Genomic DNA, 57671 nt, shown 5'->3' with positions numbered 1-57671 from the left:
CAGGTTCATCGCGGTGCGCAGCGTGAGCGCGGCGCCCTCCTGGTCGGTCTTGATCTCCAGCCAGGGAGCCTTCTCCTCCAGGTAGGAGTTGCCCGCGCTCCACAGCGCGCGCAGCGCCTGGGCCGCCTTCCGGAACTGGAGCGCCTCCATGTGGCCCTCGTACTCCGCGAGCAGCCGCGCGATCTCCTCGCCCAGCTTCCGCTCGGCCTCCCCGGCCTCCTTGCCCGCCGGGACCTCGTCGCCGAACCGCTTGCGCGAGAAGGACAGCACCCGGTTCACGAAGTTTCCGAGGGTGTCGGCCAGGTCCTTGTTGACCGAGGTGGCGAACAGCTCCCAGGTGAACGACGTGTCGTCCGACTCGGGTGCCTGGGCCATCAGGAAGTAGCGCCAGTAGTCCGCGGGCAGCAGTTCGAGCGCGGTGTCCGAGAAGATGCCGCGCTGCTGCGACGTCGAGAACTTGCCGCCGTAGTAGTTCAGCCAGTTGAACGCCTTGACGTGGTCGACCCGCTTGACCGGCTCCCGGGTGCCGATCTGCATCGCCGGGAACATCACCGTGTGGAACGGGACGTTGTCCTTGGCCATGAACTGCGTGTACCGGACGTCGGACGCGTCGTACCACCAGGACCTCCAGTCCCGGGTCCCCGGCTCCAGGTCCGCCCACTCCTTCGTCGCCCCGAGGTACTCGATGGGGGCGTCGAACCAGACGTAGAAGACCTTGCCCTCGGCCGCCAGCTCCGGCCAGGTGTCCGCCGGGACGGGCACACCCCACTCCAGGTCGCGGGTGATCGACCGGTCGTGCAGGCCCTCGGTGAGCCACTTGCGGGCGATCGAGGACGCCAGGTGAGGCCACTCGTCGCTCGTCTTGTCGATCCACGCCTCGACCTCGCCGGACAGCTTCGACTGCAGGAGGAAGAGGTGCTTGGTCTCCCGGACCTCCAGCTCGCTGCTGCCGCTGATCGCGGAGCGCGGCTCGATCAGGTCCGTCGGGTCCAGCACGCGGGTGCAGTTCTCGCACTGGTCGCCGCGCGCCTTGTCGTAACCGCAGTGCGGGCACGTACCGACGATGTAGCGGTCCGGCAGGAAGCGGTCGTCGGCGATCGAGAAGACCTGGCGGATCGCCCGCTCCTCGATGAAGCCGTTCTCGTGCAGCTTCCGGGCGAAGTGCTGGGTGATCTCGCGGTTCTCGGCGGAGGAGCTGCGCCCGAAGTAGTCGAACGCGAGCCCGAACCCGTCGTAGACCGCCTTCTGCGCGTCGTGCTGCTGCGCGCAGAACTCGGCGACCGGCAGCCCGGCCGCCTTCGCGGCCAGCTCCGCCGGGGTGCCGTGCTCGTCGGTGGCGCAGATGTACAGCGCCTCCTCGCCCCGCTGGCGCAGATACCGCGTGTAGACGTCCGCCGGGAGCATCGACCCGACCAGGTTCCCCAGGTGCTTGATCCCGTTGATGTAGGGAAGCGCGCTGGTGATCAGGTGTCGAGTCATCGTCGGATGCTCCCAGTTTCTAAGGTGCCGGTGCCTCTGTCGCAGGCCGTTTGCATCTTATCGAATGGGGGAGAGCCCCCTTTACCGGATTTCCGGCGCCTCAGCACTCGATGATGTTCACCGCGAGCCCGCCGCGGGCCGTCTCCTTGTACTTGACGGACATGTCCGCGCCGGTCTCCTTCATCGTCTTGATGACCTTGTCGAGGGAGACCTTGTGGCTGCCGTCGCCGCGCAGGGCCATCTTCGCCGCCGTGACCGCCTTCACCGCGGCCATGCCGTTGCGCTCGATGCACGGGATCTGGACGAGGCCGCCGACCGGGTCGCAGGTGAGGCCCAGGTTGTGTTCCATGCCGATCTCGGCGGCGTTCTCCACCTGCTCGGGGGTGCCGCCCAGGACCTCGGCGAGGGCGCCGGCGGCCATGGAGCAGGCGGAGCCGACCTCGCCCTGGCAGCCGACCTCGGCGCCGGAGATGGAGGCGTTCTCCTTGAACAGCATGCCGATCGCACCGGCGGCCAGCAGGAAGCGGACGATGCCGTCCTCCTTCTCGGCCTCCGTGCAGCCGCCCGCGGCGAAGTTCATCCAGTAGTGCAGGACGGCCGGGATGATGCCGGCGGCGCCGTTCGTCGGGGCGGTGACCACCCGGCCGCCCGCCGCGTTCTCCTCGTTCACCGCCATCGCGTAGAGGGTGATCCACTCCATGGCGTGCGTCTGGGGGTCGCCCTCCGCGCGCAGCTGGCGGGCGGTCTTCGCGGCGCGGCGGTGCACCCTGAGGCCGCCGGGCAGGACGCCCTCGCGGGACATCCCGCGCGTCACGCACGCCTGCATGGCCCGCCAGATGCCGAGGAGCCCGGAGCGGATCTCCTCCTCGGTACGCCAGGCGCGCTCGTTCTCCAGCATCAGCGAGGAGATCGACAGACCGGTCTCGCGGGCCAGGCGCAGCAGCTCGTCGCCGGTGCGGAAGGGGTGCTTCAGGACCGTGTCGTCGAGCACGATCCGGTCCTCGCCCACCGCGTCCTCGTCCACGACGAAGCCGCCGCCGACCGAGTAGTACGTCTTCTCCAGGAGCGGGGCGCCCTCGGTGTCGTACGCGAAGACGGTCATGCCGTTGGCGTGGTACGGGAGCGCCTTGCGGCGGTGCAGAATCAGCTGCTCGTCGGCGTCGAAGGGGATCTCGTGCATACCGAGGAGGTTGATCCGGCCGCCGGTGCGGATCGCCTCGACCCGCTCGTCGGCCGTCTCGACGTCCACGGTGCGCGGGGACTCGCCCTCCAGGCCGAGCAGGACCGCCTTGGGGGTGCCGTGGCCGTGGCCGGTGGCGCCGAGGGAGCCGTACAGCTCGGCCCGGACGGATGCGGTGTGGGCGAGCAGGCCCTCGTTCTTCAGGCGGCGCGCGAACATGCGGGCGGCGCGCATGGGGCCGACCGTATGGGAGCTGGACGGGCCGATGCCGATCGAGAACAGGTCGAAGACCGAGATGGCCACGGGGTGACTCCTAAGGGTTGGTAGACGCCGTTGTCTGCCGGGTGGTGCGGTACGGGCGGGACGGCCCGGAGTGCAATGAGACAAAGCGGGGGACAAGGGACGGGGCACCCGCCCACTGTTCAGTGTGCGGGTGCCCCTCCCGGAGGCGCGAATGCGCCGGGTCGGCTACTTCAGGCCGGGGTACAGCGGGAACTTCTCGGCGAGCGCGGCGACCCGGGCCTTCAGGTCGTCCGCGTCGTAGGACGGCTTGAGGGCGGACGCGATGATCTCCGCGACCTCGGTGAAGTCCTCCGCCCGGAATCCGCGGGTGGCCAGGGCCGGGGTGCCGATCCGCAGGCCCGAGGTGACCATCGGCGGCCGCGGGTCGTTGGGGATGGCGTTCCGGTTGACCGTGATGCCCAGCTCGTGCAGCCGGTCCTCGGCCTGCTGGCCGTCCAGCTCGGAGTTGCGCAGGTCCACCAGGACCAGGTGCACGTCGGTGCCGCCGGACAGCACGGAGACGCCGGCCTCGGTGACGTCCGGCTGGACCAGGCGCTCGGCCAGGATGCGGGCGCCTTCCAGGGTGCGCTGCTGGCGCTCCTTGAACTCCTCGCCCGCCGCGACCTTGAATGAGACCGCCTTGGCCGCGATCACGTGCTCCAGCGGGCCGCCCTGCTGACCCGGGAAGACCGCCGAGTTGATCTTCTTGGCGAGCTCCTGGGTGGAGAGGATCACACCGCCGCGCGGACCGCCGAGGGTCTTGTGCGTGGTGGTGGTGACGACGTGGGCGTGCGGCACCGGGTTGGGGTGCAGGCCCGCGGCGACCAGACCGGCGAAGTGCGCCATGTCGACCATCAGGTACGCGCCGACCTCGTCCGCGATGCGGCGGAAGGCGGCGAAGTCCAGCTGACGCGGGTAGGCGGACCAGCCGGCGACGATCAGCTGCGGCTTGGACTCCTTGGCCAGGCGCTCGACCTCGGCCATGTCCACGACACCGGTGTCGTCCACGTGGTACGGGACCACGTTGTAGAGCTTGCCGGAGAAGTTGATCTTCATGCCGTGGGTCAGGTGACCGCCGTGCGCCAGATTCAGGCCCATGATCGTGTCGCCCGGCTTCAGCAGCGCGAACATCGCGGCGGCGTTCGCCTGCGCACCGGAGTGCGGCTGGACGTTCGCGGCCTCGGCGCCGAAGAGCGCCTTGATCCGGTCGATCGCGATCTGCTCGACCACGTCGACGTGCTCACAGCCGCCGTAGTAGCGGCGGCCGGGGTAGCCCTCGGCGTACTTGTTGGTCAGGACGGAGCCCTGTGCCTCCATGACGGCGACCGGAGCGAAGTTCTCCGAGGCGATCATTTCGAGCGTGGACTGCTGGCGCAGGAGCTCGGCGTCGACGGCGGCGGCGACGTCCGGGTCCAGCTCGTGGAGGGAGGAGTTGAGAAGCGACATCAGGTGGTCCCTTGGGGTCTCAGTTGCCGGAGAACTCGGTGTACTCGTCGGCGGAGAGCAGGTCCTTCGGCTCCTCCGCGACACGTACCTTGAACAGCCAGCCGCCTTCGAACGGAGCGGAGTTGACCAGCGACGGGTCGTCCACGACGGCCTGGTTGGACTCCGTGATCTCACCGGTCACCGGGGAGTAGAGGTCGCTGACCGACTTGGTCGACTCCAGCTCGCCGCAGGTCTCGCCCGCGGTCACCTTGTCACCGACCTCGGGGAGCTGCGCGTAGACGACGTCACCGAGCGCGTTGGCCGCGTGCTCGGTGATGCCGACGGTGGACACGCCGTCCTCGGCGGGCGACAGCCACTCGTGCTCCTTGCTGTACCGCAGCTGCTGGGGGTTGCTCATGGTCTGAATTCTCCTGTACGCGGGGAGTGCGGATGAACGGTGGTCTTACGGTGTGAGACGGGACCGCGTCACGTACGCGGCACCGGCCGGGTTCCTACGGTTCTACTTCTTGCGCTTGTAGAAGGGGAGCGCCACGACCTCGTACGGCTCGTGGCTGCCTCGGATCTCCACCGCGACTCCGGCGGTGCCCGGCTCGGCGTGCGCCGCGTCGACGTACGCCATGGCGATCGGCTTGCCCAGCGTGGGGGAGGGGGCGCCCGAGGTGACCTCGCCGATGACCTGACCGCCGGCGACGACCGGGAATCCGGCGCGCGGCACCCGGCGGCCCTCGGCGACCAGCCCGACGAGCTTGCGGGGCGGGGCGGTCTCGGCGCGCTCCGCGGCGGCCTCCAGCGCCTTGCGGCCGACGAAGTCGCCGTCCTTCTCGAACTTCACGACCCGGCCGAGCCCGGCGTCGAACGGGGTCAGCGAGGTCGTCAGCTCGTGCCCGTACAGCGGCATGCCCGCCTCCAGGCGCAGCGTGTCACGGCAGGAGAGGCCGCACGGGATCAGGCCGTGCGCGGCGCCCGCCTCGGTGAGCGCCTTCCACAGCTGCTCGGCGTGGCCGGGCGCGACGAACAGCTCGAAGCCGTCCTCGCCGGTGTAGCCGGTACGGGCGATCAGCGCGGGGACCCCGGCGACGGTGCCGGGCAGTCCGGCGTAGTACTTCAGGCCGTCCAGGTCGGCGTCGGTCACCGCCGCGAGGATCGCCGGGGACTCGGGTCCCTGCACGGCGAGCAGCGCGTAGGCGTCGCGGTCGTCGCGCACCTCGGCGTCGAAGCCCGCGGCCCGCTCGGTGAGCGTGTCGAGCACCAGCTGGGCGTTGCCGGCGTTGGCGACGACCATGTACTCCGTGTCCTGGAGGCGGTAGACGATCAGGTCGTCCAGGATGCCGCCGTCCTCGGCGCAGATCATCGTGTAGCGGGCCCGGCCGGTCGAGACCGTGCCGATGTTGCCGACCAGCGCGTAGTTCAGCAGGTCCACGGCCTGCGGACCGGTGACCGTGATCTCGCCCATGTGGGACAGGTCGAAGAGGCCGGCCTTCGTGCGGACGGCGTTGTGCTCGTCGCGCTCACTGGCGTACCGCAGCGGCATGTCCCAGCCCGCGAAGTCGGTCATGGTGGCGCCCAGCGACCGGTGCAGGGCGTCGAGGGCTGTCAGACGGGGGGTGCTGCTCATGAAACGGACTCCCAGGGCATGACGACGGCGAGGACGATCCCTCCCCATCTGTCATCGGAACCTGAGAGGTTCGCCGAGAGGCCCCGCGGGGGTTCGGCTTGCACCTTGGGTGGAGCCGCCGGGCGGCTCGCTTTTCAGATCTGCCTCATCCACGCGGTACGGGGCCTGAGAGATTCAAGGGAGGATCTTGCTCCTTCGGCGCCCGGCACGGTGACCGGGACTCTCCCGCGCGGATTCAAGCGGCCTGTATGCAGTTGGCGGGGTCATCATCGCACGCATTCCGGGGGAGCGGGCCCCCGGGACCGGTGGGGCCCGTCACGCTTCCGCGGCGGGTCGGACGGTTGTGCCGCATTACCTTTTCTTTACACTTCGGGGGTAGGTATCGGTCCTGCACGCGTCGGCCGTACGGCCAGGGGGAGGCGATGACGTTGCGCTACGCGACGACCGCGGGAACCACGAGCACCGCGCTGCCCGCACAGTCCGGCTCACCGCCCCGGCGGGCGGTGGGCACACACCCGCCCGTCGTCCGGGACCTGCGCGGCCGGGCGGGACGCGGCCCGCGCACCCTGCGCTTCGCCGCCGGGGACGTCGTGGTCGTCTCCGGGCTCCCCGGCAGCGGCAAGTCCACGCTGATCTCCCGCACCGCCCCGGCGCACGCGGTCGACTCCCAGGACACCCGGGACCGCTGGGCCCGCCGGATGCCCCGCTTACTCCCGTACGCCCTCTACCGCCCACTCGTCCGCCTCGCCCACTACCGGGGCCTGCGGCGGGTGCTGCGCTCCGGCGCCTCCGTCGTCGTGCACGACTGCGGTACGCAGAGCTGGGTCCGCGCCCTGCTCGCCCGCCATGCCCGGCGCCGGGGCGGCGGTCTGCACCTGGTCCTGCTCGACGTCTCCGCCCGGACCGCGCGCGCGGGCCAGCGCGAGCGCGGCCGGGGCGTCTCCGCGTACGCGTTCGCCCGGCACCGCAGAGCCGTGGGGCGGCTGCTGCGCGACACCGAGGCCGGGCTGCTGCCGCGGGGCTGCGCCTCGGCGGTGCTGCTCGACCGCGAGGCGGCCGGGGCGCTCACGCGCATCACGTTCGCAGACGCACAGACCGACGGCTGAAAACGGACCGTCCAACGGCCGGACAGTAGCCGGGCACCAGCGGTTTCCGGACAGCCCCGGGGAGCGACGGACGCCCGGCGAGGCCGTACCCTCTTGCTGCACGGCAACGGGGCGAGAGGGAAGCAGTGGACATTCCGGCACAGGCCGGGAGCCTGCCGCAGGGCGGCTGGCCGGCCAACGAACTCGAAGAGGTGCTGGGCGCCTCGCTCGGCACCCCGGAGGCGGGCGGGCGCCTGCTGGAGGTGCTGGGCCGCAGCCATGTCTGGGTGCCCTTGCCCAACGGCGGCGGACCCGACGCCCGGGACCTCGACCTGCCCGCGATGGAGATCGACGGCGCCGCGTACGTCCCCGTCTACAGCTCCGAGCACCAGTTCCTCACCTGTGTCGGCGACCGGATGTCCTTCACCGTCGCCCCCGCCGTCGAGTTCGCCCGCGGGCTGCCCCCGCAGCTGGGCATCGCCGTCAACCCGGGCGGCGCCGTCGGCCTGCCGCTGCCCCCGCCGGCCGTCGCCGAACTGTGCCGGGCCGGGCGCAGCCCGCTCGACGGCCCCGCGACCGGGGGCCGGGTCCGGCTGTACGAGCCGGACTGGAAGGAGGAGCCCGTCGACTTCCTGGCCGCCGCCGCGGGCGAGTTCCAGGAGAGCGGCGTCGTCCGCACCGCCCGCCGGGTCCTGGCCAGCATCGAGGGCGACGACCCCGTGCTCTTCGTCGGCGTCGAGTTCTCCACCTGGGACGGCGCCGGGCAGAGCGCCCCGATGGACGCCCTGGGCCGGGCACTGGGCCGCGTCGCGGTGCCGTGGCCGGTCAACCTCGTCCTCCTCGACGTGGCGCAGGACCCGGTCGCCGACTGGATGCGCGAGCGGGTGCGGCCCTTCTACACGCGCGCCCCGCAGTAACGGGGAGGGCCGCGGCGTCAAGCCGGTGACAGCGTGGCCGCATAAGCTGGTTTGATGGCTGAAGGCCGATGCCCGGTGGCCGAAGCAGAGGATCTACGAGGGGCGGGACCAGGGTGAGTGCGTCAGGCACCGCGGCGGCCGGTCAGGTCGAGCACATGCTGCGACAGGTCGCGCCCGGGCGCTACGACGCGTACGAGGCGCTGCTCCAGGCCCTGGCGTCCGGCCGGGTCTGGATGCTCCTGTGGCACGGCCGCCCCGGCGCCCCCGACGCCCAGTACGGGAACATGGAGGTCGACGGCCTCGGCTACGCCCCGTGCGTCACCTCCGCCCAGGAGCTCACCGCCAGCGGCTGGAGCCGGGACCACGAGGTCGTCGCCGGACTGGACATCGCGCGCTCCCTCTATCCCGACCGCTGGGGCGTCTGGCTCAATCCGCACGCCCCGGGCGGCGGCGTCGGCGTCCCCTGGCTGGACCTGCGCCGCATCGCGACCGGCCTGGACCGGATGCCCGCCGGGCCGCTGCGGATCAGCGAACCCGCCGTCGACATCCCGCAGTTCTACGCCCAGCTCACGCAGAACGCCCACCACACCCCTGCGATCCGCTCACTGCGCCGCGCCTGGGTGCAGCCCGCGCTCGGCGTCCCGTACCTCGCCGTCGGCCTCGACCTGTACGACATGAGCCGGCCGTCCGTCGACGCGGTCCGCGCGATGATGCGCCAGTCGGTCGGCGCAGTCCCCGAGGGCCTGCCGGTCTCCACGGTCGCGATGTCCGACGAGTACGACCCGGTCGCGATGTGGCTGCGCGTCAACTCCCGTCCCTTCTACGACCGCGAGGCGCACGCCGCGCCCGGTTACGGCTACCCGCAGGCTCCCGCGTACTGATTGCGCGTCAGACCCCGGCGAATCGGGGTCATTGCGGGCACTTCGGCGTTCGTGCGCGAAGTGTTCGTTATCGCTGTTTTGTGACCGAGAGGCCCGATTGCCGATCCCGGCTGTTCGGATACCGGAAGCATTCAGACGTCATCACGTTTGAGCAAACATTCCCCGTCAGGTCTGGCGGGTGTGCGCGAAGTGGCTGAAGACTCCCACGCAACTAGCTATGTACGAGCCGCTACCGCGGCGGTCACGGGCCGGCCACCGCCGGCCGAGAGGGGTCTCCAGCGCAATGACGGCACCTATCGAGACCACCAGGGCGGATGCGCGGCCCGAAGCGGTGCTGGAAGGCGCGGGCCGCAAGGAGATCGAGGGCCGTTCGCTCGGCCGCATCGCCTGGACCCGGTTCAAGCGGGACAAGGCCGCCATGGCCGGTGGCATCGTTGTCGTCCTGCTGATCCTGACCGCGGTGCTCTCCAAGCCGCTCCAGTCGCTGCTGGGGCTCGACCCCAACGCGTTCAACCAGAGCCTGGTAGACCCGGTCATGCTGGCGCCCAAGGGCAGCTTCGGCGGGATGAGCTGGGACCACCCGTTCGGCGTCGAGCCGCAGACAGGCCGCGACATCTTCGCGCGCATCCTCGAAGGCTCCTGGGTCTCGCTCGTCGTCGCCGTCGGCTCCACCCTGCTCTCCGTCGCCATCGGCGTCGTCATGGGTGTCGTGGCCGGGTTCTACGGCGGCTGGGTGGACAGCGTCATCAGCCGGCTGATGGACACCTTCCTCGCCTTCCCGCTGCTGCTCTTCGCGATCTCCATCTCCGCTTCCCTCCAGGGCAACGCCTTCGGGATGGAAGGGCTCACGCTGCGGATCGCGGTCCTGATCTTCGTGATCGGCTTCTTCAGCTGGCCGTACATCGGCCGCATCGTGCGCGCGCAGACGCTGTCGCTCCGCGAGCGCGAGTTCGTGGAGGCAGCCAGGTCGCTGGGCGCCCGCGGGCCGTTCATCCTCTTCCGTGAGCTGCTGCCCAACCTGGTCGCGCCGATCCTCGTGTACGCGACGCTGCTGATCCCCACGAACATCCTCTTCGAGGCGGCCCTGTCCTTCCTGGGCGTAGGCATCGCCCCGCCGCAGGCGTCCTGGGGCGGCATGCTCACACAGGCGGTCGACCTCTACGAGGTGGACCCGATGTTCATGGTCATTCCCGGCATGGCGATCTTCATCACCGTGCTGGCCTTCAACCTGCTGGGGGACGGGCTGCGTGACGCACTCGACCCTCGTGGCAAGTAAACGCGGCAGTGCCGCACAGGACTAGCGAGGGGGCTTTCCTCAGCATGCAGAACAGAAAGACAGCGGCGCTCATAGCCGTCGCGATCGCGGTGTCGCTGGGCGCCACGGCGTGCAGCAAGGACTCGGACGGCGGCAGCGGCAAGGGCGGTGGCGGCAACGCCAAGGCCGACGCCGGGCTGACGAGCATCGTCAACGCCAGCGACAAGAAGGGCGGGACGGTCACCTACGAGCACACCAGTGGCCCGGACTCCCTCGACCCCGGCAACACGTACTACGGGTGGGTGCAGAACTTCGCCCGCTTGTACGCCCGTTCGCTGGTGACCTTCCAGCCGGCCGCCGGCAAGGACAGCCTCAAGGTCGTCCCCGACCTCGCCACCGGCCTCGGCAAGGCGAGCGCGGACGCGAAGACCTGGACGTACACGCTCCGTAAGGGCGTGAAGTTCGAGGACGGCTCCGAGATCACCTCGCAGGACGTCAAGTACGCCATCGAGCGGTCCAACTTCGCGCCGGAGGCCCTGTCCAACGGCCCGACGTACTTCAAGGCGTACCTCGAAGGCGGCGACAAGTACAAGGGTCCGTACAAGGACAAGTCCGCCGAGGGTCTGAAGTCCATCGAGACCCCGGACAAGTACACGATCGTCTTCCACCTCAACAAGCCGTTCGCGGACATGGACTACCTGGCCGCGTTCTCGCAGACGGCCCCGATCCAGCAGAAGGCCGACACGGGCGCCAGCTACGTCCAGAAGATGGTCTCCTCGGGTCCGTACAAGTTCTCGGCGTACGACGAGAGCAAGGGCGCGACCCTCGTCCGCAACCCGGAGTGGGACCCGAAGACGGACCCGATCCGCAAGGCGCTGCCGAACAAGATCGAGCTGAAGTTCAACGTCAACCCGACGACGGTCGACGAGCACCTGCTCAACGACGAGACCACCGCGGACATCGCGGGCACGGGCCTGCAGTCCAAGACCCAGCCCAAGGTCCTCAGCAAGGCGGCCGAGAAGGCGAAGACGGACAACCCGTACGCCGGCGCCCTGCAGTACCTCGCGCTGAACGTCAACGTGAAGCCGTTCGACAACGTCGAGTGCCGCAAGGCCGTCCAGTACGCCGTCGACAAGCAGAGCATGGTCGACTCGATCGGCGGCTCGGTCAAGGGCGACCCGGCGAGCACGGTCATCCCCCCGACCGTCGCCGGCTACAAGAAGTTCGACCTGTACCCGACCGAGGGCAGCAAGGGCGACGTGGCCAAGGCCAAGGAGCACCTGGCCAAGTGCGGTCACAAGGACGGCTTCAAGACCACGCTGACGGCGCGCTCCGACCGTCCTGACGAGGTCACCGCCGCCACGCAGCTCCAGAACAGCCTGAAGGCCATCGGCGTCACCGCCGAGATCAAGCAGTTCCCGGCGGACAAGTACTTCACCGACTTCGCGGGCGTCCCGGCCTGGGTCCACAAGAACAACGCGGGCATGATGATGATGGCCTGGGGCGCCGACTGGCCGACCGGCTTCGGCTTCCTCGACCAGATCGTCAACGGCTCGGCCATCAAGCCCTCCGGCGGCACCAACCTGATGGAGCTGAACGACAAGGGGATCAACGACCTCCTCGTCAAGGGCATCGGCACCGTCGACACCACGGAGCGCAACGCCACGTGGGGCGAGGTCGACCAGAAGGTCATGGAGAACGCCTCGGTCGTTCCCCTCTTCTACCGCAAGAACCTGCTCTACCGCCCGGCCTCCGCGGCGAACGTCACCGTCACCGACGCGTACCTCGGCATGTACGACTACGTGCTCATGACGTCCACCAAGTAGCGCCTGTTCATCAAAAGCATCCCCTGAAAGGCAGGTGAAGGCGCCGGGCGGCGGGGTTACCCGCCCCACCCGCCCGGCGCCGCACGGCTGTGGCTGCGTATATCATCCGACGCGTATTCGCCGCGGTGTTGCTGCTGCTGGTGGTCAGCGCAGTCACGTTCGCGATCTTCTTCCTGGTCCCCCGTCTCGGCGGGCAGACCCTCGACTCCATGGCCGCCCAGTACGTGGGGAAGAGCCCCGACCCCGACGTCATCGCCGCGGTCAAGAAGAACCTGGGGCTGGACCAGCCCCTGTACCTCCAGTACTGGCACTTCATCAAGGGCATCGTGGTCGGCGCCGAGTACCAGTTCGGCCCGGACCCCGTCACCTGCAACGCCCCCTGCTTCGGTTACTCGTTCAAGACCCACACCGAGATCTGGCCGCAGCTCGTGGACCGGGTCCCGGTCACGCTCTCGCTGGCCGTCGGTGCCGCCGTCATCTGGGTCGTCTCCGGTGTCGCGATCGGTGTCGTCTCCGCGCTGAAGCGGGGCTCGCTCTTCGACCGCCTCTCCATGGGCGTCGCCCTCGCCGGCGTCTCGCTGCCGATGTTCTTCACCGGCCTGGTCGTCCTGGCGCTCTTCGGCAACGGGGAGTACGTGCCCATCACCGAGGACCCGGTCGCCTGGGCGGGCAGCCTGGTCCTGCCCTGGTGCACGCTCGCCCTGCTGTACTCCGCGCTCTACGCCCGGCTCACCCGGGCCGGGATGCTGGAGACCATGAGCGAGGACTACATCCGGACCGCGCGCGCCAAGGGCCTCCAGGAACGCAAGGTGGTCGTCAAGCACGGGCTGCGCTCCGCGCTCACCCCGCTCGTCACCATCTTCGGCATGGACTTCGCGCTGCTCCTCGGCGGCGCGGTCATCACCGAACGCGTCTTCTCCTTCCAGGGGCTCGGCGCCTTCGCGATCCAGGGCGTGACCACCGCAGACCTGCCCAAGGTGATGGGTGTGACGCTGGTCGCGGCCTTCTTCATCGTCATCTGCAACCTGCTGGTGGACCTCGTGTACGCCGCGATCGACCCCCGGGTGAGGCTCTCATGAGCGGCGTGACCAAGAAGGACTCCCAGACGGACGCGACCGTCCCGGCCCCGCGCCCGGGCGACGACCGCCCGTTCCTCTCCGTACGCGACCTCAGCGTCCACTTCGACACCGACGACGGGCTGGTCAGGTCCGTGGACGGCGTCAGCTTCGACCTGGAGGCCGGCCGGACCCTCGGCATCGTCGGCGAGTCCGGCTCCGGTAAGTCCGTCACCTCGCTGGGGGTCATGGGGCTGCACACCTCGGAGCGGGCCCGCATCGGCGGCGAGATCTGGCTCGACGGCGAGGAGCTGATCGGCTCGGGCGCCGAGCGCGTACGGAAACTGCGCGGCCAGAAGATGGCCATGATCTTCCAGGACCCGCTGTCCGCCCTGCACCCGTACTACACGATCGGCGCGCAGATCGTGGAGGCCCACCGGGTCCACCACAAGGTCGACAAGAAGGCCGCCAAGAAGCGCGCCATCGAGATGCTCGACCGGGTCGGCATCCCCGAGCCGCACCGCCGGTTCGAGGACTACCCGCACCAGTTCTCCGGCGGCATGCGCCAGCGCGCGATGATCGCGATGGCCCTGGTCAACAACCCGCAGCTGCTCATCGCCGACGAGCCGACGACCGCCCTCGACGTCACCGTCCAGGCGCAGATCCTCGACCTGATCCGCGATCTGCAGAAGGAGTTCGGCTCCGCCGTCATCATGATCACCCACGACCTCGGCGTCGTCGCCGAGATCGCGGACGAGATCCTCGTGATGTACGCGGGACGCTGCGTCGAGCGCGGCTCCGCCGAGAAGGTGTTCTACGAGCCCCAGCACCCGTACACCTGGGGACTGCTCGGCTCGATGCCGCGGATCGACCGGGAGCAGACCGAGCGGCTGATCCCCGTCAAGGGCTCGCCGCCCAGTCTCATCAACGTCCCGTCGGGCTGCGCCTTCCACCCGCGCTGCCCGTACGCCGACGTCCCGCCCGACAACATCACCCGCACCGAGCGTCCGGAGCTGCGACAGGTCGGCGACGGGCACTTCTCCGCGTGCCACATGTCGCCCGAACAGCGCGACCGGATCTGGACCGAAGAGATTGCGCCGAAGCTGTGACTGAGCTGAACAAGAAGACTCCCGCGGCCGCCGCGGCCGGGTCGGACGGGTCCGGCACCGAACCGCTCCTCAAGGTGGACGGCCTGGTCAAGCACTTCCCGATCACCAAGGGCGTGCTGAAGCGCAAGGTCGGCGCGGTCCAGGCCGTGGACGGGCTCACCTTCGACGTGCGCCCCGGGGAGACCCTGGGCGTCGTCGGCGAGTCGGGCTGCGGCAAGTCGACCATGGGCCGGCTGGTGACCCGGCTGCTGGAACCGAGCGGCGGCAAGGTCGAGTTCCAGGGCCGCGACATCACCCATCTGTCCGCCGGACGGCTGCGGCCGATGCGGCGCGACATCCAGATGATCTTCCAGGACCCGTACGGCTCCCTGAACCCGCGCCACACGGTGGGCGGCATCGTCTCCACCCCCTTCCGGCTCCAGGGCGTCAAGCCCGAGGGCGGCGTGAAGGCGGAGGTCCAGCGGCTGCTGGAGCTGGTCGGGCTCAACCCCGAGCACTACAACCGCTACCCGCACGAGTTCTCCGGCGGCCAGCGCCAGCGCATCGGCATCGCCCGGGCGCTCGCCCTGAAGCCGAAGCTGGTCGTCGCGGATGAGCCGGTCTCCGCGCTGGACGTGTCGATCCAGGCGCAGGTGGTGAACCTGCTGGACGACCTCCAGGACGAGCTGGGCCTCACGTACATGATCATCGCGCACGACCTGTCGGTGATCCGTCACGTCTCGGACCGGATCGCGGTCATGTACCTCGGCAAGATCGTCGAGCTGGCGGACCGCAAGTCGCTGTACGAGGCGCCGATGCACCCGTACACGAAGGCGCTGATGTCCGCGGTGCCCGTGCCGGACCCGCGCCGGCGCGGTGCCAAGAGCGACCGCATCCTGCTCAAGGGTGATGTGCCGTCACCGATCTCGCCGCCCGCCGGCTGCCGGTTCCACACCCGGTGCTGGAAGGCGACGAAGGTCTGCGGGACGACCGAGCCGCCGCTGCTCCAGCTGAAGACCGGGCACCAGGTGGCCTGCCACCACCCGGAGAACGGCGAGGACCAGGTGCCGGGCGACGCACCGCTGGTCGCGGACGTCATCACGGTCCGGTCGGCACCTGCGGAGGAGCCCGCGGAGGCACCCGTGAAGGAGGCACCCGCGGAGGCGACCGCGCAGGAGGCACCCGCGAAGGAGGCGCCGGAGGAGCCCGCGGAGGCCGCCGAGCCCTCCGAGCCCGCCCCGGACGGTACGAAGGAGTAGTACGGGCACAATTGCCCGGTGCTCAACGAACTGTTCACGCCCTCCGTCCAGCATGCGCTCGACATCGTGGGGATCTTCGTCTTCGCGATCTCGGGCGCGCTGCTCGCCGTACGCAAGAACTTCGATGTCTTCGGCATCGCGGTGCTCGCCGAGGCGACCGCGCTGGGCGGAGGGCTCTTCCGTGACCTGATCATCGGCGCGGTGCCACCCGCCGCCTTCACGGATCTCGGGTACTTCACCACCCCGCTGCTCGCCGCCGGCCTCGTCTTCTTCCTCCATCCGCACGTGGAGCGCATCCAGGTCGGGGTGAACGTCTTCGACGCGGCCGGTCTCGGGCTGTTCTGTGTCACCGGCACGGTGAAGGCGTACGACTACGGGCTCGGCCTCACCTCGTCGGCGGCGCTCGGCCTGGCCACGGCGGTCGGCGGCGGCGTGCTGCGGGACGTCCTGGCCAACGAGGTCCCCTCGCTGCTGCGCTGGGACCGGGACCTGTACGCGGTGCCCGCCATGGTCGGCGCCACCATGATCGTGCTCTGCATCCGCTTCGACGCGCTCAACGCCCTGACCAGCGGCGCGGCCGTGATCACCGCGTTCGTGCTGCGGCTGCTCGCGCTCCGCTTCCACTGGCGGGCCCCGCGCGCCTACAACCGGCGCTCGGCGCGGGCGGACGAGGGGTGACATAAGCGGGCCCGCAAAAAGCTACCGCTCAGTAATACAATCGGTGTACGGTGCCTCCATGGCACAGGCAACCATCGGGGACAGCGAGTTCGACCGGGACACCGCGGTCACCCTGCGCGAAGAGGGCGTCTACGACGCGGAGCTCTCGGCGGGCTGGACGATCATCCAGGCCGTCAACGGCGGCTACCTGCTGGCGATGCTGGGCCGCGCGCTCGGCGAGGCCCTGCCGCACACGGACCCGTTCTCCGTCTCCGCGCACTACCTCACCGCCTCCGTGCCCGGCCCGGCGGTGATCCGGACCCAGATCGTCCGCACCGGCCGCACGCTCTCCACCGGTCAGGCGTCGCTCTTCCAGTACGCCGAGGACGGTGCCGAGGTCGAGCGCATCCGCGTCCTCGCCACCTACGGCGACCTGGACGCGCTCAGCGACGACGTCCGCACCTCCGCGAAGCCGCCGGCCATGCCGCCGCGCGAGCACTGCCTCGGCCCCAGCGACGGACCGGCGCCGATCCCGGGCAGCTCCGCGATCACCGACCGGCTCGACATCAAGCTGGACCCGGAGACCATCGGCTGGGCGATCGGGCAGCCCTCCGGCAAGGGTGAGATGCGCGGCTGGTTCGGGCTTGCCGACGGGCGCGACGCCGACGCGCTCTCGCTGCTGCTCACCGTGGACGCCCTGCCGCCGACCTCGTTCGAGCTGGGGCTCAAGGGCTGGACGCCCACCATCGAGCTCACCACCCACATCCGCTGCCGCCCGGCCCCGGGCCCGCTGCGCGTCTCCATCACCACCCGCAACCTGGCGGGCGGCTTCCTGGAGGAGGACGCGGACGTCTGGGACAGCGCCGACCGCCTGGTCGCCCAGTCCCGCCAGCTCGCCCGGGCCCCGCGCGGCTGACCCTCCGGTTCCTCCCCTTCAGGCGCCCTGGGCCGGCTCGTCGAGCCAGTGCAGGGCGCCGAGTGCGATGAGCCGCAGCCGCCGCCCCGCCGTGCGGGCCACCCGCTCGTCGTCCGCCGGGCCCGCGTCCAGCAGGGCCGACGCGGTGATCACCATGTGGTCCACATAGAGACCGCCCAGCATCAACAGGTCCTCCTCGGCCCAGCCCCCGGACTCCGGCTCCGCCGCGAGGGCCGCCGCCACCTCCTCGGCGAACAGCCGCAGCTGCGCCGCGATGGCCTCGCGGACCGGGCCGACCCCGCCGTGCTGCTCCCGCGCGATGAAGCGGAAGTGCGCGGGCTGCTCCCGTACGTGACGCCGTATCAGCTCCACGCTGCGGTCGAGCCGGAGCTCGCTGTCGCCGGTCCCGGCGAGTATCGCGCCGATCATGCCGTGCAGGCTGCCCAGGGTCTGTTCGACCAGGGCGACCCCGAGCGCGGGCACACTCGCGAAGTGCCGGTAGAAGGCCGTGGGCGTGATGCCGGCCGCCCGGGTCACCTCGCGCAGCCCGAGACTGCTCAGGCTCTGCTCCTCAAGCAGCCCGAGGGCCGCGTCCAGCAGTGCCTGGCGCGTGCGCAGCTTCTGGTTCTGACGGACCCCCGCGGTGTGACTCATGCCATTCAGTAAACAACTGTTCTCCGGAGCGGGGAAGGGGTGCGTGGGTTTAGACTCGGAAGTCAGTGAACACTCGTACTCCGAATGTTCCTGGCGCAACGCCATCCGCACACGGAAAGGCCGAACATGATCGTCCTTGTCGCCGCCCTGCTCCTGCTGGGGATCGTGCTGGGAGCGGTGGCCCAGATCCCGCTTCCGCTGTCGCTCGTCCTCGGCGCCCTCATCGGCTGCTGGCTGCTGGTCTTCGCCGTACGCGAGCGGGCGCGGGGGACCCGATGAGCGCGCCGGTCCAAGCCGCCCCGCGCTCCCGCCGGGACGCCGACGGGCTCGCCGTCGCCTCGTTCGTGCTCGGCCTCGTCGGGCTCCTGGTGATGAACCTCCTGCTGGGCCCCGCCGCCATCGTGATGGCCCTGGTGGCCCTCGCCCGCTCCACCACCCGGCGCGCCCGCGCCTTCCTCGGCCTCGCGCTCGGCGTCGCCGACCTGGTGGTCCTCGCCTTCCTGGTCACCGGAAACGGCGTCGTCTCCTGGGGCTTCGGCGGCTGATCCGCGCCACCGCACAGGGTGCGCGGGCCGCGGGACCCCATGCGCCCGCCGTACGCCCCACCGGGGGCTCGTAGAATCGAGCCCACCATGGCTTACCTCGACCACGCCGCGACCACGCCGATGCTTCCCGAGGCGATCGCGGCGATGACCGCGCAGCTCGCCGTCACGGGCAACGCGTCCTCACTCCACGCCGCCGGGCGCCGGGCCCGCCGTACCGTCGAGGAGTCCCGGGAATCCCTCGCCGACGCCCTCGGCGCCCGCCCCAGCGAGGTGGTCTTCACCTCGGGCGGCACCGAGGCGGACAACCTCGCGGTGAAGGGCCTGTACTGGGCCCGCCGCGACGCCGACCCCCGCCGCACCCGGGTCCTCGCCAGCCCCGTCGAGCACCACGCCGTCCTCGACGCCGTCGACTGGCTGGCCGCCCATGAGGGCGCGACCGTCGAATACCTCCCCGTCGACCGGTACGGGCGCGTCCACCCCGAGGCGCTGCGCGAGGCGGTCCTGCGAGACCCCGGCGACGTCGCGCTGATCACCGTCATGTGGGCCAACAACGAGATCGGCACGATCCTGCCGGTACGCGAACTGGCCGAGGTGGCCCGCGAGTTCGAGATCCCGATGCACGCCGACGCGGTCCAGGCGTTCGGGCAGCTCGACGTGGACTTCGGGGCGTCCGGGCTCGCCGCGATGACCGTCAGCGCGCACAAGATCGGCGGCCCGACGGGCGTCGGCGCGCTGCTGCTCGGCCGCGATCAGACCCCGGTGCCCGTGCTGCACGGCGGCGGGCAGGAACGCCACGTCCGCTCCGGCACCCTGGACGTGCCGGGCATCGCCTCCTTCGCCGTCGCCGGAAGGATCGCGGCCGACCGGCGCGAGGACTTCGCCCGGGAGACCGGCGCGCTCCGCGACGAGCTGGCCGCCGCCGTCCTGGCGGAGGTCCCCGACGCGCTGCTCGGCGGCGACCCGGCACCGGGCGGCCGCCTCCCGGCCAACGCGCACTTCACCTTCCCCGGCTGCGAGGGCGACTCGCTCCTGCTGCTCCTGGACGCCCAGGGCATCGAATGCTCCACCGGTTCCGCCTGCACCGCCGGGATCGCCCAGCCCAGTCACGTACTGCTCGCCACGGGCACCGATCCGGACCTGGCCCGGGGCACCCTGCGCTTCTCGCTCGGACACACCTCGACCGGGCAGGACGTCCAGGACGTGGCTCGCGCGATCGGCCCGGCGGTGGAGCGGGCGCGGTCGGCGGGCCTCAGCTAGTGCGCTTCCCGGACGTCCTCGCGCGGCGGACCAGCTCCAGGTAGCGGTCCCAGTCCCAGCCGCGGCCCGGGTCCGTGTGGTCGGCGCCCGGGACCTCCACATGCCCGATGATGTGCTCGCGGTCCACCGGGATGCCGTACCGCCCGCATATCGCCGCGGTGAGCTTCGCCGACGCCCCGTACATCGCGGGGGTGAAGTCCTGCGGGCGCTCCACGAAGCCCTCGTGCTCGATGCCCACGCTGCGCTCGTTGTACGAGCGGTTGCCCGCGTGGAACGCCACGTCCAGCTCGCGGATCATCTGCGTCACGTGCCCGTCCTTGCGCACCACGTAATGGGCCGCGGCCTGGTGCCCGGGGTCCTGGAAGGCGCGGACCGCGCTGCCGAAGCTGCCCTGCGTGACATGGATGACCACGCGGTCGATGCCGTAGTCGTCGGGGCGGTCGGCCCGCCGCCAGTTCGCCTCCGAGGCCGCCACCCACTTCGCCCCCGCGTAGTCCACCGCCCCCGGTGTGCGCGGCTTCTCCACGCCGGGCAGCCGCCACCAGGCCCGCTTCAGCCGGTCACGGGCCAGCGCCGCCGTGCCGACGGCCGTGACGGCGCCCCCGATCAGCACCGAGCGCCGGCTGATCCCGGTCCCGGTGCCGCCCCCGTCCGTCCCCTTGGTCCCCATGTGACGGACAACGCTTATCCGCGCGCGTTCGGTTCCCGGCCCCACGTACCCTGGTGAGGCTATGACTGAGACTCCCCAGCGCCCCCTCCGCGTGCTCGCCGCCATGTCGGGCGGTGTCGACTCCGCCGTCGCCGCGGCGCGCGCCGCCGAGGCGGGCCACGACGTGACCGGTGTGCACCTCGCCCTCTCCGCGAACCCGCAGTCCTTCCGGACCGGCGCCCGGGGCTGTTGCACCATCGAGGACTCCCGGGACGCCCGCCGCGCCGCGGACGTCATCGGCATCCCCTTCTACGTCTGGGACCTGGCGGAACGCTTCCGCGAGGACGTCGTGGAGGACTTCGTCGCCGAGTACGAGGCGGGGCGCACTCCCAACCCGTGCCTGCGCTGCAATGAGAAGATCAAGTTCGCCGCGCTCCTCGACAAGGCCCTCGCGCTCGGCTTCGACGCGGTGTGCACCGGCCACTACGCCACCGTGGTCACCGGCGCGGACGGCAACCGGGAGCTGCACCGCGCCTCGGACATGGCCAAGGACCAGAGCTACGTGCTCGGTGTCCTGGACGAGCGCCAGCTCGCCCACGCGATGTTCCCGCTCGGCGACACCCTCACCACCAAGGACGAGATCCGCGCCGAGGCGGAGCGCCGGGGCCTCGCGGTCGCCAAGAAGCCCGACAGCCACGACATCTGCTTCATCGCCGACGGCGACACGCAGGGTTTCCTGGCGGACCGCCTCGGCGGCAAGGCGGAGGGCGACATCCTGGACGAGTCCGGTACGAAGCTCGGCACCCACGAGGGCGCCTTCGGCTTCACCATCGGCCAGCGCAAGGGCCTGCGCATCGGCCACCCGGCCCCCGACGGCAAGCCGCGCTACGTCCTGGACATCTCCCCGGTCAACAACACGGTGACCGTCGGCCCCGCCGAGGCCCTGGACGTCACCGCGCTCACCGCGATCAGGCCCCGCTGGTGCGGAACACCCCCGTCCGGCCCGGGGGCGTACACCGCCCAGCTCCGCGCCCACGGCGGCGAGACCGAGGTGACCGCCGAGCTGACCGGCGACACCCTGCACGTCACGTTCACCGAGCCGGTCCGGGGCGTCGCCCCCGGCCAGGCGGTCGTGCTGTACGACGGCACCCGCGTGGTCGGCTCCGCGACGATCGCGACGACGGTGCGCCGGGAGCGCGCGGCGGCGGGCTGATCCCCGTACGGACGCGGAAGCCCCGCGCGGCAACGCCCGACCCCAGTACGGGCGTGGCCGCGCGGGGCGCTTTCGTGGCGGTGCCACGGATTTCAGGGTCCGCCACAACGGCAGGCGCCGCATCCCGGCGGCGGACCCCGGCCGGGACCGCCGCCGTGGGCGGTGCGCGATCAGCGCGCGATCAGCTCCGTGTCGTAGAAGCAGAAGTGGTCCTTGATCGCCTCGACCTCGGCCTTCGGTTCCTCGTACACCCAGACCAGATCCGCCGCCCCGGGCAGCGACCAGTAGGAAGCGTCCCCCTTGAACGGGCAGTGGGTCCGGGTGTCCGACGGCGTCAGCAGCTCCGTACGGACGTCCTCGGGCGGCAGGTAGTAGCGGACCGGACAGCCGGTCTCGCGCAGGACGAGCGGGCGTCGGCTCTCGGCGAGCAGCAGCCCGTCGCGTACCACGCGTACATGCTCCGTGCCGGGCTCGACGGTGATGCGGTGTCCTCGGGTGGCAGTCATACCTCTCACAGCCGCTCCGGGCGCGGGATTCTTCCCCGGCTGAGGGCCCGCACGGGGCGGGCCTTACCGTGGCAGGCATGAACATCTGCGTCTTCCTCTCCGCCGCCGACCTCGACGACCGCTACACCGTGCCCGCCCGCGAATTCGCCGAGCTGCTGGGGCGCGGCGGGCACACCCTGGTCTGGGGCGGCTCCGAGAGCGGCCTGATGAAGGTCGTCGCGGACGGCGTCCAGGAGGCGGGCGGCAGGCTGGTCGGCGTCTCGGTGGACTTCCTGGCCGCCAAGGCGCGGACCGACGCCGACGAGATGGTCATCGCCCGCGACCTCGCCGAGCGCAAGGCGCTGCTGCTCGCGAAGTCCGACGCGATCGTGATCATGGTCGGCGGCACCGGGACGCTGGACGAGGCGACCGAGATCCTGGAGCTGAAGAAGCACGGCAAGCACACCAAGCCGGTCGTCCTGCTCAACACCGCCGGTTTCTACGACGGCCTGCGCGAGCAGTTCCAGCGCATGGAGGACGAGGGCTTCCTGCCCCTCCCGCTGACCGAGCTGGTCTTCTTCGCGGAGGACGGCGTCGGCGCCCTGGCCTACCTGGAGGAGTCGGCCGGCCTGCAGTGACGTGACGTACGGGGCCCGGGCGACGGGTGCGACGATGGGGGCCATGTCCACTCACCTCATCACCGGTGCCGGTTCCGGCATCGGCGCAGCGGTCGCCCGGCGTCTCACCGAACGCGGGGACGACCTCGTCCTGCTGGCCCGCGACGCGGGCCGCGCCAAGGAGCTCGCCGCGCTCCACCCCGGCGCCCGCACCCTCGTCGGCGACCTGTCCAACCCGGACCGGCTCTCCTGGGCCCTCGCCCAGCAGAGCGTGCCGGAACGGCTCGACTCGCTGCTGCACATCGCGGGCGTGGTCGAGCTCGGCCCGGTCGGTGAGCTGACCCCCAAGGCATGGCACTACCAGCTCAACGCCAACCTCGTCGCCCCCGCCGAGCTGACCCGGCTCACGCTGCCCCAGCTCCGCGTCGCCCAGGGCCACGTCCTCTTCGTCAACTCCGGCGCCGGGCTCTCCGCCAGCCCCGAGTGGAGCGCGTACGCCGCCAGCAAGCACGGCCTGAAGGCGCTCGCGGACTCGCTGCGCCACGAGGAGCACGGCAACGGCGTCCGGGTCACGACCGTCTACCCGGGCCGCACCGCCAGTCCCATGCAGGAGAAGGTCCACCGGCAGGAGGGGAAGGAATACGACCCCGCCCGCTGGATCGACCCCGAGTCCGTCGCGACCACCATCCTGATGGCGCTCGACCTGCCCCGCGACGCCGAGGTCAACGACCTGACAGTGCGCCCCGGCCGCTGAGCCCCGGGGCCGCGTACGCCCGTAGTCTCTTCGCGTGAGCGAGAACAGCGAGTTCAGGAACTGCCCGGCCACCGGGATCGGATCCATGCCCGGGGGAGACTCCCGGGAGGCGGCCAAGACCGTCACCGGCTCCTTCGGCGACGGCGAGGGAATGCTGTACCTGGCGGAACTCCCGGCGCGCGGGCCCGGCGCCGACATGACCGGCCGCACGGTCGGACTGCTCTCCGAGCTGTACGGGCACGTCGAGCCGAGCGGCTGGCGGATCAGCGACCGGCCCGGCCGCGACACCCGCCGGGCCCGGTCCTGGCTCGGCGAGGACCTGGACGCGCTGGAGGAGTTCACCCAGGGCTACGAGGGCCCGCTCAAGGTCCAGGCCGTCGGGCCCTGGACCCTCGCCGCCGCCCTGGAGCGCCGGGGCGGCGAGGCGTTCCTCGGCGACCCCGGCGCCTGCCGCGACCTCGCGGAATCGCTTGCCGAGGGGCTGCGCGGCCACCTCGCCGAGGTGCGCCGCCGGGTGCCCGGGGCGCGGCTCGCCCTCCAGCTCGACGAGCCCTCCCTCACCGCCGTGCTGCGCGGCCGGGTCAGGACCGCCAGCGGCTACCGCACCTACCGGGCGGTGGACCGCCAGATCGTGGAGGCCACCCTGCGCGAGGTGCTCGTGGCGGCCGGCGAGGCCGCCACGCTCGTGCACACCTGCGCCCCCGAGGTGCCGTTCGCGCTGCTGCGCCGGGCCGGGGCGGACGGCATCTCCTTCGACCTCTCGCTGCTCACCGAGCGTGAGGAGGAGGCCGTCGGGGAAGCCGTCGAGGCCGGCACCCGGATGTTCTTCGGGGTCGTACCGGGCACCGACCCGGCCTCGGGCCGATTGTCCGACCCGGGCGGTAGCGTCATGGGTGTCAGGACGCTGTGGCGCAGGCTGGGGCTGAATCCGGGGACTCTGACCGAGTCCGTGACGGTCACCCCCTCGTGCGGACTCGCGGGTGCGTCGCCCGCGTACGCACGGGCCGCGCTCGCCCACTGCGCCCGGGCCGCGAGATCGCTCGCGGACAACCCTGAGTAGCGGGACGCTGGGTAACGGGAGGACGGGACGATGGCCGGCGAAGAGCAGACGGCGGTGCCAGCAGAGGCGCAGGAGAGGCACAAGCTCCTCGCGGAGCAGATCGAGGAGCACCGCTTCCGGTATTACGTGAACGACCAGCCGGTCGTCAGCGACGCCGAGTTCGACCGGCTGATGCGCGAGCTGGAGGCCCTGGAGGAGGCCCACCCCCCGCTGCGCACCCCGGACTCGCCGACCCAGAAGGTCGCCGGTCCTTACCGCACGGAGTTCACGTCGGTCGAGCACCGCGAACCGATGCTGTCCCTGGACAACGCCTTCGACGACGAGGAGCTGGCCGCCTGGGGCGAGCGCGTCGCCCGGGACGTCGGCGCGCCCGGCTACCACTTCCTGTGCGAGCTGAAGATCGACGGCCTCGCCGTCAACCTCACGTACGAGCACGGCGTGCTGACCCGCGCCGCGACCCGGGGCGACGGCCGCACCGGCGAGGACATCACGCCCAACGTCCGCACCATCGCGGACATCCCGCACCGGCTCAGGGGCGACCGCGTCCCGCCGCTGGTCGAGGTGCGCGGCGAGGTCTTCTTCCCGATGGAGGGATTCGAGGAGCTGAACGCCCGGCTGGTGGAGGCCGACGACAAGCCCTTCGCCAATCCCCGTAACGCGGCGGCCGGTTCACTGCGCCAGAAGGACCCGAAGGTCACCGCGACGCGCCCGCTGCACATGGTGGTCCACGGCATCGGCGCCCGCGAGGGCTTCGACATCGACTGCCTCTCGCACGCCTACGAACTGCTGCGCGAGTGGGGCCTGCCCACCGCCAAGTACAACAAGGTGGTCGACTCCCTCGAAGGCGTACGGGAGTTCATCGCGTACTTCGGCGAGCACCGGCACTCGGTGGAGCACGAGATCGACGGCGTCGTCGTCAAGCTGGACGAGATCCCGCTCCAGGGGCGGCTGGGCTCCACCTCCCGCGCCCCGCGCTGGGCCATCGCCTGGAAGTACGCGCCGGAGGAGGTCAACACCAAGCTGGTCAACATCCGCGTCGGCGTCGGCCGCACCGGCCGCGTCACCCCGTACGCCCAGGTCGAGCCGGTCGTGGTGGCCGGTTCCGAGGTCGAGTTCGCCACCCTGCACAACCAGAACGTGGTCAAGGCGAAGGGCGTCCTGATCGGCGACACGGTGGTGCTCCGCAAGGCCGGGGACGTGATCCCGGAGATCCTCGGCCCCGTCGTGGACCTCCGCGACGGCACCGAGCGGGCGTTCGTCATGCCGGACCACTGCCCCGAGTGCGGCACGGAACTGAAGCCCATGAAGGAGGCGGACGTCGACGTTCGCTGCCCCAACGCCCGCTCCTGCCCCGCCCAGCTGCGCGAGCGCGTCTCCTATCTCGCCGGCCGCAAGTGCCTCGACATCGACCACTTCGGTTACGTCGTCGCCGCCGCGCTGACCGCGCCGCTGGAGCCCGCCGAACCGCCGCTGCGCGACGAGGGCGACCTCTTCGGGCTCACCGTGGACGAGCTGCTGCCGATCCGGGCCTACGTCCTCGACCCGGACAGCGGGCTGCCCAAGCGCGACCCGAAGACCGGCGAGGAGAAGATCGCCCGGGTCTTCGCCAACCAGCAGGGCGAGCCCAAGAAGAACGCCCTCGCGATGCTCGACGCCATCGCGGCGGCCAAGGAGGCCCCGCTGGCCCGGATCCTCACCGGCCTCTCCATCCGCCACGTCGGCCCGGTCGCGGCCCGGGAGCTTGCCCGCCAGTTCCGGTCCATCGACCGCATCGAGGAGGCCACCGAACAGGAGCTGGCCGACGCCGACGGCGTCGGGCCCATCATCGCGGCCTCGGTCAAGCAGTGGTTCGCCGAGGACTGGCACCGCGAGATCCTGCGCAAGTGGCGCGAGGCCGGCGTCCGGATGGAGGACGAGGGCGCCGGAGAGGACGAGGGCCCCCGCCCCCTCGAAGGGCTCACCGTCGTCGTCACGGGCACCCTGACCGGGCACACCAGGGATGGCGCGAAAGAGGCCCTGCAGAGCCGGGGAGCGAAGGTCACCGGTTCCGTTTCCAAGAAGACCGCCTTCGTCGTCGTCGGTGACAACCCGGGATCCAAGTACGACAAAGCGGTCCAGCTGAAGGTCCCCGTCCTGGACGAGGCCGGCTTCGCCGTCCTCCTCGACGAGGGCCCGGACGCGGCCCGCGAGGCGGCGGTCCCGGCGGAGGGCGGGGGAGGGACACCCGGAGAGTGAGCGCCCGCCGACGCGTCGTCGGCGTCACCCGAACGGCGCCCAGGGGGCATCCCCTATCAGATGCTGACGGACAGTCGGTTCGCATTCGGGCAAGAGCGGTAGACCGCTGCCCGTAGCAGCCCTCCGCGGCCTACTGTGGTCAGACACGCCCTCGAACCTGGCCACCGGGCGGGGCCGGGGTGCGTCGTGGCACGGCACGCATTCATCGGGTGACATCGGCATCGCCGGCTGTGAGAGGGACGGAATGAAACCGACCGAGAGCGCCGCACCGGTGGCGCGGCTGCAAGGTTTCGTGGGACCAGCGCCCAAAGTGGGCGCCGTCGTGGTGGGCCTCGCCACGGTCCAGCTCGCGACGGGATTCTCCCGGGCCCTCGGCGAGGGACGCGCCCTCTTCCCGGACGGCCGGGCCGGCTGGTCGCTGGCCGTCCTCACCGGCATCGTCGTCGGCCACCTCGTCGCACTCGGCCGGGACCGCTGGTGGGGCGGCACCGGCTCCGGCGCCGCCCTCACCCTGGCCGTCCTGCTCCTGTACGGCTGGGTGCCCGCCGGACTGGTCAGTCTCGTCGTGGTCGTCCTGGTCGGCGTCGCCCGCAGACACCGCTGGTGGCAGGGGCTGCTGCACGGCGCCGTGGACATCCTCGGGGTCGGGGCGGCGGCCCTGGTGCTCGCCGCGTTCGGCGAGGTGCAGTCCGTCGAGGCGCCGTGGCGGCCACTCGACTGGGGGATCGGCGCCGTTCCGGAAGTCCTGCTCGCCGCCTCCACCTATCTGCTCGTCACCCGGGTCCTGCTGTGGTATTCGCGGGCCCAGCCCGGCGGCGGCCTGCCCACCGTCGCCCGCACCGCGATGCTCCGCCAGGGCCTCGTCGCGGTCGCCCTGCTCGGCATCGCCCCGCTGATCTGCGTCGTCGCGATGGCCCGGCCGGTCCTGCTGCCCCTCTTCGCGGTGCCGCTGATCGCGCTCGACTCCACGCTGTGGATCGCCCGCGCCCGGGCGGAGGAGCAGCTGAAGGACCCGCTGACCGGGCTGCCCAACCGCCAGTGGCTGCTGGAGCGGACCTGGTCCGCGCTGGAGGAGGCGGAGGGCGTCGGCAGCCGGGCCGCCCTGGTCCTCATCGACCTCGACCGCTTCCGGGCCGTCAACGACACCCTCGGCCACCTGGCCGGGGACCGGCTGCTGCTCCAGATCGCGGAACGGCTCCGGCTCGCCCTGCCGCGCGGCGCGGAGGCGGCCCGGCTCGGCGGCGACGAGTTCGCGGTCCTGCTCCCCGCCGCCGACTCCACCACCAGTGCCCAGCGCGTCGCCCGCCACCTGGTCGCCGAGCTGTCGTCCCCGCTGGACCTGGACGGGCTGACCCTGGTCCTGGAGGCCAGCGCCGGTGTCGCCGTCTTCCCGGACCACGCGGTGGACGCGGAGGGCCTGCTGCGCCGCGCCGACGTGGCGATGTACCAGGCCAAGCGGGACCGCACCGGCGTGGAGGTGTACGAGTCCAAGCGCGACAGCAACACCCCGGACCGGCTCGGCCTCCTCGGCGACCTGCGGCGCGCGCTGGACGCGGGCGAGGTGGAACTCCACTACCAGCCCAAGGTCCGCTTCGACGGCCAGGTCGCCGGGCTGGAGGCGCTGGTGCGCTGGGTGCACCCGGAGCGCGGACGCGTGCCCCCGGACGAGTTCATCGCCATCGCGGAGTCCTCCGGGCTGATGCCGCACCTCACCGAGTACGTCCTGGAGACGGCGCTCGCCCAGGTCGCCCGCTGGCGGGCCCAGGGCCTCTTCGTCCCGGTCGCCGTCAACGTGTCGCCGCGCGATGTGCACACCCCCGGGTTCGCCGGCGGCGTCGCGGCCCGGCTCGCCCGGCACGGCGTCCCGGCGGGCGCGCTCCAGCTGGAGATAACGGAACACGTCCTGCTGGAGGACCCGCAGCGGGCGGCGGACACGCTCGCCGGGCTGACCGGGCACGGCGTGAAGATGTCCCTGGACGACTTCGGCACCGGGTATTCCTCGCTGGTCCACCTGCGCCGGCTGCCGGTCAGCGAGCTGAAGATCGACCGCTCCTTCGTGGCCCGGCTCGCCATCGACCACGAGGACGCCGAGATCGTCCGCTGCACCATCGACCTGGCCCACTCGCTCGGCCTGCTCGTCGTGGCCGAGGGCGTCGAGGACGACGAGACCTGGGAGCGGTTGCGCGACCTGCGGTGCGACGCGGTCCAGGGCTGGCTGGTGGCCGCCGCGATGCCGCCGCAGGAGACCACCGCCTGGCTGCGGGCCCGGGGCGAGCACGGCTGGCGCCGCCCGGCGGAGCTGGCCGCGGGGGCGGGGGCGTCGGCCCCGGCCGCCGCCGCGACGCCCGCGACCCCGGCGCCCGAGCTGGAACAGCGCCCCTCGGGCCGCCCGACGGGCCCGCGCCCGGCGACGACGTAGAAACCGTGTCCTCAGGTGGATGGCCGACCCCATAGGATTGGGGGCCGACGGCAAACCACACACCAACCCCTGAGGATCGCTGCATGCCTGGCATCACGCGCGAGGAGGTCGCCCACCTCGCCCGGCTGGCGCGTCTGGAGCTGAAGGGCGAAGAGCTCGATCACTTCGCCGGACAGCTCGACGACATCATCGGCGCGGTCGCCCGCGTCTCCGAGGTCGCCGACCAAGACGTACCGCCGACCTCCCACCCGCTGCCGCTGACGAACGTCATGCGGGCGGACGTCGTCCGTCCGTCTCTCACCCCCGAGCAGGCGCTCTCCGGCGCCCCGGCCCAGGAGCAGCAGCGTTTCAAGGTGCCGCAGATCCTGGGGGAGGACTGACTGCCATGACGGACATCAGCAGCATCATCAAGCTCACCGCGGCCGAGATCGCCGCGAAGATCGCCTCCGGCGAACTCACCGCCGTCCAGGTCACCGAGGCCCACCTCGCGCGGATCGACGCCGTGGACGAGAAGGTGCACGCCTTCCTGCACGTCGACCGCGAGGGCGCGCTCGCCCAGGCCCGCGCCGTGGACGCCAAGAAGGCGGCCGGCGAGAAGCTGGGCCCGCTGGCCGGCGTCCCGCTCGCGCTCAAGGACATCTTCACCACGAAGGACATGCCGACCACGGTCGGCTCGAAGATCCTTGAGGGCTGGGTCCCGCCGTACGACGCGACCCTCACGCGGAAGCTGAAGGCCGCCGACGTCGTCATCCTCGGCAAGACCAACATGGACGAGTTCGCCATGGGGTCCTCCACCGAGAACAGCGCCTACGGCCCGACCGGCAACCCCTGGGACCTCACCCGCATCCCGGGCGGCTCCGGCGGCGGTTCCTCCGCCGCCCTCGCCGCGTACGAGGCCCCGCTCGCCATCGGCACGGACACCGGCGGCTCCATCCGCCAGCCCGCCGCCGTCACCGGCACGGTCGGCGTCAAGCCCACCTACGGCGGGGTCTCCCGCTACGGCATGGTCGCCTTCTCGTCCTCCCTCGACCAGGGCGGCCCCTGCGCCCGTACGGTCCTGGACGCGGCCCTGCTGCACGAGGCGATCGCCGGGCACGACCCGATGGACTCGACGTCGATCGACGCGCCGGTGCCGCCGGTCGTGGAGGCCGCGCGCAACGGCTCCGTGCGGGGCATGCGCGTCGGCGTCGTCAAGCAGTTCTCCGGCGAGGGCTACCAGGCCGGTGTCGTCCAGCGCTTCAACGAGTCGGTCGAGCTGCTGAAGTCGCTCGGCGCCACGGTCGTGGAGCTGGACTGCCCGACGTTCGACCTGGCGCTCTCGGCGTACTACCTGATCGCGCCGTCCGAGTGCTCCTCGAACCTCGCCCGGTTCGACGCCATGCGCTACGGCCTGCGCGTCGGGGACGACGGCACGAAGTCCGCCGAGGACGTCACCGCGCTCACCCGTGAGGCCGGCTTCGGCGACGAGGTCAAGCGCCGCATCATCCTCGGCACGTACGCGCTCAGCTCCGGCTACTACGACGCGTACTACGGCTCCGCGCAGAAGGTCCGTACGCTGATCACGCGCGAGTTCGAGCAGGCGTTCGAAGAGGTCGACGTGATCGTCTCGCCGACCACGCCCACCACCGCCTTCCCGATCGGCGAGCGCGCCGACGACCCGATGGCGATGTACCTGGCCGACCTGTGCACCATCCCGACCAACCTCGCCGGCAACGCCGCCATGTCGCTGCCCTGCGGCCTGGCCCCCGAGGACGGCCTGCCCGTCGGGCTGCAGATCATCGCCCCCGCGATGCAGGACGACCGGCTGTACAAGGTCGGAGCCGCCGTCGAGGCCGCTTTCGTGGAAAAGTGGGGACACCCGCTGATCGAGGAGGCTCCTTCGCTATGAGCGCCGCCATGACCAAGAAGGCCAAGAACTTCAAGAAGTCGAAGACCGGGCTGTATGTGTCGATGGGCACCACCGCCTTCGGCGCGCTCAGCGTCGTCAAGCAGGCGAAGCTGGCCCGCTCGGACAACGACACGCTGCGCCTCATCGATGCCGCCGTGTCCGCCGCGGCGATCGTGACCGGCCTCGCGATCCTCTATCGCGAACTGAAGCGTCTCGGCGACGACGACGTACTGCTGGGCTGAGAGGGAAAGTTTTCCGTGACTGTCATCGACCTGGAGTCGTACGAGGACGCCCTCGCGACGTACGACCCCGTCATGGGCCTTGAGGTCCATGTGGAGCTCGGCACCAAGACGAAGATGTTCTGCGGCTGCTCCACCGAGCTGGGGCAGGACGCCAACACGCAGACCTGCCCGGTCTGCCTCGGGCTGCCCGGCGCGCTGCCGGTCGTCAACGAGATCGGCGTGGAGTCCGCGATCAAGATCGGCCTCGCGCTGAACTGCGAGATCGCCGAGTGGTGCCGCTTCGCCCGGAAGAACTACTTCTATCCGGACATGCCGAAGAACTTCCAGACCTCCCAGTACGACGAGCCGATCGCCTTCAACGGCTATCTGGACGTCCAGCTGGAGGACGGCGAGGTCTTCCGGGTGCAGATCGAACGCGCCCACATGGAGGAGGACACCGGCAAGTCGACGCACGTCGGCGGCGCCACCGGCCGTATCCACGGCGCGTCCCACTCCCTGCTCGACTACAACCGCGCGGGCATCCCGCTCATCGAGATCGTCACCAAGCCGATCGAGGGGGCGGGCGCGCGGGCCCCCGAGGTCGCCCGGGCGTACGTCGCCGAGCTGCGCGAGCTCATCAAGGCGCTCGGCGTCTCCGAGGCCCGCATGGAGATGGGCCAGATGCGCTGCGACGTCAACCTGTCGCTGCGCCCGAACGGCACCGAGACCTTCGGTACGCGCTCCGAGACGAAGAACGTGAACTCGCTGCGTTCCGTCGAGCGCGCCGCCCGCTTCGAGATCCAGCGCCACGCCGCGGTGCTGAACTCCGGCGGGACGATCGTTCAGGAGACCCGGCACTTCCACGAGGAGGACGGCTCCACCACGGCCGGCCGCATCAAGGACAACGCCGAGGACTACCGCTACTTCCCCGAGCCCGACCTCGTACCGGTCGCCCCGGCCCGCGAGTGGGTCGAGGAGCTGCGGAAGGGCCTGCCCGAGCTGCCGCGCGTCCGCCGCGCCCGGCTCAAGGAGGAGTGGGGCGTCTCCGAGCACGACATGCAGTCCATCCTCAACGCGGGCGCGGTCGACCTGATCGTCGCCACGATCGAGGCGGGCGCCCCCGCGGACCAGGCCCGGAAGTGGTGGATGGGCGAGCTGGCCCGCAACGCCAACGAGACCGGCCGCGGCCTGGACGAGCTCCCCGTCACCCCGGCGCAGGTCGCCCGGGTCGCCGAGCTCGTCGCCGCGGGCGACCTCAACGACAAGCTCGCCCGCCAGGTCCTGGAGGGCGTGCTCGCCGGCGAGGGCGACCCGGACACCGTGGTCGAGAAGCGCGGCCTCAAGGTCGTCTCCGACGAGGGCGCGCTGTCCACCGCCGTGGACGAGGCCATCGCGGGCAACGCCGCCATCGCGGACAAGATCCGCGGCGGCAAGGTCGCGGCGGCCGGCGCCCTGGTCGGCGCGGTCATGAAGGCGACCCGGGGCCAGGCGGACGCGGCCCGCGTCCGCGAGCTGATCCTGGAGAAGCTGGGCGTCGAGGGCTGACGCGCCCAGCCAGCGCCGAATGGGGCGGTGTGGCCGGTGGGAACCGGGCACACCGCCCTTCGTCGTACCCGGCTCCTCCAGGTGGACAGCCGATGTCGCTCATAAGGGGATGCGCCCGCTGTGACCCTCCCCACGAATGGGGCAAATGATCTCGAATGGCTGCGAGAGTGGCCGTTCTCAGGTCATGCGTTCCCCCGCGGGCGGCTTCCGCCGGTTCCGGGAGACCACGAACCCGCAGGGAGCACGTCCCCTTGGCTGCCATCGCTCGCTGGTGCGTCACGCACCGCCTCATCGCCGTCCTGATCTGGCTGCTCGCCCTCGGCGGCACGGCCGCCGCCGCGGCGTTCGCGGGGTCCGCGTACACCAACGACTACGAGGCACCGGGCACCGAGTCCGGACGGGCCGCGGAGCTGCTGAAGAGCGGGTTCACCGATCTCGGCGGGGACACCGACACCATCGTCTGGCACACCGCGGACTCCACGGTCCGGGCCACCGACGTCGAGCAGAAGATGACCCGCACCCTGCACGCCGTGGAGCGGCTGCCCGGGGTCGGGGCGGTCGACAGCCCGTACACGGAGACCGGCGCCGCGCAGATCAGCACCGACGGGCACACCGCGTACGCCACCGTCACCTTCGACAAGCGCGCCGACGACGTGCCCGTGGCCCAGGTCCAGGCGGTCGTGGACACCGCCGAGGCGGCCGAGAGCCCGCATCTGCGCGTGGAGCTGGGCGGCCAGGCCGTCGGGCTCACCGAGGCGCCCGCCGCGCATCTCAGCGAGGCCATCGGGGTCGCCGTCGCGGCCGTCGTGCTCTTCCTCGCCTTCGGCTCCCTCGCCGCGAGCCTGCTGCCCATCGCCACGGCCCTCGTCTCGGTCGGCACGGCGTACGCGGGCATCGTGCTCCTCGGACACCTCATGACCGTCGCCGACTTCGCGCCCATGCTCGGCATGCTGGTAGGGCTCGGGGTGGGCATCGACTACGCCCTGTTCATCGTCACCCGGCACCGCAGAGGGCTGCGGCGCGGCATGACCGTTCCCGAGGCCGCGCAGCACGCGGTGGCGACGACCGGGCGGGCCGTGGTCTTCGCCGGGGCCACCGTCTGCATCGCGCTCCTCGGCATGCTGATCCTCCGGCTGAGCTTCCTCAACGGCGTGGCCATCGCCGCCTCGCTCACCGTCGTCCTGACCGTGGCCGCTTCGGTCACCCTGCTGCCGGCCCTCCTCTCGCTCATCGGACTGCGGGCGCTCAGCCGGCGCGAACGGGCCCGGCTGGCCGCGCACGGGCCGCAGCCCGAGCCGCCCACCGGTTTCGCCGCCCGCTGGTCCGCCTTCGTGGAGCGGCACCCCAAGCTCCTGGGCGCCGTGGCCGCCGTGGTGATGCTGGTCCTCGCGCTGCCCACCTTCTCGCTCCACCTGGGCAGCTCCGACCAGGGCAACAACGCGGCGTCCGCCACCACCCGGCAGGCGTACGACCTGCTCGCCGACGGCTTCGGCCCCGGCGTCAACGGACCGCTCACCGTCGCCGCGCACCTCGACGGCGCCGACGACCGGCTCGCGATGGACGCCCTGCCCGCCACCCTGCGCACGGTCGACGGAGTGGCGTGGGCCCACCCGGTGACGTACAACGCCGCAGGCGACACCGCGTACGTCACCGTCGTCCCCGACTCCTCCCCGCAGTCCCGCGCGACCAGCGACCTCGTGGAACGGCTGCGCACGGACGTGCTGCCGAAGGCGGCCGACAACACCTCGCTGGAGACCCATGTCGGCGGGGTGACCGCCAGCTACGACGACTTCGCGCAGATCATCATCGGCAAGCTGCCGCTGTTCATCGGCGTCGTCATAGGACTCGGCTGCCTGCTCCTGCTGCTGGCCTTCCGGTCCGTCGGCATCCCGCTGAAGGCTGCGGCGATGAACGTCGCGGCGGTCGCCTCGTCGTTCGGCGTCGTCGTCACGATCTTCCAGTGGGGCTGGGGCAGCGAGCTGCTGGGCCTCGGCAGCCCGGGCCCCATCGAACCCTTCCTCCCGGTGATCATGGTCTCCGTGCTCTTCGGCCTCTCCATGGACTACCAGGTCTTCCTGGTCGGCCGGATGTACGAGGAGTGGCTGGAGACCCGCGACAACCGGCGCGCGGTCCGGGTGGGCCTCGCCGAGACCAGCCGGGTCATCAACTCGGCCGCTGTGATCATGATCTCGGTCTTCCTCGCCTTCGTCCTCAGCGGCGACCGCGTCATCGCGATGTTCGGCATCGCCCTCGCGGCGGCCGTCGCCCTGGACGCCTTCGTGCTGCGCACCCTCCTCGTCCCGGCCCTCATGCACCTGCTGGGCGGCGCCAACTGGTGGCTCCCCGGCTGGCTGGAGCGCCGCCTGCCCCGCCTCAGCATCGAACCGCCGGACCGCCCCGTGGCGCGGGTGCCCATGCCGGGGGTGCGGACGTACGAGGACGAGCCGGCCGAGCGCGTCCACTGACCGCCCGCCGGCGCGACCGGAGGCGTTAAGGGGCCTCTCATCTGCGGCACCTAGCGTGCGCCGCATGAACCCCACCACGCCCGAAGCCGTCGCAGACGGCGAGAAGACGACCGACGAGACGACCGGGAAGACCGACCGCGTCACGGCGGAGCACCCGGAACAGCGCGACCAGGACGAGACGGGCCCGGGGGACGTGACCGAAGCGGAAGACACCGACGAGGCCGGTGACGACACCGACGAGGAGACCTCCGGGCGGCTCGCCGCCGCCTCCGCGGCCGTCGTCTCCGCCGGACTCGGCGTCGTCGGCCTCACCGGCGCCTGGAGCGGCCGGGTCGCCGCCGAGCGCGAGACCCTGATCGGGCAGATCAAGACCTCGTCCGGCGGCACCGCCGCCCAGCAGATCAACGAGATCTACGGCGACGCCTGGCACTCCACCGCCCTCGTCAACGGCCTTTTCGGCCTCCTCGCCCTGCTGGTCGGCACCTACGTCCTGGTCCGGCCCGCGTTCGGCGCCCCCGCCCGGCAGCCGCAGGCCGGCTGGGTCCGGGCGGTCGCCCGGGGCGGCATCGCCCTCGGCACCCTCGGCGTGCTGATCTCCCTGGCCATGTACTTCGACCTCATCGTCGCCCTGCCCACCGCGGCGGCCGGATAGGACGCCCGGACCCCTCGCCTAAGGCATGTCCGGGTGGACCCGAGGGCCCTGGGCGGTGCTACGGCCCCGGACCTAAGGCCCCCGTACGCCACAGATGCGGAACACGCCCGATGCGGCGCACCCCCCTGGGGGACGAGAGTGGTGGCACGGCAGAGGAACTGCCGCCACCGAGGCCCGGAAGGGCCTTCACCCCAGGGGGACATCCCATGTTCGAGTACGAACTCCACAAGGCCATGCACGCCGAACTCCTGCGCCGCGCCGACCTCCAGCGCCTCGCCGGCGAGGCGACCCGGGCCCGCCGCGCCCGCCGGACCCTCCGCAAGGAGTCCGGAAGGACGGTGAGTACCAGCGGCCTACGCGACCGGTTCACGCACGCCGCGTAGGGCGGCGGCGGTGGACCGGGGCCCGGGGCCTCTCGGCCCACGGCTTATTCCGTCCGCGCTGTCGGACCCGTGTGCGATGCTCGCCCCCGTGGAGACCAGGTCAGTCAGCCCCGTCTTCGTCGGCCGCACCGGCGAACTCAACTCGCTCACCGGCGCGCTCACCCGCGCCGCCAACGAACCCTCCGGCGCCGCCGCCGGAGGGTTCTGCGGCGCCCCGCAGGCCCTGCTCATCGGCGGTGAGGCCGGAGTCGGCAAGACCCGCCTCGTCGAGGAATTCCTCGCCCTCGCCGCCCGCCGTGACGCCGTCGTCGCCGTCGGCGGCTGCGTCGAGATCGGCGCCGACGGCCTGCCGTACGCCCCCTTCTCCACCGCCCTGCGCGCCCTGCGCCGCGCCCTGCCCGACGAGATGGCCGCCGCCTGCGCCGGCCAGGAGGGCGAACTGGCCCGGCTGCTCCCCGAGCTCGGCGAGACCGGCCACGACGGCAACGACGAGCTCGGCACCGCCCGCCTCTTCGAACTGACCGTCCGGCTCCTGGAGCGCATCTCGGCCGACCGGACCGTCGTGCTCGTCCTGGAGGACCTGCACTGGGCGGACTCCTCGACCCGCCACCTCCTCGCCTACCTCTTTCGCACCCTGCGCAGCGGCCGCCTGGTCGTCGTCGGCACCTACCGCGCCGACGACATCCACCGCCGCCACCCCCTGCGCCCCCTCCTCGCGGAGATCGACCGGCTGCGCACCGTCCGCCGCATCGAACTCTCCCGGTTCACCCGGTCCGAGGTCCGCCGCCAGCTCGCCGGCATCCTCGCGGACACCCCCGACCCCGCCCTGGTGGACGAGATATTCGAGCGCTCCGACGGCAACGCCTTCTTCGTCGAGGAGCTGGCCTGCATCCTGGAGTGCGGCGACGGGGACGGCGACGGCCTGCCCGAATCGCTCCGCGACCTCCTCCTCGTCCGGGTCGAGGCCCTGTCCGCCGATGCCCAGAAGGTCGCCCGGATCGTCGCCGAGGGCGGCTCCGCCGTCGAGTACGAACTGCTCGCCGCCGTCGCCGGACTCGGCGAGGACGACCTCATCGCGGCGCTGCGCACCGCCGTCGGCGCCAACCTGCTCCTGACCACCCCGGACGGCGACGGCTACCGATTCCGCCACTCCCTGGTCCGCGAGGCCGTCAGCGACGACCTGCTCCCCGGCGAGCGCTCCCGCCTCAACCGCCGCTACGCACAGGCGCTGGAGGCCGACCCCGCCCTGGTCCGCGACGACGAACGCGCGACCCGCCTGGCCAGCTACTGGTACGGCGCGCACGATGCGGCCAAGGCCCTGCCCGCCGTCCTGAAGGCATCCGTCCGGGCCCGCCGCCGCAATGCCTACGCCGAGCAACTGCGCCTGCTCGAACGGGCCCTGGAGCTGTGGGACGACGCCCCCGAGGACGTCCGCCGCACCCTGCGCCCCATCGACTACGCCGAGGTCTACCCGACCTGCGGGCGGGACGCCTCGACCCCGCTGACCTACCTCGACCTGATGGCCGAGGCCACCGTCGCCGCCCGCCTCGGCGGGGAGCGCGAACGGGCCTTCACCCTCTGCAAGAAGGCCCTGCGCCTCCTGGAGGGCGAGGACGACGCCCTGCGCGCCGCCTGGTTCTGGGTCCAGCGCTCCCGCCTGGTCCAGGACCTCACGCGCGGCGACGGCTGGGAGGAGCTGGCCACCGCGGAGCGGCTGGTCCGGGGACTGCCCCCGTCGAAGGTGCACGCGTTCGTCCTGATGCTGGTGGCCGGCTGGGGCGCCCTGCACCGCCCCGGCGCCGAGACCCTGGCCGCCGCCGAACGGGCCGTGGAATACGCCCAGCTCGTCGGCGACGAGTACATCGAGCTGCACGCCCGGCTCACCCGGGGCTGGCTCAACGCGGACGCGGGCGCCGTGGACGAGGGCATCGCCGAGATGTACGCCGTGCGCGACCGGGCCGACGAGCTGGGCCTCATCGACATCATGGGCCGGGCCAGCATCAACCTGCCCTCCACACTGGAGGCCATGGGCCGCTCCCTTGAAGCGGTGGCCGCCGCCGACCACGGCATCCGCATCTGCCACGAGCACGGCGTCGCGGACATGGAGGCGTGGGTCCGTACCAACCAGGCCATGTCGCTGTTCTCGCTGGGCCGCTGGGACGAGGCCGTGGCCACCACGGAGGCCGCCGCCCGCAAGTCGCTGTCCCGCAAGTCCCAGGGGCTCGTCGCCTCCCGGCGTACCGAACTCGCCGTCGTCCGGGGTGACCTGGCCGAGGCCGAACGCCAACTCGCCCTGACCCGGCGCTGCTTCGGCTCCAGCGACCCGCAGCCGCAGCACTTCATCAACCCGGTACGCCACACCATCCAGATCGCCGCGATGCAGGGCCGGCTGCCCGAGGCGCGCGCCGCCTTCGAGGCGCAGGCCGCCGAGGGCTTCCCCACCGGCACCCAGCGCTACGCCTTCCCCATGCTGTACGCCGTCGCGGCGGCCGAGGCCGACGCCCGGGGCCTGCCCGCCACCGAACCGGGCCGCCCCGCCGTCCTCGACCTGGTCCGGAGCCACCTCAAGCGGCTGCCGGTCCTCGTCCCGGTCTGGGCCGCCTACGCCCTCCTGGTCGAGGCGGAGCTGGCCAGGGCCGAGGGCGTCGACACCCCGGACCACTGGGAGGGCGCCGCCCGGGCGTTCACCCCGCTGCACCGCCCGTACGAGCTGGCGCAGATCCACCACCGCTGGGCGGAGGCCCTGCTCGTCGCCTCCGGCGACCGGGCCGCCGCCACCGGCCTGCTGCGCGACGCGCACCGCACCGCCGTCCGGCTCGGGGCCCGCCCGCTCACCGAGACCGTCGAGCTGCTGGCCGGCCGCGCCCGCATCAGCCTGGCCGGGGCGGGCGCCGAGGCCGAGGAGATCCCGGCCGCGGTCGTCGTTCCGGACGGGTCCGGGCCCGCCCGGGACCCCTCCGAGGAGCAACTGCGGTCCGCGGCGGCGGCGGTGGAGTCCTTCGGGCTGACCCCGCGCGAGCAGGACGTCCACCGACTGGTCGCGGCGGGCCTCACCAACCGCCGGATCGCCGAGGAGCTGTACATCTCGCCGAAGACCGCGAGCGTCCACGTCTCCAACATCCTGGCCAAGCTGGGCGTGGCCGGCCGGGGCGAGGCCGCGGCCCTGGCCCACCGGCTGCGGCTCTACCCGGTGCCGGAGCAGCGCTGAGACGAGGGCTCACCGGACCTGGACGAGCAGGATCCTGTCGTCGCCCGGCTTCGGCGTGCCCCGGCTGTCCGTCTCGCTCGTGACCAGCCACAGCTTGTCGCCGCCCGCCGCGAGCACCGTCCGCAGCCGGCCGTACTCGCCCTCCAGGAACGCCTGCGGGTCGGCCAGTGGCTCCTTCGCGGCACCGTCCTCGCGGGAGAGCGGAATGCGCCACAGCCGTTCGCCCCGCAGCCCGGCCATCCAGATGGAGCCCTTGACGTACGCGATGCCGCTCGGTGACGCCTCGGAGGTCTTCCACTGGGCGACCGGGTCGTGGTAGCCCTTCTGGCGCGCCGTGCCCTCGACGTCCGGCCAGCCGTAGTTGCCGCCCGGCTCGATCAGGTTCAGCTCGTCCCAGGTGTCCTGGCCGAACTCGGAGGCCCACAGCCGTTTCTCCGCGTCCCAGGCGAGGCCCTGGACATTGCGGTGCCCGTACGAATACACCACGGAGTCGCCCTCCGGGTTGCCGTGCAGCGGCTCGCCGTCGGGCGTCATCCGCAGGATCTTGCCGGCCAGCGAGTCCTGGTCCTGGGCGCGGTCGTCGTCGCCCGTCTCGCCCGTGCCCGCGTACAGCGCGCGGTCGGGGCCGAAGGCGATCCGGCCGCCGTTGTGGATCTGGCCCTTGGGGATGCCGCGCAGGATGGTGTCCGGGGCGCCGAGCAACTGGCCGGGCGAGCCGTTCTCGTCGTAGATCATGCGGGCGATGCGGTTGTCCGACGCGGTGGTGAAGTACGCGTACACCTGATGGTCCGTGCCGAAGTCCGGCGACACGGCGAGGCCGAGCAGTCCGCCCTCGCCGGCCGGGGCGACCCCGGGGACCGTGCCCAGGAGCTTCTTCTTCCCGGTCTCCGCGTCGATCCGGGTGATCGTGCCCTTGTCCCGGGAGCCCACCAGGAGGTCGCCGCCGGGGAGCGCGGCCAGCCCCCACGGGGAGTTCAGGCCTTCGGTGAGTGTCGAGACCACCTTCGCCGAGCCCTTGGCCGGGGGCCGGCCGGCCGGGGGGCGCGAGACGGACGGCGACGGCGAGGGGGACGTGGCGGCCGAGGCGGTGGGGGAGAGCGACGGTGAACTCGCCCCCGCGGGCCTCCCCGTGCCCTCCTGCGAGCTGCACCCGGCGGCCAGCAGCAGGGCCCCGGCCGCCAGCACGGCCACCGCGCCCCGCCGCGCCCCCGGGCCGCCCCCGCCATGACCCGTCCGACGCCCCTCGGAGCCCTGCACCGATCCCACCACCGCACCTGTCCCTTCAACGGCCGCCTGTCCCCTGTTCTTACACCGAGCGGACGCGGACCGGGGCGCTTTCCGGACCGGTGAAGGGCATAGGTCTAGTCCCAGGACTCGCGCGGCGCCGGGAGCCGGTCGATCTCCGCCAGGTCGCGTTCCGTCAGGGCCAGCCCGGCCGCGCCCGCGTTCTCCACCGCCCAGTCCGCCCGCTTGGTGCCGGGCACCGGCACCACCTGGGGCCCCTGGTGCAGCACCCAGGCCAGGGCCACCTGCGCGGGCGTCGCCCCGTGCCGCTCGGCGACCCGGCGCAGCCCCACCACCAACGGCTGGTTCGCCGCCATCATCTCGGCCGTGAACCGGGGGTGCCGGGCCCGCAGGTCCTCCGGCTCGAACCCCTGGCCCGGCGTCAGCGTCCCCGTCAGGAAACCGTTGCCCAGCGGCATAGCGGCCAGGAATCCCACGCCCCGGTCCGCGCACCACGGCAGCAGCGACTCCAGCGCCTGCGGCGACCACACCGAGAGCTCCGCCTGCACCGCGCTGACCGGGAAGACCTGCTGCACCCGTTCCAGCTGCCGGATCGTTCCGTCGTGCATCCGGGCGCCCGGCCGCCGCGACGCCCGCGCACCGACCGCGCACAGCCCCAGCGCCCGCACCTTGCCCGCACCGACCAGCTCAGCCATCGCGCCCCACGTCTCCTCGACGGGCACCTCGGGGTCGGCGCGGTGGAGCTGGTAGAGGTCGATCACATCGGTCTGGAGCCGCCGCAGCGAGGCGTCGCAGGCCCTTTTCACGTAACCCGGCCTGCCGTTGGCCACGATGTGCTGATCACCCACCAGGAGCCCGCACTTGGTGGACACGAACGCCTGCGCGCGCCGCCCCTTGAGGGCCCGGCCCACCAGCAGCTCATTGGTGAAAGGGCCGTACATGTCGGCGGTGTCGAGCAGATCGACGCCCGCGTCCAGCGCCGCGTGGACCGCCCGCAGCGCACGGTCGCCCCGCTGCTGCGAGGCGCTGTACGCCCAGCTCATCGGCATGCAGCCGAGACCGACCGCCCCCACGGCGAGCGCCGCCGCACCGAGACTCCTTCGCTCCAACTCCCGAACCCCTCTCGCACCGTCGACCAACCTAACCTCTGCGTCCCGGAGGGCTTCGCATAGCCTCCTGACCATGACTTCCACCACGCACTCCGCCCCCGCCCCCGAGGTCTGGCTGCCCCTCCCGGCCGACGAGATCGAGGGGCTTCCCGAGGGCCTGACGTACCGCTTCTGGGACGGCGGGAAGGACTACCCGGCCGACCCCGCCGACTGCGCCTACTACGTCGTGCCCTACATGAAGGGCATGGAGGTCGCCGTCCGGCCGCTCGCTGCCATGAGCCGCGTCCAGGTCGTGCAGACGCTGTCGGCGGGCACCGACCACGTCGAGCCGGGCCTCGCCGGACTGCACGCGGGCGTCAGGGTGTGCAACGCCAAGGGCGTCCACGAGGCGTCCACCGCCGAGCTGGCCCTCGCGCTGGTGCTGGCCTCGCTGCGCGGGTTCCCCGGCTTCGTGCACGGCCAGGACAACGAGGAGTGGCGGTCCGGCTTCTACCCGGCGCTCGCCGACAAGTCCGTGCTGATCGTGGGGTACGGATCGATCGGCTCGGCCATCGAGGACCGGCTCGCGCCGTTCGAGTGCGCGCGGGTCGCACGCGTCGCGCGCTCGGCACGGACAACCGCACGCGGCCCCGTACACACACTCGACGACCTCCCGGCCCTGCTGCCCGAGGCCGATGTGGTCATCCTCTCCACTCCGCTGAACCCCTCCACGCAGGGGCTGGTGGGCCCGGAGTTCCTCGCCGCGATGCGCGACGGGGCGCTTCTGGTGAACGTCGCGCGGGGCGGAGTGGTCGACACCAAGGCCCTGTTGTCCGAACTCGAGTCCGGCAGGCTGCGTGCCGCCCTGGACGTCACCGACCCGGAACCGCTGCCTTCCGGCCATCCCCTCTGGCATGCTCCCCATGTGCTCATCACCCCGCACGTCGGCGGCAGCACCTCCGCGTTCCTGCCGCGCGCCAAGCGGCTGATCGCCGGACAGCTCACCCGCTACGCCGCGGGGGAGCCGCTGGACAACGTCGTCCGCACCACCGGCTGACCACACAACGAGCACGTCCGGTTCCCCTCCGTGGCCACAACACCGCAGGTCGTCACGGAGAGTAGAGGAACTATGTCCCTGAGTGACGAGTCTGGTGTATCGTCCCGAAAGGGGTGTCGCGCCGTGGCAGGGACGGCGCCGGGGAGCCAGTCACACGCGAGGGGGCGACGGGCGATGGACGGCCGATGGGCGAACGTTCCGACACGGCAAGGCCGGAGACGGCGCGCGGAGGGCCCGGTGAGCCGGCGCCGCAGCCGCCCGGGGACCTCGGGAGGGCCGCGGTGAGCGCCCCGGTGAGCACCCGCGGAGCGTTCCTCGCCCGGCAGTCCGGGGCGGGCCGCACCTCCGCGCTGCTCCCGCAGCTCGTCCTCGGCCTCGTCTGCGGCGGTTACGCGGTGGGCGCGGCCACCGGCTGGGGATCGGCCCAGGTGGCCCTGTTCATGGGGGACTTCGGCCTCAGCGCCGCCGCCCTCGCCGCCGCCGTCTCCTGCTTCCTCTTCGCCCGCGTCGCCGATGCGAGATTCCGCCCGGCCTGGCTGCTGTTCGCGCTCTCCTCGCTGATGGCCTGCGCGGGCAACGCCGTCTGGGGCTGGTACGAGTGCGTGCGCGCGGTCCGGGTCCCGAGCCCGTCCCTCGCCGACGTCTTCTTCCTCTGCTTCGCGCCGCCCGCCATCGTCGGGCTCCTCGTCCTCGCCAAGCGGCCCGTCACCCGCGCCGGCTGGGTATGCCTGGCCCTCGACTCCTGGCTGATCGGCGGCTCGCTGCTCACCCTCTCCTGGAGCCTCGCCCTCGCCCACACCGCGCACGTCGCCGACATGGAGGGCGACAGCGTGGCCCGCGCCGCGCTCTCGCTCGCCTACCCGCTGCTCGACATCGTGCTCGTCTCGATGGTCCTCGCCCTGCACTTCCGGCGGTCCAGCGTCAACCGCGCCGCGGTGAACACCGCGATCGCCGCGCTCGCCCTGACCGTGCTCTGCGACGCCCTGTTCACCTCGCCGCTGCTCCGCCAGACCTACCACTCGGGCCAGTTGCTCGACGCCGGCTGGTTCGCCGGCTCGCTGCTCCTCGCGTACGCCCCCTGGGGCGCCGCGCGCGACGCGGACAACACGGTCCGGGCCGAGGAGGAGCGTGCGGACGCGGCCGTCCCGGGCGCCGCCGGCCGCCCCATCGCCGGCTCACTGGCCGCGCTGACCCCGTATCTCGCCGCGGCCGTCTGCACCCTGGGCATCCTGTACAACGTGATCGAGGGCCGCCGGGTGGACCGGGTCGTCGTCCTCACCGGGTGCACGGTGGTCCTCGCCCTCGTCGTCCGCCAGGGCATCATGCTCCTCGACAACATCGCCCTCACCCAGGAACTGGCCCAGAAGGAGAACCACTTCCGCTCCCTCGTGCAGGGCTCCAGCGACGTCATCATGATCGCCGCCCCCAGCGGCGTCCTGCGCTACGTCAGCCCCGCCGCCGCCGGTGTCTACGGGCGCGACGCGGACGAGCTGGTCGGCGCCGAGCTGGCCTCGATCATCCATCCCGACGACCTCGGCCGGGTCGTCCACGAGGTCCGCCGCTTCCTCGCCGCCCCGCCGGGCGAGGAGCCCGCCACCCGCATCGAGTGCCGCTTCCGGTCCGGCTCCGGCGACTGGCTCAACGTCGAGTCCACCGTCAACCGCCACCAGGGCGGCCTGATCCTCAACAGCCGGGACGTCACCGAACGCGTCCGCCTCCAGGCCCAGTTGCAGCACAACGCCGAGCACGACCCGCTCACCGACCTGCCCAACCGGGCCCTGTTCACCGCCCGGGTCCGCCAGGCGCTCTCCGGCCGCCGCGCCGGGGACGCGGGCACCGCCGTCCTCTTCATCGACCTGGACGGCTTCAAGGCGGCCAACGACCGGCTCGGCCACCAGGCGGGCGACGAGCTGCTCGTCCAGGCCGCCCGCCGGCTCCACGAGTCCGTCCGCTCCGGGGACACCGCCGCCCGCCTCGGGGGCGACGAGTTCGCCGCCCTCATCGTCGGGGACGCCGGCCGCGAGCAGGACGCCCGCGAGTGCCAGGTCCACGAGATCGCCGACCGGCTGCGCCTCACGCTCTCCGAGCCGTACCGCGTCGGCGACGGCGAGGTCCGCGTCACCGCCTCCATCGGCGTCGCCTTCGCGGAGCCCGGCATCACCCCCAACGACCTCATGCGCAACGCCGACCTCGCCATGTACCGAGCCAAGGCCGGCGGCAAGAACCGCGTCGAGCTGTACGCCCCGCAGATGCAGGCCGACGTGGTCCGCCGCTCCGAGCTGGCCACCCGGCTGCGCGGCGCCCTGCGCGACGGCGAGTTCGCGCTCCTCCACCAGCCCGTGGTGCACCTCGCCACCGGCCGGGTCGCCGCCGTCGCCGCCCAGGCCCGCTGGCGCTCCGCCCAGGGCATCCTGTTCACGCCCGCCGAGTTCCTGCGGATCTCCGAGGACGGCGACCGGACCGCCGAGCTGGGCCGCTGGCTGCTCGAAGAGGCCGTCGAGCAGGCCGCCGACCGGGCCAGGGCGGGCCACCGCACCGCGGTGTCCGTCCGCCTCCCGGCCCGCCGGCTGCTCGACCGGGGCTTCCCGGGCGGCTCCGTCGAGGCGTTGCTCACACGGCACGGGCTGCCCTCCGGGGCGCTCATGATCGAGGTCGCGGACAGCGACCCCCGGGTCTCCCTGGAGGACCTGGAACAGCGGCTGGCCGCGCTGCGCCGGCTGGGCGTCCGGATCGCGCTCGACGGCTTCGGCAGCGGTTACGCCGCGATCAACGCCCTGCGCCGCCTCCCCATCGACGTGCTCAAGCTGGACCGGGGCCTGGTGGAGGGCGTCGTGGAGTCGGCCCGGCTGCACAAGATCACCAGCGGGCTGCTCAGGATCGCCTGCGACCTCGGCATGCAGTCCGTGGCCGACGGCGTGGACGTCCCGGAGCAGGTCCTCGCCCTGCGCGCCATGGGCTGTACGCACGGCCAGGGAGCCGCCTTCTCGGGGCCGCTGGACGAGTACCGGCTGCGCCGCGCTCTGGTCCGGGGGACGTTCCCGGTGCCCGCCGGAGTGCCCGCCCAGAAGGTCCTCACGGGCGGCGCGATCCCGTCCCTCAGTCGCTCACATGGTGAGACACCCGTCCCACCCACTTGACACTCCGCGTGCGTCGGAGAGAGGGTCAATGCCATGCGCACCCGAATTCTCGTACTTGGAAAGCGCGTCGGCTGAAGCAGGGTCCTCGATGACACTCTGCGGACCGCACCGGCGCGCTCCCCTCGCTTGCCTCACGGCACGAGGGGTTTTTTGTTGCACCGGACCAGGCAAAACGTCGTAAAACACTCGCAAAAACCTCAGCTTCGAGAAGAGAATGCCGATGACCGAGCAGGCCACCGGGGCCCACCATCCCCAGCCGCGGGCCCGTAGCGGCGGATCCCCCTCCGCCACCGTTGAGCACCTCACGGGCGCGCAGTCCCTCATCCGCTCTCTTGAGGAAGTCGGCGCCGACACCGTATTCGGTCTCCCCGGCGGCTGCATTCTCCCGGCCTACGACCCGCTGATGGACTCCACCCGGGTGCGTCACATCCTGGTCCGGCACGAGCAGGGCGCGGGTCACGCGGCCACCGGCTACGCACAGGCCACCGGCAAGGTCGGGGTCTGCATGGTCACCTCGGGTCCCGGCGCCACCAACCTCGTCACCCCGATCGCCGACGCGGCCATGGACTCCGTCCCGATGGTCGCGATCACCGGCCAGGTGGCCTCCGGTGCCATCGGCACGGACGCGTTCCAGGAAGCCGACATCTGCGGCATCACCATGCCGATCACGAAGCACAACTTCCTGGTCACCCGCGCCGAGGACATCGCGCACACGATCGCCGAGGCGTTCCACATCGCCTCCACCGGCCGCCCGGGCCCGGTCCTGGTCGACATCGCCAAGGACGCGCTCCAGGCGAAGACCACCTTCAGCTGGCCGCCGGTCATGGACCTGCCCGGCTACCGCCCGGTGACCAAGCCGCACGCCAAGCAGATCCGCGAGGCCGCCAAGCTCATCACCCAGGCCAAGCGCCCGGTGCTCTACGTGGGCGGCGGCGTGATCAAGGCCGGGGCCACCGCCGAACTCAAGGTGCTGGCCGAGCTGACCGGAGCGCCCGTCACCACCACCCTGATGGCGCTCGGCTCCTTCCCCGACAGCCACCCGCTGCACGTGGGAATGCCCGGTATGCACGGTGCGGTCACCGCCGTCACCGCGCTCCAGAAGGCCGACCTGATCGTCGCCCTCGGCGCCCGCTTCGACGACCGCGTCACCGGCAAGCTGGACAGCTTCGCCCCGTACGCCAAGATCGTCCACGCGGACATCGACCCCGCGGAGATCGGCAAGAACCGCGCGGCCGACGTCCCGATCGTGGGCGACGCCCGCGAGGTCATCGCCGACCTCGTCCAGGCCGTCCAGGCCGAGCACACCGAGGGCAACACCGGCGACTACAGCGCCTGGTGGAAGGACCTCAACCGCTGGCGCGAGACCTACCCGCTCGGCTACGACCTGCCCGAGGACGGCAGCCTCTCGCCGCAGCAGGTCATCCAGCGCATCGGCGAGCTCGCCCCGCCGGACACGATCTTCGCCGCGGGCGTCGGCCAGCACCAGATGTGGGCCTCGCACTTCATCCAGTACGAGCAGCCCGCCACCTGGCTCAACTCCGGCGGCGCCGGGACCATGGGGTACGCGGTCCCCGCCGCGATGGGCGCCAAGGCCGGCATGCCCGACCGCACGGTCTGGGCGATCGACGGCGACGGCTGCTTCCAGATGACCAATCAGGAGCTCACGACCTGTGCCCTGAACAACATCCCGGTCAAGATCGCCATCATCAACAACGGCGCCCTCGGGATGGTCCGCCAGTGGCAGACCCTCTTCTACAACCAGCGGTACTCCAACACCGTGCTGCACGCGGGCCCGGACGGCGAGACCCCGCCCAACAAGGGCACCCGCGTCCCGGACTTCGTGAAGCTCTCCGAGGCCATGGGCTGCTACGCGATCCGTTGCGAGGACCCGGCCGACCTGGACAAGGTCATCGCCGAGGCGAACGCGATCAACGACCGCCCGGTCGTCATCGACTTCATCGTCCACGAGGACGCCATGGTGTGGCCGATGGTCGCCGCCGGCACCTCCAACGACGAGGTCATGGCCGCCCGCGGCGTCCGCCCCGACTTCGGCGACAACGAAGACGACTGAGAGACAGAGAGAGACCGACTTCCATGTCCACCAAGCACACGCTCTCCGTCCTGGTCGAGAACAAGCCCGGTGTCCTGGCCCGGATCACCGCCCTGTTCTCCCGCCGCGGCTTCAACATCGACTCGCTCGCGGTCGGCACCACCGAACACCCCGACATCTCCCGCATCACCATCGTCGTGAATGTCGAGGATCTGCCCCTGGAGCAGGTCACCAAGCAGCTCAACAAGCTGGTCAACGTCCTCAAGATCGTCGAACTCGAGCCGTCCGCTGCGATCCAGCGGGAGCTCGTCCTGGTGAAGGTCCGCGCCGACAACGAGACCCGCTCCCAGATCGTCGAGATCGTCCAGCTGTTCCGCGCCAAGACCGTCGACGTCTCGCCCGAGGCCGTCACGATCGAGGCGACCGGCGGCGCCGACAAGCTGGAGGCGATGCTCAAGATGCTGGAGCAGTACGGCATCAAGGAGCTCGTCCAGTCCGGCACCATCGCCATAGGGCGCGGCGCGCGCTCGATCACCGACCGGTCCCTGCGCGCCCTCGACCGCTCGGCGTAAACAAACCAAGGGCCCGCCGCCCCGCTCGCATGGCGAGACCCGAAAACGTATCTGACGCACCCCGCCGTACGGTGGGACGCAACACCTGCACACCAAGGAGAAGACCCAGTGGCCGAGCTGTTCTACGACGACGATGCCGACCTGTCCATCATCCAGGGCCGCAAGGTCGCGGTCATCGGCTACGGCAGCCAGGGCCACGCCCACGCGCTGTCGCTGCGTGACTCGGGTGTCGACGTCCGTGTCGGTCTGCACGAGGGTTCCAAGTCCAAGGCCAAGGCCGAGGAGCAGGGCCTGCGCGTGGTGACCCCGTCCGAGGCCGCCGCCGAGGCCGACGTCATCATGATCCTCGTCCCGGACCCGATCCAGGCCCAGGTCTACGAGGAGTCCATCAAGGACAACCTCAAGAAGGGCGACGCGCTGTTCTTCGGCCACGGCCTGAACATCCGCTTCGACTTCATCAAGCCCCCGGCCGACGTCGACGTCTGCATGGTCGCCCCGAAGGGCCCGGGCCACCTGGTCCGCCGCCAGTACGAGGAGGGCCGCGGCGTTCCGTGCATCGTGGCCGTCGAGCAGGACGCCACGGGTAACGGCCTGGCGCTCGCCCTCTCGTACGCCAAGGGCATCGGCGGCACCCGCGCCGGCGTCATCAAGACGACCTTCACCGAGGAGACCGAGACCGACCTCTTCGGCGAGCAGGCCGTCCTCTGCGGTGGCACCGCCGCCCTGGTCAAGGCCGGTTTCGAGACCCTGACCGAGGCCGGCTACCAGCCGGAGATCGCCTACTTCGAGTGCCTGCACGAGCTGAAGCTCATCGTGGACCTCATGTACGAGGGCGGCCTGGAGAAGATGCGCTGGTCCATCTCGGAGACCGCCGAGTGGGGCGACTACGTCACCGGCCCGCGCATCATCACGGACGCCACCAAGGCCGAGATGAAGAAGGTTCTCGCCGAGATCCAGGACGGCACCTTCGCCAAGAACTGGATGGCCGAGTACCACAACGGTCTGCCCAAGTACAACGAGTACAAGAAGGCCGACGGCGACCACCTGCTGGAGACCACCGGCCGTGAGCTGCGCAAGCTCATGAGCTGGGTCAACGACGAGGACGCGTAACCCCCCGGTCCCGGGGGCGGGTCATCCCCGCCCCCGGGACCCACGCACTCGTGCGGGTGATCCTTCCGAAGGGGCGCTGACCGGGGTCCCGCGCATGACTACACTGCTCCACATATACGCGTCAGGCCCACAGTGTCGTGCGTCTTCCACGCGGCAAGCCCCTCCACGCCTGCGGCCGTCGGGACGGCCGTCCGCACTGGATCTGTGAGGACTCACGTGAGCTCGAAACCTGTCGTACTCATCGCTGAAGAGCTGTCGCCCGCCACGGTGGACGCCCTGGGCCCGGACTTCGAGATCCGGCACTGCAACGGCGCGGACCGCGCCGAGCTCCTCCCCGCCATCGCCGATGTCGACGCCATCCTGGTGCGCTCCGCCACCAAGGTCGACGCCGAGGCCATCGCCGCCGCGAACAAGCTGAAGGTCGTCGCCCGCGCGGGCGTCGGTCTGGACAACGTCGACGTCTCCGCCGCCACCAAGGCCGGCGTCATGGTCGTGAACGCCCCGACCTCCAACATCGTCACCGCCGCCGAGCTCGCCTGCGGCCTCCTCGTGGCCACCGCGCGCCACATTCCGCAGGCCAACACCGCCCTGAAGAACGGCGAGTGGAAGCGCTCGAAGTACACCGGTGTCGAGCTGAGCGAGAAGACCCTCGGCGTCGTCGGCCTCGGCCGCATCGGCGTCCTGGTCGCCCAGCGCATGTCCGCCTTCGGCATGAAGATCGTCGCGTACGACCCCTATGTGCAGCCCGCGCGCGCCGCGCAGATGGGCGTCAAGCTCCTCTCGCTGGACGAGCTCCTTGAGGTCGCCGACTTCATCACGGTGCACCTGCCCAAGACCCCCGAGACGATCGGCCTGATCGGCGACGAGGCGCTGCACAAGGTGAAGCCCACCGTGCGCATCGTGAACGCCGCCCGCGGCGGCATCGTGGACGAGGAGGCGCTGGCCTCCGCGCTCAAGGAGGGCCGCGTCGCCGGCGCCGGTCTCGACGTGTACGCGAAGGAGCCCTGCACGGACTCCCCGCTCTTCCAGTTCGACCAGGTCGTCTGCACCCCGCACCTCGGCGCCTCCACCGACGAGGCCCAGGAGAAGGCGGGCATCGCGGTCGCCAAGTCCGTGCGCCTGGCGCTCGCCGGTGAGCTCGTCCCGGACGCGGTCAACGTCCAGGGCGGTGTCATCGCCGAGGACGTGCGTCCCGGCCTGCCGCTGGCCGAGAAGCTGGGCCGGATCTTCACCGCGCTGGCCGGCGAGGTCGCCGCCCGCCTCGACGTCGAGGTGTACGGCGAGATCACCCAGCACGACGTCAAGGTGCTCGAACTCTCCGCGCTCAAGGGCGTGTTCGAGGACGTCGTGGACGAGACCGTGTCGTACGTGAACGCTCCGCTGTTCGCCCAGGAGCGCGGGGTCGAGGTCCGCCTCACCACCAGCTCCGAGTCGACCGAGCACCGCAACGTGGTCACCGTCCGGGGCACCCTGTCGGACGGCCAGGAGGTCGCCGTCTCCGGCACGCTGGCCGGCCCCAAGCACCTCCAGAAGATCGTCGCGATCGGTGAGCACGACGTGGACCTGGCGCTCGCCGACCACATGATCGTGCTCCGTTACGAGGACCGCCCCGGTGTCGTCGGCACGGTCGGCCGCATCCTCGGCGAGGCCGGTCTGAACATCGCCGGCATGCAGGTCTCCCGCGCGGACGTCGGCGGCGAGGCGCTGGTCGTCCTCACCGTGGACGACGACGTCCCGCCGGCCGTGCTGGCCGAGATCTCCTCGGAGATCGGTGCCGCCTCGGCCCGCTCGGTGAACCTCACCGACTGACCTTCCGGGCCCCACGGGTCCCCTCCGTACCCGGCATGTAGACGCGCGTCTTACACAAACGTCTGCATGCCGGGTACGCTGCTGTCATGGGACATCGTGAGGATCTGCTCGAAGGCGCCAAGCGCTGCCTGCTGGAGAAGGGGTACGCGCGCACCACGGCGCGCGACATCGTGGCCGCCTCGGGCACGAACCTCGCCTCCATCGGCTACCACTACGGCTCCAAGGACGCGCTGCTCAACCTCGCGTTCATCAAGCTGACCGAGGAGTGGGGTGAGCGGTTCGCCCCGGACGAGGAGGGCGTCGAGGGGGCGGCGGCGCCGGAGGTCCCCGCCGCGCCGCTCGACCAGTTCCGCGAGACCTGGGAGCGGGTGATCGGGACCTATGAGCAGACCCGGACCGTCTGGCAGCTCCAGATGGAGGTCATCTCCCGGATCGACTCCGACCCCGAGCTGCGCAAGGCCCTCATCGGACCACAGCGTGCCGGACGCGACGGACTCGCCGAGGGCATGATGGGCATCGACCCGGAGACCGACCCCGAGCGCGCCCGCGTCGCCGGCCTCTTCATCCAGGCCCTTCTGGCCGGGGTCATGGTCCAGTGGCTGATGGACCCCGACTCGGCGCCGTCCGCCCAGGACCTGACGGACGGCCTGAAGGTCGTCCTGGAAGGCCGCGGCCCGGCCCCGGAGCGCTCCCGATGACCGTCCGGGCCGGCGAGCCCTTCGACCTCGCGCGCACCGCGGCCGAGGTGGCGGCCCTGCTCACCGCCCCCCTCCCGGCCGCCGGGCCCCCGGTGGCCGAGGGCGACCCGGACACGGGGGAGTGGCGGGCGACCACCGGTGAGGGCTTCCGGGCCGTCCCGCTCTGGGAGTCCGGCGACGACGAGGGCCGCGACGACCCCGACGAGGCGGAGGAGGCGGCCGAGGCCCTGCTCGACGTCCTCGTCGCGGAGCTGGAGACCCGCTGGGGCCCGCACCACCGCGTCGCCGTCCATGTCGCGCTGCTCCTGAAGGAGGAAGGCACCCCGGTCCCCCCGCTGTTCGAGGCCCTCCTCGACGAGGACTGCTACGGCGACCTGGCCGCCTGGGGCCCGCTCCCGGGACGGCAGGACCGCTGGGTCGGCGTGAGCGTCGGCCGCAGTGACGGCGACGCGCCCCTGGTCATGGCCGCCGTGGTCAGCGACCGCCCGATCACCGCCCCGCCGCCGCCCGCCTGGCTGTGAGCGCGGCGCCTCACCGCAGCCGGGCCGCCTTCAGGGCCATGTGCAGGAGCAGCCGGTCCTCGCCGTCGTTGAGGTCGAGGCCGGTCAGCTGCTGGACGCGGGAGAGGCGGTAGTACAGCGTCTGGCGGTGGATGCCCAGCTCGGCGGCGGTGCGGGACGCCTGGCCCGCGCAGTCCAGGAACACTTCCGCGGTGCGGGCCAGGTCCCGCTGGGCCGGAGTCAGCAGGGGGCGCACGGCCGGGTCGGGCAGGGTGTCCGGGGCGAGCGCGGTCAGCGTGCGGTACGGGCCGATGGCCGGCCAGTCCGCGACCGGGCCGAACCGGGTCTCCGCCGCCGCCGCCCGGGCCGCCGCCGACGCCTCGTGCCAGGCGTCCGCCAGCTCCCCCAGGCCCCGGCGCGGGACCGCGATCCCGGCGGTGGCCGTCTCCCCGGCGGTGGCGCGCAGCCGCTCCGCGGCGGTGAGCGCGGGGTCCAGGACCTCCGGCGACCGCAGCCGGATCAGCGCGGCCAGCGCGGGCGGGCCGGACCGGCCGGGCAACGGGGCTCCGGTCAGCGCCGCCGCCGAGGGGACGGTGCGCACGGCGGGCGCGCCGTCCGGCCACGGCGCCACGCACACGACGGTGTGCAGCCCGTCCGCGTCGGGGCCCAGCGCCTCGGCGAGCGCGGCGACCGCCATGTCCCGCTGCCAGCCGCGCCCGGCGGCCAGTACCGCGCCGAACTCCCGGGACAGGTCGGTGCCCGCCCGCTCCTCGTCGGCCAGCAGCGCGCCGATCCGGGCGGCGACGTCCATCGCCGCGTCGAGCTGGCGGTCGGTCGGCCCGGGGTCGGCGTCGAGCAGCCATACGTAACCGAGGACGACACCCCGATGGCGTACCGGCAGGCAGATGCGGTCGCGGTAGACGCCCGCCTCGGGGGCGGCCGGGATGCGCAGGGGGCCGGTGGCGCGGGTGATGCCGAAGTTCTCGAACCAGGCGCGGACCGCCGGGGTGGAGCGGCGGGTCAGGATCGAGCGGGTGCGGACCGGGTCCATCGCCGTGCTGTCGTCGCTGTCGTGGGCCCCGAAGGCGACCAGCCCGAAGTCCCGGTTCTCCAGCGTCGCGGGGACGCCGAGCAGCGCGGAGATCTCGTCCACCAGCTCCTGGTAATCGCCCTTCACCCGGCCATTCTCGCACCCCTTCAGACATATGTCTGAGATCCAGTCCACGGATGTGTGGCAGCTGTCGATGGCAGGGATTCGGCGCGATCCTTAGATTTCACGGTGGTTCTCCGTGCTGTACCGCTTATGTTCGTTACACGGCATATACGGCGGTGTGGCTTCGTTCGTACTTTCCGTGGAGGTGCCCCGTGCTGGGTCCCGTGATTCTCGCCGCGTCGCGAAGCGACAAGATGCGCCGGTTCATCTCGGCCGCGCCCGGCACCAAGCAGGTCGTGGACCGCTTCATCGCCGGTGAGACGGTCGACCAGGTCGTCCCCGTCATCGAGGACGCCGCCGACAAGGGCCTGGAAGTCACCCTCGACGTCGTCGGCGAGGACATCACCACGCCCGAGCAGGCCGCCGCCGCGCGCGACGCCTACCTGGAGCTCATCGAGCGCCTCAAGGACCTCGGCCTGGGCACCAGGGCGGAGATGTCCGTCAAGCTGTCGATGTTCGGCCAGTCGCTGGACGGCGGCCACGAGCTGGCCCTCGCCAACGTGCGCCCGGTCGTCGAGGCCGCCGCCGCGATCGGCACCACGGTCACCCTGGACGCCGAGGACCACACCACCCTCGACTCGATGTTCGCCATCCACGAGGAGCTGCGGAAGGACTTCCCGCAGACCGGCTGCGTCATCCAGGCGTACCTCTTCCGCACCGAGGAGGACGCCCGCCGCCTCGCCGACGCAGGCAGCCGCGTGCGCATCGTGAAGGGCGCCTACAAGGAGCCCGCCTCCGTCGCGTACCAGGACAAGGCCGAGATCGACAAGGCGTACGTCCGCATCCTGAAGACCCTGATGCAGGGCGAGGGCTACCCGATGATCGGCTCCCACGACCCCCGCCTGATCGCCATCGCCCAGGAGCTGGGCCGCAAGGCCGGACGCAAGCTGGACGAGTACGAGTTCCAGATGCTGTACGGCATCCGCAGCGACGAGCACATCCGGCTCGCCGCCGAGGGCCACCGCATGCGTGTCTACACCGCATACGGCACCGACTGGTACGGGTACTTCATGCGCCGCCTCGCCGAGAAGCCGGCCAACCTGCTGTTCTTCGGCCGCTCCATCCTCACCAAGGGCTGAGCAACCCCCTCCACCCTCCCAACGACTGACTGAAGGAGCATCGGAACCCATGGACGCTGTGACCCAGGTCCCCGCGCCGGTCAACGAGCCGGTCCACTCCTACGCCCCGGGCTCCCCGGAGCGCGCCCGCCTGGAGGCCAAGCTCAAGGAGCTCAGCCAGAACCCCATCGACCTGCCGATGACCATCGGCGGCGAGAAGCGGATGGGTGGCGGCGAGCGCGTCGACGTCGTGCAGCCCCACAACCACAAGGCCGTCATCGGCACCTTCGCCGGCGCCACCGAGCAGGACGCCCAGGACGCGATCGACGCCGCCCTGGCCGCCGCCCCGGCCTGGCGCGCGATGTCCTTCGACGACCGCGCCGCGATCATCCTGCGCGCCGCCGAGCTGCTGTCCGGCCCGTGGCGCGAGACGCTGGCCGCCTCCACCATGCTCGGCCAGGGCAAGACCGCCCAGCAGGCCGAGATCGACTGCCCCTGCGAGCTGGTCGACTTCTGGCGCTTCAACGTGCACTACGCGCGCCAGATCCTCGCCGAGCAGCCCCCGGCCAACTCCCCGGGCGTGTGGAACCGCATGGACCACCGCCCGCTGGAGGGCTTCGTCTACGCGATCACGCCGTTCAACTTCTCGGCCATCGCCGCCAACCTGCCCACCGCGCCCGCCCTCATGGGCAACGTCGTCGTGTGGAAGCCGTCCCCGACGCAGACCCACGCCGCCGTGCTGCTCATGCAGCTGCTGGAGGAGGCCGGTCTGCCCAAGGGCGTCATCAACCTGGTGACCGGTGACGGCATCGCCGTCTCCGAGGTGGCCCTGAACCACCGCGACCTGGCCGGCATCCACTTCACCGGCTCCACCCCGACCTTCCAGCACCTGTGGAAGACCGTCGGCAACAACATCGCCAACTACCGCACCTACCCGCGGCTCGTCGGCGAGACCGGCGGCAAGGACTTCGTCGTCGCCCACCCGTCGGCCGACCCCGCGGTCCTGAAGACCGCGCTGACCCGTGGCGCCTTCGAGTACCAGGGCCAGAAGTGCTCGGCCACCTCGCGCGCCTACATCCCGGCCTCCATCTGGAACTCGGGCTTCAAGGAGGCGTTCGCGGCCGAGGTCGACTCCATCACCATGGGCGACGTCACCGACCTGTCGCACTTCATGGGCGCCGTCATCGACGACCGCTCCTTCGCGAAGAACAAGGCCGCGATCGACCGCGCCGCCGCCGACCCGGCGTGCACGATCGTCGCGGGCGGCAGCTACGACGACTCGGTGGGCTACTTCGTCCGCCCGACCGTCATCGAGTGCACCGACCCCGAGAACGAGGTCTTCACGACCGAGTACTTCGGCCCGATCCTCGCCGTGCACGTCTACGAGGACGACCAGTACGACGCGATGCTGGAGCAGATGGAGTCGGTCTCCGACTACGCCCTGACCGGTTCCGTCATCGCGAACGACCGCGCGGCGGCCGCGTACACGATGGAGAAGCTGCGGTACGCCGCGGGCAACTTCTACATCAACGACAAGTCGACCGGTGCCGTCGTCGGCCAGCAGCCCTTCGGCGGCGGCCGTGCCTCAGGTACGAACGACAAGGCCGGTGCCCCCCAGAACCTCCAGCGCTGGACCCTCACCCGGGCCATCAAGGAGACCCTGGTCCCGCCGACCGAGTACACCTACCCCCACCAGGGCTGACGCCCTCCGGGGCGTCCGTCGCCCCGCCCCGAGCCCCGCCCCCCGTCCGGTTCCCCTGCCGGACGGGGGGCGGTTTCCATATGTGGCTCAGCTCCACCCGCGCACGATCAGGGCCAGCCCCACCGCGAACCCGCCGCCCAGCAGCGCCAGGTAGGGCCCGTAGAGCCGGCGGTGGCGGCGCAGCAGCAGCCCGAACGCGCCGAAGGCCAGGCCCACGGTGAGGGTCCGCCCGCCCCGCGCCGCCGCCGAAGCGGCCACCCAGTCCGCCGCGGGCACCGACGTCCGGCCCGCCTCCGCCCCGTACACCTTGAACGGGATGCCGTTCCACGGCTGGTGCCGGACCGCCCGCGCGCCCTCCACCGCCAGCTCCGCGCGGACCTCCGCCCGCATCCGGTCCGTGGTCAGCGGCGCCGGCAGATGCGCGCCCGCCGCCGCCATGTGCAGCGCGAGCAGACCGCCCACCAGGCTCCCCGCCAGCGCGCCCAGCGACATCCTGAGGGCAGCTCGGGGCACCGCCACGCAGACCGCGGCGAGCAGCAGCTCCGGCATCAGCGGCCAGCTCAGCGCCTCCGCGAACGCCCAGCAGAAGGCCAGCGGCAGCCCCGCGCGGGACATGACGACCGAGGCCACCCGACGGCGCACCGAGGAGTCCCGCAGCGGTTCGGCGGCCGTACGGTCGTGCAGCGCGCGCACCGCGTCGCGGGCCGCCTCCGGGGTGACCCCGGAGGGCAGCGGCTCCCCGACCGCCACCCGCACCAGCGACGAGCGCAGCCGGCCGTGCTTGGGCAGCAGCCGGTCCGTGCCCGCGATGCCCACGGGCACCACCGGCACGCCCGCCTCCTCGGCCAGGACCAGTGCGCCCTTGTGGAATGAGCCGAGGGTGCCGTCCTCGGCGCGGGTGCCCTCCGGGAAGAGCACGACGGCCCGGCCCGCGCGCAGCTCGCCCGTCATCGCCAGCAGGTCCGCCGTCCCGCCGCCCGCCCGGCGCACCGGGAAGCCGGCCGCCAGCCTGCGGCAGATCCGGCGCCGCCACGGGGAGGCGAACCAGTAGTCCGCGGCCGCGCCGATCGCCGGGGTGTGCCGGGCGTCCAGCGCGGCCAGGAGCGCCGCCGTGTCGGCGTGCGAGGTGTGGTTGGCGACGACCACGCAACCGCCGCGCGGCAGCCGGCCGCGCCGCTCGATGCCGCCGGTGAGGCTGAGCACGCCCCACCACAGGCCGCGCCGCAGGGCGGAGGCGACCC

The 57671-nt window shown here is 71.8% G+C and carries 49 protein-coding genes and 1 riboswitch (2 of these 50 cut by a window edge); of the genes, 37 read left to right on the top strand and 12 right to left on the bottom strand.

The genetic code is table 11. The features are described from left to right. The 5 genes from metG to gcvT all read right to left on the bottom strand — a co-directional run. A protein-coding gene (metG, locus tag ACZ6C6_RS10215) for a methionine--tRNA ligase (protein WP_469201109.1) crosses the window boundary here: on the bottom strand, nucleotides 1–1479 show its 5' portion. 228 nt of this gene lie to the left of the window's left edge; the window shows 1479 of its 1707 coding nt (coding positions 1–1479); the start codon lies at nucleotides 1477–1479; the stop codon falls past the left edge of the window. Between the two features lie 100 nt (nucleotides 1480–1579). Beyond that, nucleotides 1580–2962, bottom strand: coding sequence for an L-serine ammonia-lyase (locus ACZ6C6_RS10210; RefSeq protein ID WP_469201107.1), 1383 nt, complete (start codon nucleotides 2960–2962; stop codon nucleotides 1580–1582). A 165-nt stretch (nucleotides 2963–3127) separates the two neighbouring features. Beyond that, nucleotides 3128–4387: a serine hydroxymethyltransferase gene (gene glyA, locus ACZ6C6_RS10205; protein WP_469201105.1), complete on the bottom strand. Its 1260-nt coding sequence runs from the start codon at nucleotides 4385–4387 to the stop codon at nucleotides 3128–3130. A 19-nt stretch (nucleotides 4388–4406) separates the two neighbouring features. Further along, nucleotides 4407–4784, bottom strand: a complete 378-nt coding sequence (gene gcvH / locus ACZ6C6_RS10200) for a glycine cleavage system protein GcvH (RefSeq protein ID WP_469201103.1) — start codon at nucleotides 4782–4784, stop codon at nucleotides 4407–4409. Nucleotides 4785–4886: 102 nt separating this feature from the next. Then, nucleotides 4887–6002 (bottom strand): glycine cleavage system aminomethyltransferase GcvT, encoded by a 1116-nt coding sequence (gene gcvT / locus ACZ6C6_RS10195; RefSeq protein WP_469201101.1) that lies wholly within the window; start codon nucleotides 6000–6002, stop codon nucleotides 4887–4889. A gap of 144 nt (nucleotides 6003–6146) precedes the next feature. Next, nucleotides 6147–6240, bottom strand: a riboswitch (glycine riboswitch). Nucleotides 6241–6424: 184 nt separating this feature from the next. Between gcvT and ACZ6C6_RS10190 the strand changes: the two genes are divergently transcribed. From ACZ6C6_RS10190 to ACZ6C6_RS10145, 10 genes are all read left to right on the top strand, one after another. Next, nucleotides 6425–7108 carry an AAA family ATPase gene (locus tag ACZ6C6_RS10190; RefSeq protein WP_469201099.1) on the top strand — a complete coding sequence of 228 codons (684 nt, stop codon included), beginning with the start codon at nucleotides 6425–6427 and terminating at the stop codon, nucleotides 7106–7108. A gap of 125 nt (nucleotides 7109–7233) precedes the next feature. Next, on the top strand, nucleotides 7234–8004 hold the full coding sequence (locus ACZ6C6_RS10185) for an enhanced serine sensitivity protein SseB (protein WP_469201097.1): 771 nt from the start codon (nucleotides 7234–7236) through the stop codon (nucleotides 8002–8004). Between the two features lie 113 nt (nucleotides 8005–8117). Continuing rightward, complete coding sequence (locus tag ACZ6C6_RS10180; RefSeq protein WP_469201095.1) at nucleotides 8118–8885, top strand: enhanced serine sensitivity protein SseB C-terminal domain-containing protein; 768 nt, start codon at nucleotides 8118–8120, stop codon at nucleotides 8883–8885. A 283-nt stretch (nucleotides 8886–9168) separates the two neighbouring features. Further along, on the top strand, nucleotides 9169–10161 hold the full coding sequence (locus tag ACZ6C6_RS10175) for an ABC transporter permease (RefSeq protein WP_469201093.1): 993 nt from the start codon (nucleotides 9169–9171) through the stop codon (nucleotides 10159–10161). 44 nt (nucleotides 10162–10205) lie between these two features. Then, complete coding sequence (locus tag ACZ6C6_RS10170; protein WP_469201091.1) at nucleotides 10206–11966, top strand: ABC transporter substrate-binding protein; 1761 nt, start codon at nucleotides 10206–10208, stop codon at nucleotides 11964–11966. Nucleotides 11967–12055: 89 nt separating this feature from the next. Beyond that, entirely contained in the window at nucleotides 12056–13045 is a 990-nt protein-coding gene (locus tag ACZ6C6_RS10165; protein ID WP_365680744.1) for an ABC transporter permease, read from the top strand. Further along, nucleotides 13042–14130, top strand: coding sequence for an ABC transporter ATP-binding protein (locus ACZ6C6_RS10160; RefSeq protein WP_469201088.1), 1089 nt, complete (start codon nucleotides 13042–13044; stop codon nucleotides 14128–14130). The genes ACZ6C6_RS10165 and ACZ6C6_RS10160 overlap by 4 nt, the downstream gene beginning before the upstream one ends. Beyond that, nucleotides 14127–15368 carry an ABC transporter ATP-binding protein gene (locus ACZ6C6_RS10155; protein ID WP_469201086.1) on the top strand — a complete coding sequence of 414 codons (1242 nt, stop codon included), beginning with the start codon at nucleotides 14127–14129 and terminating at the stop codon, nucleotides 15366–15368. Before ACZ6C6_RS10160 ends, ACZ6C6_RS10155 begins: the two co-directional genes overlap by 4 nt. Nucleotides 15369–15386: 18 nt before the next feature. Beyond that, nucleotides 15387–16046 carry a trimeric intracellular cation channel family protein gene (locus tag ACZ6C6_RS10150; protein ID WP_469201083.1) on the top strand — a complete coding sequence of 220 codons (660 nt, stop codon included), beginning with the start codon at nucleotides 15387–15389 and terminating at the stop codon, nucleotides 16044–16046. Between the two features lie 58 nt (nucleotides 16047–16104). Further along, on the top strand, nucleotides 16105–16941 hold the full coding sequence (locus tag ACZ6C6_RS10145; RefSeq protein WP_469201079.1) for a thioesterase family protein: 837 nt from the start codon (nucleotides 16105–16107) through the stop codon (nucleotides 16939–16941). A gap of 18 nt (nucleotides 16942–16959) precedes the next feature. Here the strand turns inward: ACZ6C6_RS10145 and ACZ6C6_RS10140 are convergent, their stop codons facing one another. Then, nucleotides 16960–17595, bottom strand: a complete 636-nt coding sequence (locus tag ACZ6C6_RS10140) for a TetR family transcriptional regulator (protein ID WP_469201077.1) — start codon at nucleotides 17593–17595, stop codon at nucleotides 16960–16962. 126 nt (nucleotides 17596–17721) lie between these two features. Here ACZ6C6_RS10140 and ACZ6C6_RS10135 point away from each other — a divergent pair, with 126 nt between their 5' ends. The 3 genes from ACZ6C6_RS10135 to ACZ6C6_RS10125 all read left to right on the top strand — a co-directional run bounded on the left by ACZ6C6_RS10135 (nucleotide 17722) and on the right by ACZ6C6_RS10125 (nucleotide 19397). Further along, entirely contained in the window at nucleotides 17722–17874 is a 153-nt protein-coding gene (locus tag ACZ6C6_RS10135; RefSeq protein ID WP_469201073.1) for a hypothetical protein, read from the top strand. Next, entirely contained in the window at nucleotides 17823–18140 is a 318-nt protein-coding gene (locus ACZ6C6_RS10130; protein ID WP_469201829.1) for a DUF4190 domain-containing protein, read from the top strand. Before ACZ6C6_RS10135 ends, ACZ6C6_RS10130 begins: the two co-directional genes overlap by 52 nt. A gap of 87 nt (nucleotides 18141–18227) precedes the next feature. Continuing rightward, nucleotides 18228–19397, top strand: a complete 1170-nt coding sequence (locus ACZ6C6_RS10125) for a cysteine desulfurase family protein (protein ID WP_469201070.1) — start codon at nucleotides 18228–18230, stop codon at nucleotides 19395–19397. On the opposite strand, the gene ACZ6C6_RS10120 is transcribed toward ACZ6C6_RS10125, so the two are convergent. Then, entirely contained in the window at nucleotides 19390–20067 is a 678-nt protein-coding gene (locus tag ACZ6C6_RS10120; protein ID WP_469201067.1) for an N-acetylmuramoyl-L-alanine amidase, read from the bottom strand. The genes ACZ6C6_RS10125 and ACZ6C6_RS10120 overlap by 8 nt on opposite strands. A gap of 61 nt (nucleotides 20068–20128) precedes the next feature. Between ACZ6C6_RS10120 and mnmA the strand changes: the two genes are divergently transcribed. Continuing rightward, nucleotides 20129–21259: a tRNA 2-thiouridine(34) synthase MnmA gene (gene mnmA, locus ACZ6C6_RS10115; protein ID WP_469201065.1), complete on the top strand. Its 1131-nt coding sequence runs from the start codon at nucleotides 20129–20131 to the stop codon at nucleotides 21257–21259. Nucleotides 21260–21429: 170 nt separating this feature from the next. Here mnmA and ACZ6C6_RS10110 read toward each other — a convergent pair whose 3' ends face one another. Beyond that, nucleotides 21430–21765 carry a DUF427 domain-containing protein gene (locus ACZ6C6_RS10110; protein WP_469201063.1) on the bottom strand — a complete coding sequence of 112 codons (336 nt, stop codon included), beginning with the start codon at nucleotides 21763–21765 and terminating at the stop codon, nucleotides 21430–21432. A 77-nt stretch (nucleotides 21766–21842) separates the two neighbouring features. Between ACZ6C6_RS10110 and ACZ6C6_RS10105 the strand changes: the two genes are divergently transcribed. The 13 genes from ACZ6C6_RS10105 to ACZ6C6_RS10045 all read left to right on the top strand — a co-directional run bounded on the left by ACZ6C6_RS10105 (nucleotide 21843) and on the right by ACZ6C6_RS10045 (nucleotide 39191). Beyond that, nucleotides 21843–22382 (top strand): LOG family protein, encoded by a 540-nt coding sequence (locus ACZ6C6_RS10105; protein ID WP_469201061.1) that lies wholly within the window; start codon nucleotides 21843–21845, stop codon nucleotides 22380–22382. A gap of 43 nt (nucleotides 22383–22425) precedes the next feature. Beyond that, entirely contained in the window at nucleotides 22426–23115 is a 690-nt protein-coding gene (locus tag ACZ6C6_RS10100) for an SDR family oxidoreductase (RefSeq protein WP_073964848.1), read from the top strand. 34 nt (nucleotides 23116–23149) lie between these two features. Then, nucleotides 23150–24175, top strand: coding sequence for a methionine synthase (locus tag ACZ6C6_RS10095; protein WP_469201058.1), 1026 nt, complete (start codon nucleotides 23150–23152; stop codon nucleotides 24173–24175). Between the two features lie 30 nt (nucleotides 24176–24205). Continuing rightward, entirely contained in the window at nucleotides 24206–26410 is a 2205-nt protein-coding gene (gene ligA / locus ACZ6C6_RS10090) for an NAD-dependent DNA ligase LigA (protein WP_469201055.1), read from the top strand. 244 nt (nucleotides 26411–26654) lie between these two features. After that, nucleotides 26655–28829, top strand: a complete 2175-nt coding sequence (locus tag ACZ6C6_RS10085) for a putative bifunctional diguanylate cyclase/phosphodiesterase (protein WP_469201053.1) — start codon at nucleotides 26655–26657, stop codon at nucleotides 28827–28829. 83 nt (nucleotides 28830–28912) lie between these two features. Next, on the top strand, nucleotides 28913–29209 hold the full coding sequence (gene gatC, locus ACZ6C6_RS10080; RefSeq protein ID WP_018102521.1) for an Asp-tRNA(Asn)/Glu-tRNA(Gln) amidotransferase subunit GatC: 297 nt from the start codon (nucleotides 28913–28915) through the stop codon (nucleotides 29207–29209). 5 nt (nucleotides 29210–29214) lie between these two features. After that, complete coding sequence (gene gatA / locus ACZ6C6_RS10075; protein ID WP_469201049.1) at nucleotides 29215–30717, top strand: Asp-tRNA(Asn)/Glu-tRNA(Gln) amidotransferase subunit GatA; 1503 nt, start codon at nucleotides 29215–29217, stop codon at nucleotides 30715–30717. 8 nt (nucleotides 30718–30725) lie between these two features. Beyond that, entirely contained in the window at nucleotides 30726–30959 is a 234-nt protein-coding gene (locus ACZ6C6_RS10070; protein WP_469201827.1) for a hypothetical protein, read from the top strand. A 15-nt stretch (nucleotides 30960–30974) separates the two neighbouring features. Beyond that, nucleotides 30975–32483 carry an Asp-tRNA(Asn)/Glu-tRNA(Gln) amidotransferase subunit GatB gene (gene gatB / locus ACZ6C6_RS10065; RefSeq protein WP_073963824.1) on the top strand — a complete coding sequence of 503 codons (1509 nt, stop codon included), beginning with the start codon at nucleotides 30975–30977 and terminating at the stop codon, nucleotides 32481–32483. A gap of 251 nt (nucleotides 32484–32734) precedes the next feature. Beyond that, nucleotides 32735–34948 carry an MMPL family transporter gene (locus tag ACZ6C6_RS10060; RefSeq protein ID WP_469201045.1) on the top strand — a complete coding sequence of 738 codons (2214 nt, stop codon included), beginning with the start codon at nucleotides 32735–32737 and terminating at the stop codon, nucleotides 34946–34948. 64 nt (nucleotides 34949–35012) lie between these two features. Further along, entirely contained in the window at nucleotides 35013–35600 is a 588-nt protein-coding gene (locus tag ACZ6C6_RS10055; RefSeq protein ID WP_469201043.1) for a hypothetical protein, read from the top strand. Nucleotides 35601–35806: 206 nt separating this feature from the next. Continuing rightward, the gene (locus ACZ6C6_RS10050; protein WP_469201041.1) at nucleotides 35807–35983 is read left to right on the top strand and encodes a hypothetical protein; all 177 of its coding nucleotides are present in this window, start codon (nucleotides 35807–35809) and stop codon (nucleotides 35981–35983) included. A 76-nt stretch (nucleotides 35984–36059) separates the two neighbouring features. Next, nucleotides 36060–39191 carry a helix-turn-helix transcriptional regulator gene (locus tag ACZ6C6_RS10045; protein WP_469201039.1) on the top strand — a complete coding sequence of 1044 codons (3132 nt, stop codon included), beginning with the start codon at nucleotides 36060–36062 and terminating at the stop codon, nucleotides 39189–39191. A 9-nt stretch (nucleotides 39192–39200) separates the two neighbouring features. Here ACZ6C6_RS10045 and ACZ6C6_RS10040 read toward each other — a convergent pair whose 3' ends face one another. Both ACZ6C6_RS10040 and ACZ6C6_RS10035 read right to left on the bottom strand, forming a co-directional pair. Next, nucleotides 39201–40382, bottom strand: coding sequence for a PQQ-dependent sugar dehydrogenase (locus tag ACZ6C6_RS10040; RefSeq protein WP_469201825.1), 1182 nt, complete (start codon nucleotides 40380–40382; stop codon nucleotides 39201–39203). A 170-nt stretch (nucleotides 40383–40552) separates the two neighbouring features. Beyond that, on the bottom strand, nucleotides 40553–41545 hold the full coding sequence (locus ACZ6C6_RS10035) for an aldo/keto reductase (RefSeq protein ID WP_469201035.1): 993 nt from the start codon (nucleotides 41543–41545) through the stop codon (nucleotides 40553–40555). Between the two features lie 73 nt (nucleotides 41546–41618). On the opposite strand from ACZ6C6_RS10035, the gene ACZ6C6_RS10030 reads away from it, so the two are divergent. The 8 genes from ACZ6C6_RS10030 to ACZ6C6_RS09995 all read left to right on the top strand — a co-directional run bounded on the left by ACZ6C6_RS10030 (nucleotide 41619) and on the right by ACZ6C6_RS09995 (nucleotide 52478). Then, nucleotides 41619–42581 (top strand): 2-hydroxyacid dehydrogenase, encoded by a 963-nt coding sequence (locus ACZ6C6_RS10030; RefSeq protein ID WP_469201033.1) that lies wholly within the window; start codon nucleotides 41619–41621, stop codon nucleotides 42579–42581. Between the two features lie 293 nt (nucleotides 42582–42874). Beyond that, a complete protein-coding gene (locus ACZ6C6_RS10025) occupies nucleotides 42875–45718 on the top strand; it encodes a putative bifunctional diguanylate cyclase/phosphodiesterase (protein ID WP_469201029.1) in 2844 nt (947 codons plus the stop codon). A 214-nt stretch (nucleotides 45719–45932) separates the two neighbouring features. Further along, on the top strand, nucleotides 45933–47789 hold the full coding sequence (locus ACZ6C6_RS10020; protein ID WP_469201027.1) for an acetolactate synthase large subunit: 1857 nt from the start codon (nucleotides 45933–45935) through the stop codon (nucleotides 47787–47789). 23 nt (nucleotides 47790–47812) lie between these two features. Beyond that, nucleotides 47813–48340 (top strand): acetolactate synthase small subunit, encoded by a 528-nt coding sequence (gene ilvN, locus ACZ6C6_RS10015; protein WP_018102507.1) that lies wholly within the window; start codon nucleotides 47813–47815, stop codon nucleotides 48338–48340. A 108-nt stretch (nucleotides 48341–48448) separates the two neighbouring features. Beyond that, nucleotides 48449–49450: a ketol-acid reductoisomerase gene (ilvC, locus tag ACZ6C6_RS10010; RefSeq protein WP_164637845.1), complete on the top strand. Its 1002-nt coding sequence runs from the start codon at nucleotides 48449–48451 to the stop codon at nucleotides 49448–49450. A gap of 216 nt (nucleotides 49451–49666) precedes the next feature. Next, entirely contained in the window at nucleotides 49667–51259 is a 1593-nt protein-coding gene (gene serA, locus ACZ6C6_RS10005; protein WP_469201024.1) for a phosphoglycerate dehydrogenase, read from the top strand. Between the two features lie 86 nt (nucleotides 51260–51345). Next, nucleotides 51346–51957 (top strand): TetR/AcrR family transcriptional regulator, encoded by a 612-nt coding sequence (locus ACZ6C6_RS10000; protein WP_469201021.1) that lies wholly within the window; start codon nucleotides 51346–51348, stop codon nucleotides 51955–51957. Further along, the gene (locus tag ACZ6C6_RS09995) at nucleotides 51954–52478 is read left to right on the top strand and encodes a hypothetical protein (protein ID WP_469201019.1); all 525 of its coding nucleotides are present in this window, start codon (nucleotides 51954–51956) and stop codon (nucleotides 52476–52478) included. Before ACZ6C6_RS10000 ends, ACZ6C6_RS09995 begins: the two co-directional genes overlap by 4 nt. A gap of 10 nt (nucleotides 52479–52488) precedes the next feature. On the opposite strand, the gene ACZ6C6_RS09990 is transcribed toward ACZ6C6_RS09995, so the two are convergent. Next, complete coding sequence (locus ACZ6C6_RS09990) at nucleotides 52489–53634, bottom strand: PucR family transcriptional regulator (protein WP_469201016.1); 1146 nt, start codon at nucleotides 53632–53634, stop codon at nucleotides 52489–52491. Between the two features lie 188 nt (nucleotides 53635–53822). On the opposite strand from ACZ6C6_RS09990, the gene ACZ6C6_RS09985 reads away from it, so the two are divergent. Continuing rightward, nucleotides 53823–54749 carry a proline dehydrogenase family protein gene (locus ACZ6C6_RS09985; protein ID WP_469201014.1) on the top strand — a complete coding sequence of 309 codons (927 nt, stop codon included), beginning with the start codon at nucleotides 53823–53825 and terminating at the stop codon, nucleotides 54747–54749. A 49-nt stretch (nucleotides 54750–54798) separates the two neighbouring features. Then, nucleotides 54799–56430 carry an L-glutamate gamma-semialdehyde dehydrogenase gene (pruA, locus tag ACZ6C6_RS09980; protein WP_164400434.1) on the top strand — a complete coding sequence of 544 codons (1632 nt, stop codon included), beginning with the start codon at nucleotides 54799–54801 and terminating at the stop codon, nucleotides 56428–56430. Between the two features lie 87 nt (nucleotides 56431–56517). On the opposite strand, the gene ACZ6C6_RS09975 is transcribed toward pruA, so the two are convergent. Then, nucleotides 56518–57671 carry the 3' portion of a lysophospholipid acyltransferase family protein gene (locus tag ACZ6C6_RS09975; RefSeq protein ID WP_469201010.1) on the bottom strand. 58 nt of this gene lie beyond the right edge of the window, so the window shows 1154 of its 1212 coding nt (coding positions 59–1212); its start codon lies beyond the right edge, outside the window — the gene reads right to left on this strand; the stop codon is at nucleotides 56518–56520.

This window comes from Streptomyces sp. NPDC041814 (assembly GCF_055590565.1).
Note: the sequence above shows the minus strand (reverse complement) of the source record. Positions and strands in the feature narration are given on the sequence as shown.

Excerpts from the sequence above, each read along its gene's own strand:
- ACZ6C6_RS10085 (WP_469201053.1), top strand. The coding sequence starts at position 26,655 with ATGAAACCGACCGAGAGCGCCGCACCGGTGGCGCGGCTGCAAGGTTTC.
- mnmA (WP_469201065.1), top strand. The coding sequence starts at position 20,129 with ATGACTGAGACTCCCCAGCGCCCCCTCCGCGTGCTCGCCGCCATGTCG.
- ilvN (WP_018102507.1), top strand. The coding sequence starts at position 47,813 with ATGTCCACCAAGCACACGCTCTCCGTCCTGGTCGAGAACAAGCCCGGT.
- ACZ6C6_RS10120 (WP_469201067.1), bottom strand. The coding sequence starts at position 20,067 with ATGGGGACCAAGGGGACGGACGGGGGCGGCACCGGGACCGGGATCAGC.
- gatC (WP_018102521.1), top strand. The coding sequence starts at position 28,913 with ATGCCTGGCATCACGCGCGAGGAGGTCGCCCACCTCGCCCGGCTGGCG.
- pruA (WP_164400434.1), top strand. The coding sequence starts at position 54,799 with ATGGACGCTGTGACCCAGGTCCCCGCGCCGGTCAACGAGCCGGTCCAC.
- ACZ6C6_RS10055 (WP_469201043.1), top strand. The coding sequence starts at position 35,013 with ATGAACCCCACCACGCCCGAAGCCGTCGCAGACGGCGAGAAGACGACC.
- ACZ6C6_RS10135 (WP_469201073.1), top strand. The coding sequence starts at position 17,722 with ATGATCGTCCTTGTCGCCGCCCTGCTCCTGCTGGGGATCGTGCTGGGA.
- ACZ6C6_RS10050 (WP_469201041.1), top strand. The coding sequence starts at position 35,807 with ATGTTCGAGTACGAACTCCACAAGGCCATGCACGCCGAACTCCTGCGC.
- ACZ6C6_RS09995 (WP_469201019.1), top strand. The coding sequence starts at position 51,954 with ATGACCGTCCGGGCCGGCGAGCCCTTCGACCTCGCGCGCACCGCGGCC.
- ACZ6C6_RS10045 (WP_469201039.1), top strand. The coding sequence starts at position 36,060 with ATGCTCGCCCCCGTGGAGACCAGGTCAGTCAGCCCCGTCTTCGTCGGC.
- gatA (WP_469201049.1), top strand. The coding sequence starts at position 29,215 with ATGACGGACATCAGCAGCATCATCAAGCTCACCGCGGCCGAGATCGCC.
- ACZ6C6_RS10125 (WP_469201070.1), top strand. The coding sequence starts at position 18,228 with ATGGCTTACCTCGACCACGCCGCGACCACGCCGATGCTTCCCGAGGCG.
- ACZ6C6_RS10100 (WP_073964848.1), top strand. The coding sequence starts at position 22,426 with ATGTCCACTCACCTCATCACCGGTGCCGGTTCCGGCATCGGCGCAGCG.
- ACZ6C6_RS10030 (WP_469201033.1), top strand. The coding sequence starts at position 41,619 with ATGACTTCCACCACGCACTCCGCCCCCGCCCCCGAGGTCTGGCTGCCC.
- ACZ6C6_RS10020 (WP_469201027.1), top strand. The coding sequence starts at position 45,933 with ATGCCGATGACCGAGCAGGCCACCGGGGCCCACCATCCCCAGCCGCGG.
- ACZ6C6_RS10175 (WP_469201093.1), top strand. The coding sequence starts at position 9,169 with ATGACGGCACCTATCGAGACCACCAGGGCGGATGCGCGGCCCGAAGCG.
- glyA (WP_469201105.1), bottom strand. The coding sequence starts at position 4,387 with ATGTCGCTTCTCAACTCCTCCCTCCACGAGCTGGACCCGGACGTCGCC.
- ACZ6C6_RS10145 (WP_469201079.1), top strand. The coding sequence starts at position 16,105 with ATGGCACAGGCAACCATCGGGGACAGCGAGTTCGACCGGGACACCGCG.
- ACZ6C6_RS10160 (WP_469201088.1), top strand. The coding sequence starts at position 13,042 with ATGAGCGGCGTGACCAAGAAGGACTCCCAGACGGACGCGACCGTCCCG.
- ACZ6C6_RS10140 (WP_469201077.1), bottom strand. The coding sequence starts at position 17,595 with ATGAGTCACACCGCGGGGGTCCGTCAGAACCAGAAGCTGCGCACGCGC.
- ACZ6C6_RS10105 (WP_469201061.1), top strand. The coding sequence starts at position 21,843 with ATGAACATCTGCGTCTTCCTCTCCGCCGCCGACCTCGACGACCGCTAC.
- ACZ6C6_RS10190 (WP_469201099.1), top strand. The coding sequence starts at position 6,425 with ATGACGTTGCGCTACGCGACGACCGCGGGAACCACGAGCACCGCGCTG.
- ACZ6C6_RS10070 (WP_469201827.1), top strand. The coding sequence starts at position 30,726 with ATGACCAAGAAGGCCAAGAACTTCAAGAAGTCGAAGACCGGGCTGTAT.
- ACZ6C6_RS10170 (WP_469201091.1), top strand. The coding sequence starts at position 10,206 with ATGCAGAACAGAAAGACAGCGGCGCTCATAGCCGTCGCGATCGCGGTG.
- ligA (WP_469201055.1), top strand. The coding sequence starts at position 24,206 with ATGGCCGGCGAAGAGCAGACGGCGGTGCCAGCAGAGGCGCAGGAGAGG.
- gcvH (WP_469201103.1), bottom strand. The coding sequence starts at position 4,784 with ATGAGCAACCCCCAGCAGCTGCGGTACAGCAAGGAGCACGAGTGGCTG.
- gcvT (WP_469201101.1), bottom strand. The coding sequence starts at position 6,002 with ATGAGCAGCACCCCCCGTCTGACAGCCCTCGACGCCCTGCACCGGTCG.
- ACZ6C6_RS10110 (WP_469201063.1), bottom strand. The coding sequence starts at position 21,765 with ATGACTGCCACCCGAGGACACCGCATCACCGTCGAGCCCGGCACGGAG.
- ACZ6C6_RS10000 (WP_469201021.1), top strand. The coding sequence starts at position 51,346 with ATGGGACATCGTGAGGATCTGCTCGAAGGCGCCAAGCGCTGCCTGCTG.